Consider the following 57671-nt stretch of genomic DNA (forward strand, 5'->3'; position numbering starts at 1 on the left):
CGTCAGCTCCACCACGCCCAGATTCGGCCCCAGGTGACCACCCGTCCGCGACACCGCCTCGACCAGGAACACCCGGATCTCCCCGGCGAGCCGGCCGAGCTGATCGGGCGGCATCGCCTTCAGGTCGTTGGGACTGTGAATGTTCTCCAGCAGTGTCACGATCCACCCCCTGTCCGGCCGCGTTCGGCGGTCACTTGCCGCGCTTGCTCGCAACGGTCTCCCGAGCCGCACGCAGCGACTCCTTCAGCGACGCGGTGGTCGCCAGTACCGCGGTGGGTTCGTACCCGCAGTGCGCCATGCAGTTGTCGCAGCGCGGGTCCCTGCCGCGGCCGTACTTGTCCCAGTCGGTGTCCTCCACCAGCTCGCGGTAGGTCGGCACATAGCCGTCCGCCATGAGGTAGCAGGGGCGCTGCCAGCCGAAGAGGGAGTAGTTGGGAATCCCCCACGCGGTGCAGGGGAAGTCCACCTTGCCCTCGAGGAAGTCGAGGAAGAGGGGGCTGTGGTTGAGCCGCCACTTCTTCCGGTTGCCTCCCGCGAAGGCCTTGCGGAACAGCTCCCGCGTCTGCTCGACACCGAGGAAGTGCTCCTGATCGGGCGCCTTCTCGTAGGCATAGGCGGGCGAGATCATCATCTCGTCGACCTCGAGGTCGTCATTGAGGTAGTCGAGCACGTCAATGATCGTCTGCGGGGTGTCGGTGTTGAAGAAGGTGGAGTTGGTGGTCACCCGGAAGCCGCGCCGCTTGGCCTCCTTGATGGCCTCGACGGCCTCGTCGAAGACGCCCTCCTTGGCCACCGACTCGTCGTGCCGCTCGCGCAGGCCGTCGATGTGGACGGTGAAGGCGAAGTAGGGCGAGGGTGTGAACAGATCCAGCTTCTTGCGCATCAGAAGGGCGTTGGTGCACAGGAAGACATACTTCTTGCGCCCCACCAACTGCCGTGCGATCTCGTCGATCTGGGGATGCATCAGGGGCTCCCCGCCGGCGATGGAGACCATGGGGGCGCCCGACTCCAGGACCGCGCCGACCGCCTGGGCCACCGGCATCCGCTGCTTGAGCACTCCCGCGGGGTGCTGGATCTTCCCGCAGCCCTCGCACTTGAGGTTGCAGGCGTACAGCGGCTCGAGCTCCACGATGAGGGGGAACTTGTCGCGGCGCCGGAGCGTTTTCTGCTCGAAGAGATAGCTCGCGACGCGGATGGTCTGACGCAGCGGCATGGCCATCTGGCTCATCTCCAGAAAAGTAGGGCCCCTGCTGCCCGTGGCCGGGCGACGAGGGAAGGTGATGCTTGGGTCGGGGCCGGTGCGGTACCGGCGAGCGAGCGGTGCCAGTCGATAAATGCCGGAACGACGGAACGCAGCGTGCGGAACGCGGTGACGCCCGTACGGAGCGTGCCGGGGCGGAGAAGTTCATACTCAGGGGTGTCCACCACGACGCGAACGGCGGCAGCCGTCCGGTCCCCTGCCGCGAGCGCGGCTCGCAGGGTGGCCGAGGACTCCATGTCCACGGCGATCGCCCCGCGGGAGTACAGCTCGGCCCGCTCCCGGCCCCGCACCACATGGTCGGCGGAGGCCATCGGGCCGGTGTGGACCGAGAAACCATGATCCCGCAGTGCGCTGGAGAGCCGCTCGGATTCCGGGCAGGCCACAGCGGCGTCACCGTCCGCCCCACCGGCCTCGCGCACCTCGCTCGCAACAACGACATCACCGGGACGCATTCCCGGAACCAGCCCCGCGCAAAAGCCGGTGGCCAGGACCGCGGCGCCGCCATGGCCGCCGAAGGCGCCCATGGCCGCCCGCACCGCCGCTTCGGCCGCCCGGGGGCCCATGCCCGTGCGCAGGACCGCCACAGGCGCCGCGGCACCCCGCAGATCCGCGCCGCGCAGTGCCCGGCGCTCGATGCCCAGCGCGCAGACCAGCAACAGCGGCGGGCGGCTCGGCGAGGATGCGGTCATCGTGCTCCCCTCACGGCGCCTTCCGGGCGGCTGCCCGATCGTGTTCCTGCCCGCGGGGCGTCGGCCGCCTGGTGCGGCGGGGTCAGCCGGAGGGGCGTGCGCTGCGCCTGGAGGTAGCGGCCCAGCGCGGTGATCGGGAAGACGATCCGGTACAGGTGGTAGTTGATCGAGAAGTCCCAGGGGAAGCCGGTGCCGGTGAACTGGGGCTCGTCCCAGCTGCCGTCCTCACGCTGGGTCTCGGCGAGCCGGCGCACTCCCCGCTCGACCGCCGGTCCGCTCTCGCCCGCCGACAGCAGCGCCATGAGCGCCCAGGCGGTCTGGGAGGCGGTGGAGGTGCCGCGGCCGGCCCAGGACGGGTCGCGGTAGGAGCGCAGGTCCTCGCCCCAGCCGCCGTCGTCGTTCTGATGGCGCTCCAGCCAGCGCACGGCCCGCCGGACCGCCGGATGCGACAGCGGCACCCCCGCGGCGACCAGAGCGGGCACCACGGAGCCGGTGCCGTAGATGTAGTTGACGCCCCAGCGGCCGAACCACGAGCCGTCCGGCTCCTGCTCGGCGAGCAGCCAGTCGACACCGCGCCGGGCGCTGGGCTCGCCGGTCCTGCCGACGGCGGCCAGCATCTCCACGACGTGCGCGGTGACATCGGCGGACGGCGGGTCGATGACCTCGCCGAAGTCGCAGAACGGCAGCCGGTCGGGGAACCTGCTGGTGTTGTCGACGTCGAACGCGCCCCAGGCCCCGTTCTTCGACTGCATTCCCAGATTCCACTCGACGGCCCGGTCGATGGCGGCCGCCACCCGCTCCGGCTGGGGGTGCTCCACCCGGTCCAGCGCGAGGACGACCTCGGCGGTGTCGTCGATGTCGGGGTAGTTGACGTTGTGGAACTCGAACGCCCACCCTCCCGACGGCAGCCGGGGCCGCCGCACCGCCCAGTCGCCGCGGTGGTCGATCTGCTCGGCGAGCATCCAGTCGGCGGCCTTGACCAGCGCCGGGTGGTCCGGGGGCAGCCCCGCGTCGGCCAGCGCGATCGTGGCGAGGCAGGTGTCCCACACCGGGGACTGGCAGGCCTCCAGCCACCGCATCCCGTCGGGGGTGTTGACGGTGAAGTCGTCGAACGACCGCAGGCCCTTGACGATGACCGGATGGTCGAGCGGATAGCCCAGCAGGTGGAGCGCGATCAGCGAGTACACCGCCGGGGGCTGGATGCCGCCCCAGCAGCCGTCGGCCTCCTGCCGCTCCAGGATCCACTTCTCGGCCGTCCGCATGGCCGCCTCGCGCAGCCGACGCGGAGCCACCTTGTGGTAGGCGTGCAGGGCGCGGTCCAGGCGCTGGAAGACGCCCTCCCAGGTGGCCAAGGAGGCCCTACGCCGTCGCGGGTTGGGGTTGTCCGGGTCGGTGTGCAGCTCGTCCAGCCGGAACGGCGCCGGGCGCACGGGCCGGTGGGCGGAGACGATGGTCAGCGGCACTATGGTCTGCCGGGCCCAGCAGCCGAACGAGTAGATGTTCAGCGGCACCCATGGGGGCAGGTGGATCAGCTCGGGGGGCAGCTCGGGGAGGTCGTCCCACTTCCACCAGCCGAACAGCGCCAGCCAGATCCGCGTGAACACTCGGGCGGAAGCGATTCCGCCCTGCTCGCGCACCCATTTGGCAGCCGAGGCCATGTGCGGGTCGTCGGGCGAGTCACCGGCCAGGCGCAGCGCCACATACGCCTCGACGGTGGTGGACAGCTCGGAGGGCCCGCCGTGGAACGTGGCCCAGGTCCCGTCCTCCAGTTGCCGCGAGCGGATCCACCGCGCGGTGGCCCGGGTCTGCTCCTGCGTCCTGATCCCGAGGAACTGGCGCAGCAGGAGGTCTTCGGCGTCCATGGTGACGTTTGTCTCCAGGTTGCCTTTCCACCACCCGTCCGGATGCTGCCTCGAAAGCAGGTAGGCTGTTGCTCGATCGGTCGTACGGGTCGCCAACTCGACTGTGTCCAGGGGCGTTTGGCGGTTCAGTAGGAGCTGGTCGTTCAGTGGTGACGGGTCGCTCGGCGGCGGCTCGTCGTTCGACAGCGGCCGGTGGTTGAGTGGTCGGCCCCCGTCGGAGCCCGCGCCGCCGGTGTCCGTGCCGTCCGCGCCGTCGCCGGGCCGTCCGTCTGTCGTGGCTGTCATCGCTCCCCCTGGCAGGTCTCTGGTCGCGTCTGGCCTCGACTGCCGTTGCCGGGAGTCTCGACTCGCCGCTCATGATCGTTTCTGCAATGGGTGAGGCGGCCAAGGGCCGTCGTCATTAACCTCCGGCCGGTGGCTGATGCCTGTGGGTCGTGCACGTGATCACCTCTCACGTACCACGACGAAGTCGGCCAGCGCGACCAGGTTTTCGCGAACGCGCTCCGGCATCGAGACCTTGTCGAGAGCGGCGAGAGCCAACGTGTGCTGCCGCCTTGCCTCCTCGGAGGTCCAGGAACGGCCGCCCGCCTCCTCGATGAGGGCGGCCCTGGCCGCGAACTCCCGCTCGTCGAAGTCGTCCGCCCCGCGGGTGAGTGAGGCGACCGCCTTGGCGTCCTCCGCCAGGAGTTCGGCGAGCCGGTCCGAGGCGGGACCGCCGGCGGCGAGCGCGGCCACCACCGGCAGGGACTTCTTGCGTTGGCGCAGGTCGCTCCAGGTCTGCTTGCCCGTGGCCGCGGGGTCGCCCCAGATGCCGAGCAGGTCGTCGACGGCCTGGAAGGCCAGACCGAGGCGGTAGCCGTACTCCTCGAGCGCGTCGGCCGTCTCGTCGTCCGCCCCGCCGAGGACGGCGCCGATGGAGACCGCGCAGGCGAGCAGGGCGCCGGTCTTGTTGCCCTCCATCTCCAGGCACTCCTCGACCGTGACCCGGTCCCGGTGCTCGTAGGAGATGTCCTGGGCCTGGCCGTCGATGAGCTTGCGGCTGGCCACGGTGAGCCTGCGGGCGGCGCGGGCTCCTTCGGCGGTGCCGGACTCGAGGAGGATTTCGAAGGCCAGTGCGAACAGTGCGTCACCCACGAGGATGGCCTGCGCGGGTCCGTGGACCTTCCACACCGTGTCCCGGTGCCGCCGCTGCTCGTCACCGTCCATCAGGTCGTCGTGGAGCAGGGAGAAGTTGTGCACGAGCTCCACCGCGACCGCGCCGGGGACGCCGACCTCGGGCGAGGCGCCCGTGACCTCGGCGGACAGCAGGGCCAGCGCCGGACGCACCGCCTTGCCGCCGTCGCCGTGCGCCGGCTTGCCGTCGGCGTCGATCCAGCCGAAGTGGTAGGCGGCGACGGTGTCCATGGGCGCGGCCAGCCGGTCGACCGCGGCCCGCAGCACCGGCGTGGCCATGGTCCGGCCCCGCTCCAGCACCGCCGCGACGTCCAACTCCTGTTTGGCCGGACTCACCTTGGTTTCTCCCTCTACTCGCTGCGCAGTACTCACGCTGCCCCACCTTCACTGATATGTCCTGTTGGGCGGCCGAGTCCGGTGAGCGCCTCGCGGGCGGCGTGCAGGCCGCTGCGCACGGCGCCCTCCATGGTCGCGGGCCAGCCGGTGTCGGTCCACGCACCGGCCAGGTAGAAGCCCGGCGTGCGGGTGCGCGCTCCCGGCCGCAGCCTTCCCACGCCCGGTTCGGGGGCGAACGTGGCCGTCCGCTCCCTGGTGACGAAGAAGTCCTCGACCTTCGCGTCGCGCGCGGCGGGCAGGACCCTCTCCAGTTCTGGGAGATATCGGGCACGCAGGTCCGCCGTCGGCGTGTCGATCTCGTCCTGGGCGGCCGACTGCGACAGCGCCAGGTACTGCCCGCCGCCGGTCAGCCCCGAGGAGTGCGTGCGGTCGAAGACCCACTGGACCGGGGTGCCGAGCGCAGCGAAGAACGGCCGGCGCAGCACCCTGCGGTCGTAGACCACGTGGACGTTGAGGATCGGCGCGCTGCGGATCTCCAGCAGCTTGCCGGGCTCCTCGAGGGCGCCCTTGGGCACCAGCGGGTGGGCCTGTTCCTGGGGCACGGCCAGCACGACGGCGTCGGCGGGCAGCCGCCGCACGTCGGAGGGCCCGGCCTCGACGGTGACCGTGAAGCCGTCCGTCTCGTCGGCGATCCCACTGGCGCGGGAGCGCAGCATGACCGATACTCCCGCGCGGTCCAGGGCCGCCCGTGCGGTGGTGTCGTGCAGCTCGCCCAGCGGGGCGTTGGCCCAGCCGATGTCGGCCGCTCCCGGCTCGGAGAGCAGACCGGTCCTGAAGACCATGGCGGCCAGGCCCAACGAGGCATGCTCGGCGCGCGCGTTGAGCGTGGCCACGCCGACGAGGTCCCACAGTGCCTCGATGGTGCGCGGGGACTGCCCGTGCTCGCGCAGCCAGCTCGCGAAGTCCCGCCCGTCGAGAGCCGGATCGGCGGGGTCGAGCCCGCGCAGGGCCAGTGCCGCCCGGCCGACCGACACCCGCTCGGCCGCCGACAGGTGCGGGTAGCGGATGAGGCTGGCGGCCAGGTGCAGCGGGACGGGCAGCGCGGACCTGCGCAGCCGCCCGAAGCGCATCCCCTCGGTGCCGGCGCCGGTCGGGGCGCCGACGACGGTCGGGGTGCCGGCGCCGGTCGGGGCGCCGACGACGGTCGGGGTGCCGGCGACGTCCAGCACGGGCACGTCAAGACGTTCCTGCAGGGTGACCAGGCCGCTCCCGCCGATGCGGTCGACGAACTGCCGGTACGCGGTGCAGCAGCGCAGGAAGACATGCTGGCCGTTGTCGACCCACAGGTCACCGCGCCGGAACGAGAAGGCCAGTCCGCCGAGGCGTGGCCGGGCCTCCACGAGGGTCACCTCGACGCCCGCGTCGGCGAGCTCGAGGGCCGCCGCGATCCCGGCCAGCCCCCCGCCCACGACCACTGCGGCCGCCCTCTCAGGGCGGCCGTGGGCACGTGGATCGCGCTCGGTCGTCGAGCCGGGAGTCTCCCGTCGTCCGGAGGTCATGGGCGCTCCCGGGCCGCGGCGGCCCGCGCCACCTGGCGGGTGTGCAGGCCGGAAAGGCCGCGCAGGGCGACGAAGGCCTTCTCCCGCCCAGCGAGGGAGACACGCCCGCGCAGCACGGCGGAGGGGTCCTGGGCGATCCGGCCGAGCAGGCGGTAGTAGATCCCGGCCATGGCGGAGACGCAGGCGCCGCTGCGGCGGTCGAGCATCGGCAGCAGGCGCAGTCCCTCCTGGAACAGCTCCTCGGCCCGTCTCGCCTCGAATCGGACCAGGCCGTCGAAATCGGACCCCTGGGGCGGGGCGGCCGAGCCGAACCCGTCCTGGCAGCCGAACTTGGCCAGGTCGTCCGAGGGCAGGTATGTGCGGCCGTTGCCCGCGTCCTCGCGCAAGTCCCGGAGGATGTTGGTCAGTTGGAGGGCGAGGCCCAGGGTGTCGGCGATCTCGGGGGCGCGCTCGGCGCCGCGGGCGCCGGGGACCGTGCCGAAGACACCGAGGGACAGCCGTCCGATGGACCCGGCGACGCACCGGCAGTAGACCTTGAGGTCGTCCCAGGTCTCGTACTCCTCGCCGCGCACGTCCATCCGCACACCGTCGATCAGCTCGTCCAGTCCCCCGAGGGGGATCGGGAAGCGGGTCGAGGCGTCGGAGAGGGCCACGGCGACCGGATCGGTGTCGTCCTCGCCGATCCCGCCCTCGCGGACGCGCCGGAGCACATCGCGGGTCTCCTCCAGGCGGCGCGCTTTGGTGGCGTCGTCCAGCGGTCCGTCACCGATGTCGTCGACCCGCCGGGCGAACGCATAGATCGCCGACATGGCCTGGCGCTTGGCCGTGGGAAGGAGCTTGATCCCGTAGGCGAAGTTGCGGGCCTGCTGCCCCGTGACCACCTCGCAGTACTGGTATGCCGCGAGGACCGGCAAGGACGCCTGCGGCCCGTTCGAAGGTTGGGAGGCCTCCACTGGCCGGTTCACCTCTCTCTTCGCAATGTCGCCGCCATCTCGCGCAGGACGCCGTACTTCGAGGCCTTCGGCGGCCCGGAGAGCACGTCGTGGCCCACCGCCGCAATCGCGCCGAGAGCGGCACGGCCGCCCGCCACGAAGCCCGCCAGCAGCAGCCTCAGCCTCCCGTGCACGCTACCCACGAGAGAGCTGCCCTCATTCAACAGATCACCGGCGCGTTCCGCCTCGAACGCCACTAGCGCCCGGACCGCGGCGTTCGCGGTGGGACCGGCGAGGTCGGCCTCGGTCACGCCGAAGCGCTCCATGTCCTCGGCGGGCAGGTAGATCCGGTCCTGCCGCAGGTCTTCCGCCACGTCCTGGAGGTGTTCGACGATCTGGAGGGCGGTGCAGACGGCGTCGGAGCGGCGGACGCGCTCGGGACTCGTGACGCCCGAAATGCCCAGAACGAGATGGCCGACAGGATTGGCGGACAGCTCGCAGTAGTCGAGGAGTTCTCCATAGGTGCGGTAGCGGCGCACGATCTGGTCCTGCCGGTTGGCCTCGATCAGCTCGAGGAACGGCTCCGGGCCGAGCCGGTGCCGCTCCACCGTGGGCCGCAGGGCCTTCAGCAGCGGATGGCCGGGGTCTCCGTCGAAGACACGCAGCAGGTCCTTCTCGAACGCGTCGAGCACGGCGGTGCGGTCGTCGGTCGGGCCGTCGAGACCGAGCCAGATCGCGTCGTCCCGGCCGGGGGGAAGGTCGCCGTCCCCGATGTCGTCGACGAGCCTCGCGTAGCCGTACACGGCCATCAGATCACCGCGGACGGCGCGCGGCAGGAAGAAGGGGGCCACCGGGAAGTTCTCCCTGGCGGCCTTGTCGAGCACCGTCCGCGACTGCTCCGCCGCCGCGCCGGTCGACGGGGCGTCCGGCTCCGCGCGGTCGTCCTCCACGGTCACCGCGGGCGGCCAGGCAGGCAGGCGAGGACCCCGCCCCCGCACCGGACCGGTCCACCGGCTCCAGTGGGAATGCTGGAGATGGGCCGTGTTGCCATTGCCGTCACACCCCCCGTTCTACACCGTTGATCATGGCCAGTAGGGTGCGGACACGCCGCACCGCGGCGTCACGGCCGGGGGTCGAACCGCCTCGTTCTGCGGGGCTCCGGGCCGAAACGTCCGGCATGCGCCGGATAGGTACTCGTACAGCTTACGGCGGACGGGCTCCCCGCGTGCGCCGGGGCGCGCTTCGACTGCAAGTCCGTTACACAGGACGTGATTCGAGGTCAGGCGCCGCGCAGCCCGGCGACGCCGCGAGCTCTCCCGCCTGCCCGGCGTACTGCGCGTGGACGCCTCCTCCGGAACCTGGGCCAAGGACCGCACCCAGCCTCCCGGGCCGCGAAACGCCGCGCCGGCCGCCCCGACACCCAGCGCCCGACCGTCGTCACCACCCTCGAACAGAAGTCGGACGCGACCCAGGACCCCGTGCGGGCGGTACGGGCGGTACGGCCCCCGGCCGGGACCAGCACCCTCGTCGGCGGCACGGACGCCCGGCTGGACAGCAGCACCGCCATGGAGGTGTCCATCGGCTGCCGGGTGACGCCGAGCAGGGACGACAGATCGCCGTGGCGGTGCGCGCAGTGCTGGTCCCGGCGGCGATGCGCCTGCTGGGGCGGGCCGCCTGGTACGCGCCGCAGCCGCCGCGGCGGCTGCGCGGAAAGGTCGCCCTCAGCGAGGCGCAGACCGAGACGGCGATGCCCCCGCCGACGGATCGGCGGGGGCATCGCACGGCATTTCCGAGGTCTCCTCGGAGCGGGGGTCTGTTCGGAGCGGGGCTACTTCTTCGACTCGGCCTCGTACGCCTTGATCACTTCGTCGGTCGGGCCGTCCATGACCAGGACGCCCTTCTCCAGCCACAGCACCCGGTCGCAGGTGTCCCTGATCGACTTGTTGTTGTGGCTGACGAGGAAGACCGTGCCCGCCTCCTTGCGCAGCTCCCGGATCCGCTCCTCCGAGCGCTTCTGGAACTGCCGGTCACCGGTCGCCAGCGCCTCGTCGATCATCAGCACGTCGTGGCTCTTGGCCGCCGCGATCGAGAACCGGAGCCGCGCGGCCATACCGGAGGAGTAGGTGCGCATCGGCAGGGAGATGAAGTCGCCCTTGTCGTTGATCCCGGAGAAGTCGACGATCTCCTGGTACCGCTCGCGGATCTGCTCGGGGCTCATGCCCATCGCCAGACCGCCCAGGATCACATTGCGCTCACCGGTCAGGTCGTTCATCAGCGCCGCGTTGACGCCGAGCAGGGACGGCTGGCCCTCGGTGTAGACCTTGCCCTTCTCCGGCGGCAGCAGGCCCGCGATGGCGCGCAGCATCGTCGACTTGCCGGAGCCGTTCGACCCGATCAGGCCGATCGCCTCGCCCCGGTAGGCGATGAAGCTGACCCCGCGCACCGCGTGGACCTCGCGCACGTTGGGCGAGCCCTGCCGCTTGACCAGGCGGCTCAGCGCGGCGGTGGCATTGCCCTTGCCGCTGCCCGCACCGTGCACCCGGTAGACGATGTGCAGGTCGTCCACGATGACCGTGGGGACCCTCTCACCCTCCTGCTGCGCCGACTTGGCGCTCTTGTCGTCAGCCACGGCCGTACTGCTCCTCAGCCTTCCAGAAGTACACGAAGCCACCGACACCGGCGAGCAGCGCCCAGCCGACGGCCAGCGCCCAGACGTGCGGGGGCAGTTGCGAGGCGGTGAAGGTGTCGATGAGGGCGAACCGCATCAGGTCGATGTAGACCGCTGCCGGGTTCAGCTGGAGCAGCACCCTGACGAAGTCCGGTGCGCCGGAGAGCTTGTCGCTCATGCTGTACATGACCCCGGACATGTACATCCAGGTGCGCAGTATGAACGGCATCAGCTGCGCCAGGTCCGTCATATTGCTGCCGAGCCGGGCGAAGACCATCGCCAGCCCGGCGTTGAAGATCGACTGCAGGAGCAGAGCCGGCACCGCCAGCAGCCAGGACCACGTCGGCACCTGGCCGAAGCCCAGCACGATGGCCAGCAGCACCCCCATGGAGATCAGCAGCTGCTGGAGCTGCATGAGGGTGACCGCGATGGGCAGGCTCGCCCTCGGGAAGTGCAGGGCCCGCACCAGTCCGAGGTTGCCGGAGATCGCCCGGACCCCGCTGAGTACCGAGGACTGGGTGAAGGTGAAGATGAAGACACCCGTCACCAGGAACGGGATGAAGTTCGGCACATTCTTGCTGGTGTTCAGCAGCAGGCCGAAGATCAGGTAGTACACGGCCGCGTTCAGCAGCGGCGTCATCACCTGCCACAGCTGCCCGAGCCGCGCCTTGGTGAACTGGGCGCTGACCTTGGCGGTCGAGTAGGCGGTGATGAAGTGCCTGCGCTGCCACAACTGCCCGACATACGCGATCAGGCCCGGCCGGGCACCGCTGACCGCCAGACCGTACTTCTCCGCCAGCTCGGCCGGGGAAAGCCCCCGGTCCGGCGACTTCACGGGCGGGGCGCTCAGGGCGACCGCACCGTCGTGCGCTGTCTCGCTCACAGTTGACACTTTCATCCTCAAGGGGCGAGCCCGGGGATCGGTCCCGGGACTCGCTCGATGCTCTCAGGTCCGAGCTTCTCAGATGACAGGAGGTCGGCCCAGCCGGGTCAGTCGCCACACGGTACGCCACCTCATCGGGCGGCGCTCTCCGCACGGCGTCGTCCAGCCTTCCCGGAATCCGCCGAACCACGCCCGAAGCGCCGCCCTCGACGGCTTGCGCAGCAGAGTCAGCAGGATCCAGGTGCCCAGATACGCGGGGACGAGCAGCCAGGGCAGGTTGCGGCGGGCCAGCCAGACCCGGTTGCGCGCGACCATCCGGTGGTACACCGCATGCCGGCTCGGCGCGGTCGCCGGGTGGAAGAGGACCAGGTCGGAGCGGTAGTCGATCGCCCAGCCCCCGTCCAGGGCCCGCCACGCCAGATCGGTCTCCTCATGGGCGTAGAAGAAGTCCCCCGGCAGGCCGCCGACCTGCTCGAACACGGTGCTGCGCACCGCGTTCGCCCCACCGAGGAAGGTGGTCACCCGCGAGGAGCGCATCGGGTCGGAGGCACGCAGCCGGGGGACGTGGCGGCGCTGGGTGGTGCCGGTCTGCGGGTCGGCGATCCGGAAGCTGATGATGCCCAGGTCCGGATCGGCGGTGAAAGCCTCACGGACCTTGCGGGCGGTGTCGGTGCCGGGCAGCAGGCCGTCGTCGTCGAGGAAGAGGATCGCGTCGACGTCGCCGCCGCCCGGGCCGAAGGCCTCTATGCCGACATTGCGCCCGGCCGGGATGCCGAGGTTCTCGTCCAGCTCGATGCCGCGTACGCCCGAAGGGAGCTCGGGCAGCGGGGCGCCGTTGCCGACCACGACGATCTCGATGGGGGCGCCCTCCTGGGCGGCCACCGAGTCCAGCAGGGCGCGCAGCTCCTTGGGGCGGTTGCCCATGGTGAGCACGACGGCACCCAGCGTCATGGTGTCGGCCGGGGCGGCGGCGCGGACGGGCTCCACGGCCTTGCGGGCCGCTGCCTCGTTCATCGCAGCCTGCTCGAGGCGAGGATGCTGACCAGGTGGAGCACGGTCTGCAGGACGGCGATGGCGGCCAGGGCGGCCACGGCGATCCGGGTGAACAGCAGATCCCCGTGCACGGCGTCGGCGAGCCCGGCGACGAGGATGAACAGGGACGCCTCGACACCGCCGACGAGGCGGTGGAACTTCAGCGCGGACGCCAGCTTGCGGGCCAGCGCCATGCCGGAGGAGCGCGGGGTCGCGGCCGCGTCCTGGGCGGCGGGCAGCCCGCTGCGGGCGCGGGCGACGTCCACCAGGTCCGTCTCGGCCTTGATCAGGATCGCGCCGAGGGCGGAGACGGTGCCGATGAAGGCCCACTGCCACTGGGTGCTCGACCCGTCCTCGTGGAACAGGTCCGAGGCGCGCAGTCCCGCCCCGACCAGCAGCGCGGCCTCCGACAGGTAGTGGCCCACCCGGTCGAGGTAGACCCCGGTGATGGAGGTCTGCTTGCGCCAGCGGGCGACCTCGCCGTCCACGCAGTCCAGGAGCAGGTACACCTGGATCAGCAGGGCGCCGAGCACGGCCCCGGGCCAGCCGGGGATGAGCAGCGCCACCCCGGCGGCGACGCCGGCGGCGACCATGAGGTGCGTGAGCTGGTTGGGCGTGACGCGCGCGCCCACCAGGTAGCGGGTTATGCGCAGCGAGACCTCGCGCATGTACATGCGCCCGGCCCAGTGCTCACCACTGCGGCGGTCCTTCAGCCCGGTCGGGTGGACGACCGGGCGCAGTTCAGCTACTGACGGTTTTGGCATAGTCGGTGTAGGCGTCCCGAATCGCGAGGTGGTCGAGGTCGAGGTGCTCCAGGATGGTGAAGCGCCCGGGGCGGGTCTGCGGAGCGAACTCCACGGCCTTGACGAACTCCTCTTCGTCGAAGCCGATCTCGCCCGGCAGCACGGGGAGCCCGTGGCGGCGCAGGCACTGCGCCATGAGCACCGACTGCTCGCGGGCCCCGCGCAGGAACATGGCGAACGCCGCCCCGATGCCCACCTGCTCGCCGTGGAGGGCGGAGCGCTTGGGGTAGAGCAGGTCGAGGGCGTGCGAGATCTCGTGGCAGGCGCCGGACGCGGGGCGGCTGTCGCCCGCGATCGACATGGAGATGCCGGAGAGCACCAGGCTCTCGGACAGGACGGTCAGGAAGTCGTCGTCCCCGACCCCTCCCGGGTGGCGCAGCACGGACTCCCCCGCGGTGCGGGCCATCGCGGCGGCCAGACCGTCGATGGGCTCACCGGTCTCGCGGTGGGACAGCTCCCAGTCGGCGATGGCGGACAGGTTCGAGACCGCGTCGCCGACGCCGGAGCGCACGAACCGCACGGGGGCGTCCCGGATCACGTCGAGGTCGATGACCAGGCCGATGGGCGTCGGCACCCCGTACGAGCCGCGGCCGGCGTCGTTGTCGAGGATCGAGACCGGAGAGCAGATCCCGTCGTGCGAGAGGTTGGTGGCGACGGCCACTATCGGCAGGCCCACCCGGGCGGCGGCGTACTTGGCCGCGTCGATGATCTTGCCGCCGCCGAGTCCGACGATCGCGTCGTAGCGCTTGCCGCGCATGGCGTCGGCGAGCTGGACCGCGGAGTCGATGGTGCCGTCGAGGACCGGGTACCAGTCCGCGCCGGGCAGCTGCGGGTCGAGCCGTTCGCGCAGGGCAGCGCCGGAGCCTCCGCTGATCGCGACCGCGATCCTGCCGGAGGAGGAGATGCGCTGGTCGGCGAGGATGCCGACGAGTTCGTCGAGGGCACCGGCCCGGATGTCGACGACGACGGGCGAGGGGATGAGGCGGGTCAGTACCGGCATGCGATCTCCCTGCCGCGGCCGAGGTCGTCGTGGTTGTCGATCTCGACCCACGGCACGTCACCGATCGGGGCGACGTCGATCCGGAAGCCGCGGTTGACGAGCTCCTGGTAGCCGTCCTCGTAGTACAGGTCCGGGTCGCGCTCGAAAGTGGTCTTGAGCGCGTCGGCGAGGTCGGCGGCGGCGTCGGCCTCGATGAGGGTGACGCCGATGTACTCGCCGGTGGCCTCGGCCGGATCCATCAGCTTGGTGATGCGGCGCACGCCCTTGCCGGGGTCGGCGACGACCTTCATCTCCTCGTCCGCCAGGTTCTTGACCGTGTCGAGGGCGAGCAGCACCTTTCGGCCGCGGCCGCGCTCGGCCAGAAGGGTCTTCTCCACCGAGACGGGGTGGACGGTGTCGCCGTTGGCGAGGATCACACCCTCGGTGAGGACGTCACGCGCGCACCACAGGGAGTACGCGTTGTTCCACACCTCGGCCTTGTCGTTGTCGATCAGGTGGAGCTTGACGCCGTACTTCTTCTCCAGCGCCGCCCGGCGCTCGACCACGGCCTCGCCGCGGTAGCCGATGACGACGGCCACGTCGCGCAGCTCCACCTCGGCGAAGTTGCCGAGCGTCAGGTCCAGGACCGTCTTGTCGCCGTCCACCGGCACAAGGGCCTTGGGGAGCGTGTCGGTGTAGGGGCGCAGACGCCTTCCGGCGCCGGCCGCCAACACGAGGCCGATCATGCGGGTTCTCCTGTTTCGTCGTGTACCGCCGGTGCTTCGGAGGACATCCAGAAACGGATGCTCTCCGTCAGCACCATCAGAGCCAGGACCCCCGCGAGGGTCGCCAGCACGAGCTTGAGACTGCCGTTGTGCCCGTAGGCCAGAGCTGCCGCCGCGGCGACCACCAGCACCCGCCCCTCGTGACCGCCCGTCGCCCGGACGAGACCGCGCGGTGGCGCCCCGGTGCCGCCGCGTATGCGGTACACCGTGTCGTAGTGATGGTAGGCGACCGCCGCCACCAGACCGAAAGCAGCAGGCAAGGCACTGTTCACCCCCGTGTCCCCCGAACGAGCGGCCAGCACGAGTACCGTCGTGTACTCGGCGGCCCTGAATATGGGGGGGACGAGCCAGTCGAGGAAGCCACGCAGGGGTATGGAGACGGCGGCACCGGAGGTCAGCGCGTAGACGGCGGCGGCGAGCAGCGGCCACCAGCTTCCGGCGGGGGCGAGGCAGGCGGTGGCGACGAGGGCGGCGGCACCGGTGAACGCGAGCGCGGGGGCGGCGGCGGGCACACGGCGCGTGGCCCTGGCACCTGCCCTAGCGACGCCTTCGGCGACAGGGCCGGTGTCGGCCAGTTCGGCCAGCGCGGCGGCGGCCCGGTCGGTACGGGCGGCGCGCCGGGTCACCGAGCGCAGCAGGCGCCCGGCCGTGGTGTAGCAGCCGGCGAGCGCGCAGCCGATGAGCAGGACGACGAAGACGGTGCGCGGCGTGGTCGCGGCGGTCAGCACCGCGATGAGCGCCCACCGCTCGCCGATGGGCAGGACCACGACACGGCGGGCCCACACGGTCCAGCCGACGCTGTCGAGGCGGTCGGACAGGGCCGCCGTGGGACTGGTGTTGGCCACGGCGTCGTGGTTGGCCTCGTTGAACGAGAAGTCCACGACATGCCGCACGGACTGAAGGATCATCGCGCCGAGAGCGAGCGCCCAGACGTCGTCGCCGCCGCGCGCCGCGCCGAGGGCCAGACCGGCGTAGTAGGCGTACTCCTTGGCCCGGTCGAAGGTGGCGTCGAGCCAGGCGCCGAGCTTGGAGTACCGCAGCGAGTAGCGGGCGAGTTGGCCGTCGGTGCAGTCGAGGACGAACGAGGCGATCAGCAGGACACCGGCCGCGATGTAGCCGGGGCGGGTGCCGGTGGCGGCACAAGCGGCGGCGGCCAGGGCCACGAGGAGCGACGCGGTGGTCACCTGATTGGGGGTCAGTCCCCGCCGTGCGCACCAGCGGGCGATGTAGCGCGAGTAGGGGCTGATGAAGAACGTGGTGAAGAACCCGTCGCGTGACTTGACCGCGCTGCGCAGCCGCACGGCCTCGTCGTCCACGGCGGCCACGGCGCGTTCCGCCTCGGCGCGGGCCGCCTCGTCGTCGGGGACGGCGGCGACCAGGACGCCGAGTTCGGGACGGTGCACCTGCACGGCGCGGCCCAGGGCCTCGGCGAGCCGGTCGGGGTCGGTCGTCGACTTGTCGGTGACCGCCTCAAGGAGCGCCTGGCGGGCGGTTGCGTCCACGCCGACCGCGCCGGATACGGCTCCGGCGGGGAAGCGGGGGTCGGTGAGCGCCAGCCGCAGGGCGTGCGGGTGCCCGACGAAGCGGCGGTCCACGACCGCGACGCGCTCGTGCGCGGGGAGTGCGGCCAGCCGGGCGGCGAGGTCGTCGCAGCTGTCCGCGTCGACCACGTCGAAGCCGAGCGTGCGCAGGCCGTCACCGAGTGCGGGCACCGCGGCACCCGTCGGCGGACCGGTGAGGATGGCGGTCGACAGACGAACTCACTCCCTGCGAATCTGCGTGGCTGCTCGTCCCGGAGGCGTTCCGGCGTGGCACGGCCGTGCCCGGCCCCCCGCGGGCATGACGGAAGAGGCTATCGGATCAGTGCAGCCACCCGGCCCCGGCCCGGTCGAGCGCCATCGGCGGCGGTGCGATCATCATGGCCGAACGCGGCCTCCCGGACAAACGCCGCCCGGCGGATAAGGTGCGGGGCATGACGTGGTTGATTACCGGGGGAGCCGGTTTCATCGGGGCTCACGTGGCCGAGGCGATGGCACGGGCCGGTGAGCGCGTCGTCGTGTTCGACGACATGTCGACCGGCGACCCGAGGCGTATTCCGCGTGGCGTTCCCGTGGTCAGCGGGTCCGTCCTCGACCGGGAGGCGCTGGACTCGGCGCTGCGCGACCACGCGGTGACCGGGATAGTGCACACGGCCGCGAAGAAGCAGGTCGGTGAGTCGGTCGAGAAGCCCTTCCTCTACTACCGGGAGAATGTGCGCGGCCTGCAGACCCTGCTCGAGGCCACCGTCGACGCCGGGATCGAGCGCTTCGTCCTCTCCTCCTCGGCCGCGGTCTACGGCCTGCCGGATGTGGACCTCGTCACCGAGGAGACCCCGTGCGCGCCGCTGAGCCCCTACGGCGAGACCAAGCTCGCGGGCGAGTGGCTGGTGCGCTCGGTCGGGCGGGCGCACGGCATCGGCACGGCGTCGCTGCGCTACTTCAATGTGGCCGGCGCCGCCGCGCCGGAGTTGGCGGACACGGGTGTGTTCAACATCGTCCCGATGGTCTTCGAGCGGCTGACGGCGGGCGAGGCGCCGCGGATCTTCGGTGACGACTACGCCACGCCGGACGGCACCTGCGTACGGGACTACATCCATGTCTCCGACCTGGCCGCCGCCCATCTCGCCGCCGCCCGCAGGCTGGCCGAGGGCGGGCCGGAGACCGAGCTGACCTTGAACATCGGGCGCGGCGAGGGGGTGTCCGTGCGCGAGATGGTCGACCTGATCCGCGAGGTGACCGGGCACACCGGTGCCGCTCCCGAGGTCGGACCACGACGGCCCGGCGACCCGGCCCGCGTGGTGGCATCCTCGGAAGCGGCCCGCAAGGAGCTGGGCTGGAGCGCGGAGCTCGGGGTGAGGGAGATGGTCGAGTCGGCGTGGGAGGGCTGGTGCCTGCGCCACCCGGAGGCACGCCGCTGAGCGGCGGCGGTCTCGTCGTACAGCACCGCAGTGCATCACCGCTGGACATCAGCGCCGTGCATCACCGCTGGACATCAGCCGTGCATCGCCGCTGGACATCAGCCGTGCATCGCCGCCGTACATGACCACAGGACATCGCCGTACTTGGCCGGAGACATCACCGCAGGTCACCGCATATGACAATGGTGTTCAGTGTTGAGTTGCCGTCAAGTCACGAGCGTTATTCACTGATGCGGGTAAGGCTTGCCCGAGCACTCCGGCGGCCTTGGACGACTCAGAGAAGGGACCCCATCGCGATGGGCGCAGGCCATGGCCACGCGCACGGGCATCCGCACGGGCGCCGACACGCGCACGCGTACGGGCATTCGCACGGGCATGGGCACGGGCTGGGACACGTGCACGGCGCGTCGGCGGTGAGCGGGGCGCCGGTGCTCCCCGGGGCTCGCAGCACGGCGGGGGCGGCCCACCGCGGACGCCTGCGCATAGCGCTCGGTCTGACCCTCTCGGTGCTGGTCGTCGAGGTGATCGGCGCCTTCGTCACGGGTTCGCTGGCGCTGTTCGCCGACGCCGGGCACATGGCCACCGACGCCGCCGGGATCGCCATGGCGCTGGTGGCCATCCACTTCGCCAATCGTCCCGCGACCGAGCGGCGCACCTTCGGGCTCGCCCGGGCCGAGATCCTCGCCGCCGCCGTCAATGCCCTGCTGCTGTTCGGCGTGGGCGCGTACATCGGCTACGAGGCGGTGCGGCGCCTGATCGACCCGACCGGGGTCGAGGCCGGTCCGACCATCGCGTTCGGGCTGGTCGCCCTGGCGGCCAACGCGGTGTCCGTGGGGCTGCTGGTACGCGGGCAGCGCGAGAGCCTGAATGTGCGGGGCGCTTTCCTGGAGGTCATGGCGGACGCCCTCGGCTCACTCGCGGTGGTGGTCGCGGCGGTCGTGATCCTGCTGACCGGCTTCGACCGGGCCGACCCCATCGCCTCCCTGCTGATCGCCCTGATGATCGTCCCCCGCACCTGGAACCTCATGCGCGAGGCGCTGGACGTGCTCCTCGAGGCGGTGCCCAAGAGCGTCGACCTGGCCGACGTCCGAGCGCACATCCTGGCGCTGCCGGAGGTCGAGAGCCTGCACGACCTGCATGTGTGGACCATCACCTCGGGGCTGCCGGTCCTGTCGGTGCACGTGGTGGTCGCCGACTGCGCGCTGGAGGAGTCCGGCCACGAGAAGATACTCCATGACCTGCAGGGATGCCTGGGAACCCACTTCGACGTGGCGCACTGCACGTTCCAGCTCGAACCGGCAGGTCACGCCGCTCACGAGCCCGGACTGTGCCACTAGGAGCCCCGCGGCAGGAGCCGGGGCCACAAGCCCCGGACCGGGAGCCCCCGACCGGGAGCCCCCGACCGGGAGCCTGGGCGCCGCCCGGCGATCCGGACGATCGTGATCCGGCACCGTCGTGCCTCGATCGCACTCGGACCGCGTGGGTGATCGCGCGAAAGCGGGCGATCAGGCTTCGCCGCCCGAGCGCGGCTCCAGGCGGTGATGCAGACCGGTGCCGTTCGTGTGATGCAGACTAGGGCTGATCGTGATCCATCCGCGTTGCCGCCGGCCACCGCCCCAGCAGGACGACCCCGCGAAGGAAGCCCATGCCGACCAGCCCGTCCACCCGCCCCATCGGTGACCCGCGGCCCACGGCCGACGTCATGCTCGAGCTGGTCGACGAGCACGGCAGAACCATCGGAACGGCCGAGAAGCTCGCCGCCCACCAGGCGCCCGGACAGCTCCACCGGGCCTTCTCGGTCTTCCTCTTCGACACCGAGGGCCGGATGCTGCTCCAGCGGCGGGCCCTGGGCAAGTACCACTCCCCCGGTGTGTGGTCCAACACCTGCTGCGGCCACCCCTACCCCGGCGAGCCGCCCTTCGTCGCCGCCGCCAGACGCACCGCGGAGGAGCTGGGCGTCGCCCCCTCCCTGATGCAGGAGGCCGGGACCGTCCGCTACAACCACCCCGACCCCGCCTCCGGTCTGGTCGAGCAGGAGTACAACCACCTGTTCGTCGGGCAGGTCTCGGCTGCATGCCGACCGGACCCCGAGGAGGTGGGCGAGATCGCCTTCGTGACGGCGGAGGAGCTGGCGGCGCTGCGCGCGTCGGCAACGTTCTCGGCGTGGTTCCCCACCGTGCTGGAGGCGGCCCTGCCCGCGATCCGCAAGCTCAACGGGGGCTCCAGCCGCTGGTAGCGGACGCGGCGGCGGGGCCCGTTCTCCGGGCCGTTTCCCGAAGCCGGGTCCGTGGGGCCTCCTCCCGGCCCCGTCCCCGGAGCCTTCTGCGAACGCCGCCCGCCGAGCGCCGTCCTCGGAGCGCCGCCCGCCGAGCGCCGTTCTCCGCGAGCGCCGTTCTCCACGAGCGCAGTCCTCGGAGCGCCGTTCTCCACGAGCGCAGTCCTCGGAGCACCGTTCTCGAAGCCTCCTCAGAGCCCCTGGCGGCCGTTTCGCGGCCGGGGCAGCGAGGCCCAGATGACTTTCCCGCCAGCCGAGGTGTGCTCCACGTCGCAGACGCCGCCCGCCTCGCGCGTGATGGTCTTCACGAGCAACAGCCCCCGGCCGCTGGTGTCCTCGTGGTCGGCCTCGAGGGCCTTGGGGCGGTAGGGGTGGTCGTCCTCGACGGCGACCCGTACCCACTCCGAGCCGATGGCGACCTCGACGTTGACCTCGGGAGAGAGGACAGCGGCGTGCCGCACGGCGTTGGTCACCAGCTCGGAGACGATGAGGAGCAGGCCCTGAGCCATGTCGCTGTCCACGGGCACGCCCTGAGTGGCCAGCAGGTCACGCACCGCGTGACGGGCCCTGGGCACCGTGGAGTCCAGTGCCGGGGCGGAGAACCGCCAGACCCCTTCCTGCGACAAGGCGTCCTGAGGGGCATAGGAATCCATGGCCGGGCCCACCGCCCTTGCGCACAGGGTCCCGCGCACAACGCCGCCGGCCCGACAGCGATGTCCGCCTCACATATCCGAGGTTAGAGTCAGGCACCCCATGCCGGGCACGGAACCAAAAGCCTGCACCAATTGACAACTTCCGAGTGAATAAGACAGATGCATGTGCACAGCTGGTCGACCTTTCATCGCCTCGGGCACTCATCGACCATCTGTTTGTATGGGAATCCGGCCGCCCCACCGCATAAGAGACACAGTGGGGCAGCGGCGGCCGGATCCCCGCCCGGGACCGGCGACGCCGGGTGGGCGGATGGAGCCGATGAGGGACGATGGGAGGGATGGGTGGCGACCTGCCGCCCGCCGCCTTTGCCGAGAGGATTCCACGTGAGCCTGTACGACATCCCGCTGCGCACCCTCGCCGGGGAGCCCACCTCGCTCGCCGAGTACAAGGGGAAGGCGCTGCTCGTCGTCAATGTCGCGTCCAAGTGCGGGCTGACGCCGCAGTACGAGGGGCTGGAGCGGCTCCAGCAGCGTTACGCGGACCGGGGCTTCACCGTGCTGGGCTTCCCCTGCAACCAGTTCATGGGCCAGGAGCCGGGCACGGCCGAGGAGATCCGGACGTTCTGCTCGACCACGTACGGGGTGTCCTTCCCGCTCTTCGACAAGATCGACGTCAACGGGGACGACCGTCACCCGGTGTACGGGGTACTGACCGGCGCGCAGGACGCGTCCGGAGAGGCGGGCGACATCCAGTGGAACTTCGAGAAGTTCCTGATCTCGCCCACCGGTGACGTGGTCGGCCGCTTCCGCCCCCGCACGGAGCCCGAGGCCGAGGAGATCACCTCCGCCATCGAGGCGAACCTCGCACGATGACGCGGGCGGCCCGCTCTCCGAGGAGAGCGGGCCTTGTCCCCGTCACGCGGTTCAGGTGTCCAGAGATCGAAGTCGGCTGCGGCGACGTAGTACGGCGACGTAGTGCTCTGCCTCTGAGCCACCGGCGCGCGGGGCGCCGGACGGGATTCGAACCCGCGACCTCTCACTTGGAAGGTGCAGTAGCCACGGCCTTCGCACCTGGACAAGGAGGAGGCCGGCCGGGCACCCGTCGGCAGGTCGAATGAATCAAGGAGCCGGAGCGCGGTTGCGCGGGTCAGCGTGCCGCGTGCAGCGCTTCGGGAGTCGTGCCGAGTTCGCGGGCCAGGGCCTCCTCGATCCAGGCCTCCATGGACCGGCGGGTCAGCGCGCCGCGGTAGGAGGTCATCTGGACACCGAGTCCGTCGAGCAGCGCGGTCAGCCGCCAGGCCGCGGCCTCGGGGTCGGGGCAGGTGAACTCCCGCGCCGCCGTACCCTCCGCGACGAGTTCGGTGATCGCGGCCTTCCAGCGGGCGTCCAGGTCCTGGGCCACCTCGCGCAGCGTGGGCTCGCGCAAGGAGGCGGCCCAGCCCTCGATCCACAGGACCCAGCCCTTGGCCGGGCCGGTCGGGGCGTACCACTTGATCGCCGCCCACAGCCGGGCCGTGGCGCTGCCCTTGCGGGTGCGCAGCTTCTCCAGATGCGCCAGGTCGGCCTGTGCCGCGTAGTCGAAGGCCGCGGCGACGAGCCGCTCCTTCGTCTCGAAGTGGTACAGCACCAGGGCGTTGCTCACCCCGAGTGCCGAAGCGACATCGGCGATGCGCAGGGCGCCGAGCCCTCTCAGCCGGATCTGCTCCACCGCGGCGCGCAGCAGTTCCTCGCGCCGCTCCTCCACGCTCAACCGGACTCTCGTCACGGCGTCACAGTACACAGTCGAACCTCTTGACAGGCCGGTGTGGTGCGCGCCACAGTCACGCCCACCTCTACTGACTGCTTGTTCAGCCAGTAGCGCTGAGTAGGCACCTCCGGAGGAGGCCGCTCTTGACCACCGCCCGCCCCGTCCCCGCCTCCGACACACCCCTCGTGGACTCCGGTACCGCCTCGCCCGGCGCCCCCTGCGCCGGCCAGTAGCCCCACTTCGCCGGATCGGCGCAGGCGCCCACGACCGCCACGGACCGGGGATCGAAGAGCACCTCCAGCCTCGTATCCACGTCCACTTCCATCCCCGTACCGGCCCTCGGCCCTGCCGTCTCGTCGCTCATCCGTACCGCGCCCATCCGTACTGCGCTCATCTGCGCTGGCTCATCCGTACTGCGCCCATCCGTACCGCGCTCACCCGTACTGGGGGAAGCGCTCGGCGATCACCGGGAGGCGGTCGGCGACGATCGCTCTCGCCGCCTCCCGTGGGGAGTTCCCGTCCGCCTCCGCCCGGCCGAGCATCTGCGCGATCAGGGTGCGCATCGAGGTGCGGACCTTGATGAAGGCCTCCTCGGCGTTGGGGCCGATGTCGCCGAAGAGGGTCCACCACCACCAGGCGTTCGTACCGGAGTTGACCACCACATCCGGCAGCACGGTCACTCCCCTGGCCGCCAAGAGCCCCTCCGCCGCCGGCAGCACCGGCATATTGGCCGCCTCCACGATCCAACGGGCCTGGATCCTGGCCTGGTTGGCGGCGTCGACGCAGTACGAGACCGCCGCCGGGACCAGCACCTCCGCCTCGGCGTCCAGCCACGCGTCACCGGGCAGCTCGACGTCCCCCGGCCGCAGCACCCCCCGGTCGACCGTGCCATGGGCGTCCCGCGCGGCCAGCAGCGCGTCCACGTCCAGGCCGCGGGGGTTGGCGATGGTGCCCTTGATGTCCGCCACAGCCACGACGTTCAGTCCGGCCTGCTGGAGGAAGCGGGCCGTCGCCCCGCCCATCGTCCCCAGCCCCTGCACGGCCACGCGCGTCCCCCGGTGGGGCACGCCCGCCCGGTCCAGGGCGACCAGCACCGACTCGGCCACCCCGCATCCGCCCACCAGTTCGTCGAGCCCGATCCCGTCCACCTCCACGGCGAAGGCGTCGGCGAGCCGCCGCCGGGCGGCGTCCTCGTCGTCGAGCAGCGGGTACACGGCCTGAATGGTGCTGGTCAGCCCCGCCTCAGCGGCGGCCGCGTCCACGATGTCCTGGGTCAGTCCCAGGTCCTCCCCAAAGGTCCAGTGCGCCTCGATGTAGGGGCGCATCGCCCTGAGGTAGCGCACCAGCACCCCGAAAGCCTCCGGGGAGCGCGGGTCGCAGTCGATCCCGCCCTTGGCGCCGCCCAGCGGGACATAGCGGGCCCGAGGGTCGTAGTGCAGGGCCTCCTTCATCGTCATTCCGGCGGCGAGGCCGCGAACCTCCTCGAGCGTGCAGCCGGGGCGCATCCGCAAGCCCCCGCTGCACACCCCGCGGACGAGCCGGTCGATGACGAGGTGCCCGGCGCAGCCGGTCTCGTCGTCGGTCCAGGTGACACTGATCATGGGCGGTGGCCTTCCTCCGGCACGACGACGACGGTGGGTCCGGGGTGGTCCAGGGCCTCACGCAGGGCGCCGGCCAGTTCCTCCGGTGTGGTTGCGCGGCAGCCGCGGCAGCCGTACGCGCGGGCGAGGGCGGGCAGGTCGGGGTTCGGCAGGCCGACGGCCGCGGGAGTGTCGCCGCGGGCGGCCATCTCGTCCCGGATCTCGCCGTAGCCGCCGTTGTCGAAGACCACGACGGGCAGCGGCTGCCCGAGGTGGACCGCGGTCGCCAACTCCTGCACGGTGAACCGGAATCCACCGTCACCGCTGAGCGCCACGACCTGCCGTCCGGGCAGCGCGGCCCGGGCGCCGATGGCCGCGGGCAGGGCGTACCCCAACGTGCCGAAGCCGGTGGGGTGCAGATACCGGCCCGGCGGATCCACCGGCAGATGGGGCAGCGCCCCGTAGTAGCAGCACATCGCGCTGTCCCCGGTGACGACGGCGTCCTGGTCGAGGACACGGCGCACGGCGGCCAGATACGGCACCCAGCGCGCGTCCCGCCGGGCCGTGGGCGCGTCACGCCGCTCGCGCAGGCTGCGCGCCGAGAAGCCCGTGCCCGTGCCCTCGCCGGTCGTGACATGCCCCACGAGGGCGGTGAGGAGCCCTTCGAGCGCCTGCTCGGCGTCGCCGACGAGGGCGATGTATGCGGGCCGACCGCAGTACATCTGCGCGGGGTCGATGTCGGCGCGAACGAGGATGGCGCCCACCGCGGTGGGAGGGCACCAGAAATCGGACTCGGCGAGCTCGGTGCCGACGGCCGGCACCACGTCCCGCTCCTCGAGCCACTCCCGCACGGCCGGGCTGTGCAGCGCCGCCCCCACCGACAGCGGATGGCTCTCGGGCACGGTGCCCTTGCCATTGGCGGTCGTCACCACCGGGGCACGCAGGAGTTCGGCCAGGCTCACGCAGGCCTCACCCGCGCCCCGGGCGCCTCCGTCGAGGATCAGCGCCGGCCGCCGGCGCCGAGGTTGGAGTACGCCCGTGACTACGCCGCGGAAAGGGACGGACACGGTGACTCCAGGTGCGACCGCGATTGCCTGACTGAACCAACTGAATAGTCAGTCAGTATCCGGAGTCGGGAAGACCCATGTCAACGATGCGGGCGGGTAGCCGGGTCCCGGCCCCCCACCCGCCCGCGGTGGGCGCTCGCGCCCGATCGCTGCTAGCCGATGGTGATCTTGTCGAGGTCGGGGGCGTTGGCCGTGTCGTTGAAGATCTTCACGGTGTTGGCGCCCGCCTTGAGCGTGATCCGCAGTGAGGTGTGGATCGGAGTCGCCCAGCTGGTCCCGGTCAGGGGCGCCTCGGCCGCCGCGCCGCCGTTGACACTCACGAAGAACGACCGGGTGCCGCTGACCGTGCCGGTCAGGGTGAGCTCGGCGGGGCCGGCCGACTCGGCGTTCACCGTGATGGTGTCGTGGTTGGCCGTGCCGTTGCCGATGAAGCGGACCTTCGCCGCGCCCGAGCAGGCGGCGCAGGTGTCGGTGCGGGCGGCGCCGCCGAGTGCGCCGGACTCGGCCTCGTACACCGACGGCGAAGGGTTGCCGCCCCCGCCGGAGACGACGTGGTCCGAGCCCACCCACAACTCGTCGATCAGCAGCTTCTTGTAGTACTTCGTGGCCGAGGAGGCGGCCCAGGTGCTGTCCACCTGGAGCCGGACGTAGCGGGCGGTGGCGCCGACGTCGATGAACCGCACGCCGCGGCGGCTCTCCAGCGTGCCGGTCTTCACCGGGGAGCCCCAACTGCTGCCGTCATTGCTGGTGTACACCTTGTAGCCCTTGATCCGGGCGGAGTCCTCGGTGGCCGAGCGGGCGTAGGCGACCGACCACTCGCGCTGGTTGACGCCGAGGTAGGCGATCTTCTTGGCCGAGCCGAGGTCGAGGGTGACGGACACCGGCATGGTGGTGTTGTTGTCCCACCAGGTCAGGTAGTCGCCGTCCACGAGGGAGCCCGCTCCATGGCCTCCGGCGCTGGACGAGGCGGTGGCGGTGACCGACCCCTTCGGGTGGATGCCCTGGCGTCCGGAGGTCTCGACCTTGAACACGGTGTCGTACTGGTCCCAGGCGGTGATCCCGTTGATGGTCAGCGAACCGCCGGCCTGGGTGAAGCCGAAGGACCTGCCGGTGCGGACGTCGCTCACGCGGGTGACCTTGTAGCCGTTGTCGCGCACCTTCAGCGAGCTCGCGGTGGCGGGCTTGTCGATCACGTGGATGTAGTGGAGGTCGGGATCGGCCGAACTCACCGTGGTGGCTCCGTAGGCCCCGTCGTTCCAGGCGCCGGGCTGGAACCCGCCGCGCAGATAGCCCCCGCCCTCGGTGCCTGCGACGGACTCCCAGATCTTGTCGAGATAGCCCTTCATGAAGTTGTTGAAGTCCACCTGGTTGGAGGGGAACCTGCCGTTCACCATCGCGGTCTCGGCCATCAGGGACTTGATGGAGGAGCCCGCGTTGGTCACGAAGCGGCCGATGTTGAGCTTGTAGTCGACGGCGGAGTTGGTCCCGCTGTACCACCAGGCGCCGCTGGTCGGCAGTTTGTAGCAGGCCTCGGTCAGCCGGGGCGCCGGGGTGTAGGTCGCCGCGGGGTAGTCGAACGACGGGGACATGCCGGTCTTCTGCTCGTTGCTGATGGTGTCCATGATCGGGGTGTCTTCGTTGTTGTTGCTCAGCAGCATGTCCGGACGGTCGGCGCGGACCTTCTCGTACAGGCCGTGGGTCTCCCAGTAGGCGTTGTCGTTGTCGATCCAGAACCCGGCCAGGTCGGGGTACTTCCGCATGACCTCCACGAAGTTGTCGTAGGAGAACTGCCCGAAGCCGTCACGGGTGGTCAGGTCGACGTTCTTGCCCTTGTAGGAGGAGTAGGCCGCGGAGTCGAGCCATTCGTGGCCGCCCTCGTCGTGCCACTGCGGGTCGTCGGTCATGTAGAGGATGACCTTCAGGCCCCTGGCCTTGGCGGCGGCGATGGTCTCACCGAGGAAGTCGCGCTTGGTGGAGCAGCTTCCCGGGATCTTCGACGGCCAGGCCCGTGCGTAGCCGAGACGGCTGTGGAACGAGGCCAGGACGAGGTACTTGGCGTGCAGCTTCCGCGCCTCGGCGGGCCAGTAGTCCGCGTTCCAGCCGCCGTTGGTGACGGCCGACTCCCACGCGCCGCAACTGGTGTAGCCGGGGCTGGTGCGCATGCCCCAGTGCAGGAAGACCCCGGCGGTGGAGTCCCGCAGCCACTGCTGGCGCGGGTGCTGGAGCTCGGCGTGCGCCGGCGGGGCGGTGGCGAACCCGAGGACGAGGGACAGCGCGGCCAGGAGGACCAGGAGAAGGTGGCGCGCTCGGCCCTCGTGTATGGGTCTGGTCATGGAGCAGGTCTCCTTGGGACGTGGGAGAGACTTCGGACGGGCTTGCCGTTGACGGTGACGTTGAGGTCACGGCGGGAAGCCTGTCTCGCCATCGACGGCACTCCCTTGCCAATTGGTCTGATGACTCATCTGGGAAGGTAGCGGAGCGCCCCTTGTTGTCAATCCACCAAGAACCAAAAATCCGGAGCAGTACGAGAGATTTAGTGGTGAGTGCCACCATTCGGGGTGATATCGCCAGCACCTTAGCTCCCTGAAGTCATCCGACCTCTAGAGCCCGCACCCCCGGCTCGGCGACGCTGTCACCTCTTTGCCATACGATCACCACTGGCAGCAAACGTCCCCCCTGCTTGCACCACTGGAGGTCATCCCGTGTCCAGGACCGCCCGCGGCCACCACGGCCGCCGCATCCGCACGCTCACCACCGCCGCCGTCATGGCGACCGGGCTGGTCCTCGCCGCCGGCTGTTCGTCCTCCGACAGCGGCCCCGCCAAGGCCGCGGGAGGCGTCTCCGTCGTGCACAAGGGGAAGCTGACCACCTGCACGCACCTGCCCTACCCGCCGTTCCAGTTCGAGCAGAACGGCAAGGTGGTCGGCTTCGACGTCGCCCTCATCGACCTCGTGGCCAAGGACCTCAAGGTCGAGCAGGACATCCTCGACACCCCCTTCGAGAACTTCAAGACCGGGGCGTTCCTCAACTCCGGCAAGTGCGACCTCGCCGCCGCGGGCATCACCATCACGCCCGAGCGCAAGAAGAACGTGGACTTCTCCATCCCGTACTTCAGCGCCACGCAGGCCCTGCTGGCCACCAAGAAGAGCGGCGTCACCTCGCTCGACGACCTCAAGGCCAAGCACAAGAAGCTCGGCGCCCAGGCGCAGACCACCGGCGAGGACTACGCGAAGAAGCGCGGCTTCGACCCGGTCTCGTTCGAAAGCTCCGACGCCGTGCTCAACGGGCTGCGCACCGGCCAGGTGGACGCCGTCGTCATCGACTACCCCGTCGTCCAGTCCTGGCTGAAGGACAAGGCCAACGCCGCGCAGTTCACCCTCGCCGAGAACATCGACACCGGCGAGAAGTACGGCTTCATGGTCAAGAAGGGCAACACCAAGCTGCGCCAGACCCTCGACAAGGCGATCCAGCGCGCCAAGGCGGACGGCACCTACAACAAGCTGTACGAGAAGTGGATCGGCCCGCTCCCGCAGGGCCAGTCGTGACGTCGCGTCTCACCAAGCGGCAGCGGCGCCGCCTCTCGCAGGGCATCCAGTACACGGTCTTCCTGGCCGCGCTGGGCGTCATCGGCGGCCTCGCCGACTGGGACACCCTCCAGAACCAGTTCTTCCAGACCGACCTGGTCAAGAAGCTCTTCCCCGACATCATCACCATCGCCCTGCGCAACACGGTGGTGTACACCCTGTCGGGGTTCGTCTTCGGCCTGGTGCTGGGCCTGGTCATCGCCCTGATGCGGCTGTCGTCGGTGGCCCCCTACCGATGGGTCGCGGGCATCTACATCGAGATCTTCCGCGGCCTGCCGGCCCTGCTGATCTTCATCTTCGTCGGCGTCGCGGTGCCGCTGGCGTTCCCGGGCACGGAGATCCCCGGCGGCATCTACGGCAAGGTGGCGCTCGGCCTCGGTCTGGTCGCCGCCGCCTACATGGCCGAGACCATCCGCGCGGGCATCCAGGCGGTGCCCAAGGGGCAGATGGAGGCCGCCCGCTCGCTCGGGTTCTCGCACGGCCGCGCCATGGTGTCGGTGATCATCCCGCAGGCGTTCCGCATCGTGATCCCGCCGCTGACCAATGAGCTGGTCCTGCTGTTCAAGGACTCCTCGCTGGTGCTCTTCCTCGGTGTCACCCTGGAGGAGCGGGAGCTGACCAAGTACGGCCGTGACCTGGCCAGCCAGAGCGCCAACTCCACGCCGATCCTCATCGCCGGACTGTGCTACCTGCTGGTCACGGTGCCGCTCAGCTTCGTGGTGCGCCACCTCGAAGCGCGGGCGAGAAGGGCCCGGTGATCCTGATGCCACGGAAAGCGGAGGCGATGAGAGCCGGGACGCCGAAGGACGCGGGCGCGGGCTCGCCGGAGATCGAGATCCGTGACCTGCACAAGTCGTTCGGGGACAACCAGGTACTGCGCGGCATCGACCTGGAGGTCGACGCCGGCGAGGTGGTCTGCGTCATCGGCCCCTCCGGGTCGGGCAAGTCCACACTGCTGCGCTGTGTGAACCTTCTGGAGGAACCGACCTCGGGGAAGGTCTTCGTCGGCGGCACCGAGGTCACCGACCTCGATGTCGACATCGACGCGGTCCGCCGCCGTATCGGCATGGTCTTCCAGCAGTTCAACCTCTTCCCGCACCTGACCGCGACCGAGAACCTCACCCTGCCGCAGCGCCGCGTACTCGGCCGAGGCAAGGCGGAGGCGGCCGAGACCGCGGCGCGGAATCTGGAAAGGGTCGGGCTGGCGGCCAAGGCGGACGCCTATCCCGCGCAGTTGTCCGGAGGGCAGCAGCAGCGGGTGGCGATCGCCAGGGCGCTGGCCATGGGCCCCGAGGTGATGCTCTTCGACGAGCCCACCTCGGCGCTCGACCCCGAGCTCGTCGGCGACGTCCTCGCGGTGATGCGCAGGCTGGCGCAGGAGGGCATGACGATGATGGTCGTCACGCACGAGATGAGCTTCGCCCGCGAGGTCGCCGACCGGGTGGTCTTCATGGACGGCGGAGTGATCGTCGAACAGGGGCCGCCCGCCCAGGTGGTGGGCGATCCCCAGCACGAGCGCACCAGGCACTTCCTCAACCGCATCCTCGACCCGGCCGCGGCCGAGCCCGAGGAGCCCACCGGCGAGTGAACGCGCGGGCAGGCCCGGGACCGCACCGGTCGGGGGACTGCCCGCGCGCGCTCACACATTGGGCACGTGCAGCTTCTTCCAGCTCTCCTTCCCCGGAATGCCGTCGGCGGCCGGACCCGAGTAGCCCAGCTTGCGCTGCCACGCCGCGTACGACTTGCGGTCGGCCTCGGACCACTGCGGCCCCGGCCCCTGCTCGTAGCGGCTGCACCCCTCCTGGACCAGCCGCTTGCCCATCGCGGTGATGATCGGGCTGCGCTGGCCCACGTGGAAGAAGTCCGAGCCGGGGAACGGCTCGTACTGCCCGGTCGGCGGATCCGTGGGAGCCGGGCCGTCCGGCTTGCCCTTGAGGCGGCTTCCTATCCGGGTGCGCATGCCGCGCATGGAGAAGCCCTTGGGGTCGATCTTGGTGTTGGTCCACTCCTTGTGACCGATGACCGAGCGCTGCGTCCAGCCGTGCGCCCGGCAGATCGCCGCCGACGCCTTCTCGATGGCCTCGAGCTGGGCGGCGGGCCAGGGGTCCTCCCCGTCACCGAGGTTGATGCACTCGAAGCCGTAGAAGCTCCGGTTGCCGTCGGTGTTGTTCTCATTGGTGGCGGGCAGCGCCCGCTCCTCGATGACCGCTTTGAGGACGTCGTCGTCCCCGAGACCGGCGTGGTTCGCCCTGCCGTTGCCCACCAGGTACACCGTGCCGTCCTTGGCGATGACGCCGTGGCACAGCGGCCCGGGAAGGCTGGGGTAGCCGTTGTAGCAGATGTCGACGGACTTGGCCGTACCCGAGGTGACGGTGTGGTGGATGACCACACCGTGCACAGGGCCCCACGGGCCCTTGCTGTTGCGGTTGTGCGTACGCCAGCTTCGGTGCTCCACGACCTTCAGTCCCTCGTCACGGAGGGCTTTGACCAGTCGGCTCGCGGATAAGGGTTGTGCCATGGCCGTTCTTTCTCCTTAGGTACCGCTCGTCGGGTACCGCTCGTTCTCTGCGTACGGTTGCTGCGTGAGCGAGGACGCGACCGCCTCATCGGCGGTTCACGGCCTCGATCGGGACGGCCAGGGGCGGGAAGGCGAAACGCAGGTCGATCGTCGCGTTCTCCCCTCCCACCCAGGCCAGTGGCGCGTAGTGCGTCTCGATCCCCGCCGGGGGCTGGAGCAGGGGTTCCTGATCGGCGTCGAGCGGCCATTCGACGGTGCCGGTGGCGGTACGGGCGGCAGCCGTCCAGTAGTCGCCGGTGCGGTAGAAGCCGCCGGGCTCGAACCACACCTGGACACCGTCCTCGAGGTCGAGCCAGGTGCCCTCCTCGAGCCGGACCGCGCCGTCGCGGTGGTGCCTGGTGCCGCCACCGCGTCCGCCCGTGGCCCGGTGGTCCCAGCGGCGCAGGAACGGGTGGCGGTCGGCGAGCCTGGCCACACCGGGACCGGGCTCCGCGGACAGCCGCACCCTGCGGCCCGGCAGGTCCACCTCCTCCACCCTCAGCAGGTCGGCCGGCACACCCCGGCTGGTGTAGGCGCTGTCCACGACCTCCACCCAGTCACCGGCGGCCAGGTCGAGCTTGTCGTCGCTGCCCAGCGTGGACAGGTCCACCCAGGTGCCGTCGAGAGAGGCGATGGGGAAGACCACGGAGCCGTTCTCCCTGGACCACACGAAGGTGGCCTGCCCCGCCTCCCCGCCGGTGTGGACCTCCACCCGGTACAGCTGGTTCTCCGGCCCCCGGTAACGGGACTGAGGATGTGTCAGGCACGGGTCGTCGTCGGCCCGCGGCGGACGCTCGGTCCGGAACGCGGCGAACGCGCCGGGGGCGGTGCGCCGCTCCACCCAGCGGCGGAAGGCCTCCCGTACGGTGTCGGCCCCGCCCTCGGAGACATCCAGCTCCGAGCCGTCCAGCGGCAGCACCTGCCAGACGGTCCTGATCCTCGCCGCCGTGTCGGGCAGGGCGGCGCCGAGGGCGACCTCACGCAGCTCGGGGTCCTCGGCCGCGGTGACCTCCCGCTCGAACACCTTGAGGTAGACGAGGTAGGGAAAGGCGCTGGGCAGCCGCTCCAGAGGGTCCTCCGGGTCCCGGTAGGCGTCGGGCTGGTCCCAGTAGGTCCAGGTCGCGCCCTTGGAGTCGCAGGGGTTCTCGGAGTCGTCGGAGCCGTTGGACCGGGCGGAGCCGTTGGAGTCGTGGGCGTCTTCGGAGTCGTGGGCGCCGTTCGAGTCGCCGGAGGCGGCGGCCGCGGCGGAGTTGTCGGGTGAGCCCTGCCCGACCGGGATCCCCGCAGGCGGACGGGCGGCGTCGCACAGGATTCCGTCCACGTAGTAGCGGCCCGGACCGATGAGCAGGTCATCCAGCTCCCGGTTGCCCGGGCAGTAGTGGATGTGGAAGCCGACGGCGCCCGAAGGCCCGCCGTGCTGCCCGATCAGGTCGGCCGCCACCGTGCGTACCTGGTGCAGATGGATCGCCGTCTGCTCGTTGGCGTCGGCGTCGAGTTGGACGCGGCCCTGCTGAGCGAGCACACCGGAGTAGTGCTTCGCGGGCCGGAAGGTGACACGGGAGAGGTCTGCGTGCATGGGTCCCCCTAGGAGAGCCGTTCGAGTTCGAGGTTCGGAGCCCGAAGCGCGGAGTTCGAGCCCTGTGGACGGGTGGGAGGCGTCTTCGGCTCATGTGACGTGGATGATTCCGGCGTCGGCGCCGACGGGTGAGAACTCCTCGATCCGGGCGCGCAGGCTGTCCTCGCGCTGGGGCTGGAACAGCTCGTGGAAGGCACCGAGTTCGGAGCCGTCCTCCGCCCCGCGGGTGATCTCCGGGGCACATCCGGCCCCCAACTGGCCGTAGGCCGGGGTGCCGTAGCGGACGCTGGTGAAGACCGGCCGCACCCGCGCGGCCTCGACGGCTTGCAGCTCGGGCACGTCGTCCGGATCGATCTGCCCCCGCTCGGCACGCTCGCGCACCGCCGCCCGCACCTCGTCCGGCTGGCAGTGGTAGCGCGGTGGCGTCCGTGACCCGGGCGGGACGTAGCAGAAGCGCACACATCCGATGCCGCGGCGGGCCACGTGCACCCGCCCGGTGAAGATGCTGTCCTCGGCGATGTCGACGGCGTGGACGTGGACTTCGCCGATGACCGTGGTGCGGTGGGCGTGCAGCACCGCGTGGGCGTGGCGGCACTCCGGCGCCGACAGCGCCTCACGCCCGGAGCCGGTGGCGTCCAGGACGCTGTCGGCGATGTGGATGTCCAGCGGCTCCGTGCCCACCTCGTCGCCGGCCACCTCGATCGTCCCGAGGATGCTGCGCTCGATCTGCACACAGGCCGTGGTGCAGTCGAGCACCAGGCTCGGCTCCTCCGGTGAGTGCGGCCCGCAGTGCGGCTCCAGGGACCAGCCCGGCACCAGGGTGCAGTGCCGGATCACCACCGAGCCGACCGGGCCGGTGACATTGACCCCGCGGCCGGTGACCAGCAGACCGTCCAGCACGACGGTCGGCGGCGTGCCCTCGCCGGGGTTGGCGCGGATGTTGAGCGCGTCGGGGCGGTTGCTGTACCAGTCGAGCAGGCGGATGACCGGACGTGTGCCCTCCGCGGCGCGCAGCTCCAGCCGCTCGCCCGGGTCGAGGTCGAAGTCCAGCTGCTCCTGATAGGCGCCGCTGTGCGTGATCTCGATGACGGCGCTCGGGCCGCCGTCCTCACGCCACCGCTGGTAGGCGTCCATGATGCGCTCATGGTCCTGGCGGGGGCCCACACGGTAGACGGCGGCGCCCGATTCGGTCGACCGGTCCCGCTCGTACTCGCCGCCGCCGGTGGCGTCGCTGAACGCGTAGTGGTACGTCACCCACACCCCCCGCCGGGGAGCGGTACGGGACCCGAACGCCATCCTCCCCAGCACCGGGTCCACGAGCACCTGGCCGCGTTTGGCGCGGTAGCTCCACCCGGACAGGTCGGCGACGACGATGTCGGCCGGCGGCACGGGCTCGTGGTGGCCGTCGCGCCAGATGGCCAGGGAACGCCCGGGGCCGTAGAGGTCGGTGAGGTGGTCGGCGAGCTGCCTGCGGCGCAGATACGCGGGGACGTTGTCCTGCGTCGCGATGTGCGACGGCGAGGGCTCCGGCACCGGCTTGGCCACCAGCGGGCTGTCATTGCCGAGGATGGAGAAGGTGTACAGGTTGCGGGCACGGTCGATGCAGTACGCGGGAGCCCGGGTGACCGAGTACGGCCCGAGCCGCCACACGAACAGCCCGACCCCCGCGGGTGTGTAGCCGCTCTGGCGGCGGTTGGAGGCCGCCCGGCGCACATCGGCGCTGTGCGCCTGGCCGTCGAAGGCCCCGCCCACCAGGTCGAGGCCGGCGCCGTCGCGGACGTCGACCAGGCGGCCCCGGCCGAGCCTTCGGGCGTTGGCCGCGTCCTCGTCCGCCCCGAACAGCCGCACCGGCTGGTCGGCGGCAAGCAGCCGGGAGAACTCCACGGCCCGGGCGGGCCATTCGGCAACGGAGGCGGCCAGTTCCTCCAGCAGCGCCAGGGTGCCCTTGCGGCGGCGGTTGGCGACCGTGTCGGCCACGTCCCTGCGCGGAGCCAGCCGGGCGGCGAGCCGCCGCCGTGACTCCCGCGCCCCGCCCGCGCCCCCGCCCGGGGAGAGCCCGGTGGACAGGACCTCCTCGTAGCCGGCCAGGATGCGGTAGCCGACCAGATCGCCGATGTAGGGCACCGCCCAGTCGGCACAGGTCTCGATGAACCAGTCCTCGTACCCCTGCTCCACCCCGGAGCGCACCAGGTCGACCTGTTCGGCGATCACGGCGAGCAGGGCCCGCAGCGGTTCGCCCGCTTCGGCGTCACGCAACTGATGCCACTGCGGGAGCAGTTCCAGCAGGCCGTCGGGCTCACGGGTCATGCCCGGACCTCCTTCAGGATGAGCGTGTCCGGCACGTCCGGGGACAGCAGCGCGAACTGCGCCGGGCGGATGCCGCGGAAGACCACGACCGTGCGGCCGTCGGACAGCGGGGCGGTGCTGGTAATGGCCGGGTTGAGCCGCAGCAGTTCGGCGACGGAGATGCCGTTCTTCGCCGCCACCTCGGTGAGGCTCTCCCCCTGCGGGGACTCCACCGTGTAGCGGGCCTCGTCGTACCGGGCGAGCCGTGACTCCACCACCGCCTGGGGCGTTCTCAGCTTCTCCGGCAGCCGTTCGAGGCCGACGGGGGTGAGGCTGCCGGGGACTCCGGTGAACGCGTCCACGTCCACGTAGTCCACGCCGGGCACGGCCTGCGCCGCGGCCAGCACCTCGGACAGGTACGCGGGCTGCCCCAACTCCCGTGCCGGGTAGCCCAGCCGGGCCAGGAGCGCGCGGCGCACGGCCGGTTCGACCAGGTCCCACGAGTAGTCCGGGTGGACCCGGACATTGGCGGCCACGACGAGGAGCACCAGCTCACGGACGGCGACCGTGACGGGCAGCCGGGGGTCGCCGTGGACGGCCAGCGCGCTGCGCAGGGTGGTCACCAGGTCGGAGTCGTCGGTGAGCGCGATGTCGTCGACGCCCGCGACCGTCACATGGACGCTGCGCCGGGTGCCGTCGAAGATCTGCTGGGCGTCGGCCCGTCCGATTCCGGCGCGGGAGCGGGCGAAGTCCTCGTAGTCGGGCACCGAGACCAGGCGGTCCAGCGCGGTCACGGCGAGCGGGATGTTGCGGCGGGTCAGTCCGGGGCCGTCCGGGTCGGCGCCACCGGTCGCGGGCAGTGGGTTGACCACCGCGTTGACGCCCAGCGGCCGGGTGGTCGGCTGGGTGATGCGTCCCGCCTTGACGTTGGCGGCCCTGCCGACGCCCACCCGGTAGCGGGCCCGGACGTTCTCGTGCCCGGTGGGCAGGCGTGAGCCGTGCGCGCCGTCGCCGAACGTGACGGTCACCCGGCCGTCCTCGTTGGTGCCGGTGACATACACTCGCTCCTCGGGTCCGCGCCCGGCGAGGCTGTCCACCTCGTGCCACAGCACCCCGTCGATCCGTACCTCCAGGGTGCTTCGCGCACCCAGCGGATTGTCGGAGGCGAGCCAGGTCAGCGGCGCCTGCCAGAGGACGAACGTCTGGTTGGGCCGGGCCGCGTCGCCGCTGCCGATCGGCTCGTCGCGGGTGGCGCCGTGGGTGGCCCGCACGACGTTCCCGAGGATCCGGACGGTGTCGCGGCGGTAGCGGTAGGCCAGGTTCGCGGTGAGGGTGAGCGTGGTGTGCACGGTGTCACCGGGCAGCGCGGGGTCGACGCTCTGCTCGACACCGGCCACCATGGCCAGCTCGGTGCCGCGTACCCCGGTGGTGCCCGGGATGTCGGTGCGCTCCCCGCTGACGATCAGCCAGCGGCCGGGTTCGAGGCCGTCGTGGAGCCCGGCGAGCTCGATGTGGTTGCCGTGGACATCCTCGGTCACCGGCTCGTCGGCCAGCCGCAGGGAGTCTCCGCGCGCGTAGACGGTGGTGTCGCGGATGTGGGCGAGCAGGGTGTCGGCGTCGTCCAGCCAGGCGTCCTCGAGGGTGAGTTCGGTGACCTTGCCGGTGATGCCGAAGTCGGCTCGGGAGACCACGCCCACCTGGGTGACGCGGGTGATGACCTCGCGGAAGGCCGGGCTGCCCGGCACCTGGCCCGGCCGTCCCTTGCGGGGGCGGCTGATCGCCACCCAGCTGCCGGGGGCGATGCCCTCGTACACCGCGTCGAGCGCGATGATCTTGCGGGACACGGTCTCCCGCTTGGAGGTGAGGCTGACCCCGACGACCGGTGTCTCGCCCGCCGGCGTGCGGGCGGCGGTCACCTGGAGGTCGCCGGAGTCCTTGGGGGCGGGCTGGTCGCCGGGCGCCAGCTGGTACTCGACAGTGGTGCCGCCCTTGATTTCCACGGTGACATGGACCTTGTCCACGGCGGCCGCGGCGGCTCCCGGGCCGGTGCCGCCGCCCGTGCCCCCGCCGGTGCCGCCGCCCGTGCCCCCGCCGGTGCCCCCGCCGTCGCCCGCCGGGACCGCGGGGCGGGAGATGAAGACCGTGCGCTCCGGGAGGCCGTCGAAGAGCCTGGCGGTGATCCCGGGCTCATGCGCGGGGGCGGCGGTGGCCTTGGCCTTGGGCGTCCCCGGGTCGGCCGGGGGCGGGACGTGGACGGTCAGCTCGATCCTGCCGGGTCCCACCGAGACGGTCTTGCTCACCGGAGGCTCGACCACGGTGGAGGGCGGGGAGGTTCCCGCCTCGGTGTAGGTGAAGCTCACCCGCTTCGGGACACCGGAGTCGTCGAAGGTGACGTCCATGCTGATGCTCTTGCTGCCGGTGAGCGGCCAGTCGACATGGTCGACGACCTCGCCGTCGCGGTAGACCGATTTGAGGGGCGCGGTGGCGCCGAACGGGGTGGCGGTCACCCGCATCGCCTGGAGCTCGCGCATGGCGAGCGGGGCGGTCAGATCGACGTGCTGCCAGGCGTCGTTGAGGCCCTCCCGCAGCCTGGGGTCGAGGGCGGCCAGCAATTGGGCGCCGAGGTCGGAGCCAGGTGCGTAGACGCGCTGGGGGTCCCTGGCCAGATGGCGGGCATTGGCCGGTGGGCGTACGGGGGCCCGGCGCAGCGCGGGCAGCAGGGCGCCGAGTCCTCGGACGGCGGGGTGGAAGGGCTCGGGCTCCTCGCCGCCGTCCCCCGTCGCGGCAACGTTGGAGTTCGCGTCCCCGTGCTCGGAGCTGTCCGCGCGGTCCAGGCGCAGTGCCGAGTGCAGTGACTCCTCGGCCTCCTCCTGCGGCTGCGGGGGCTGGAGTTCGCGTGCCTCACCGATCAGTGCGGCGAACTTCGCGCCCAGGCCCTCGAACCACTTGGCCGCATCCGGGTGCGCCCGCGCCAGCTCGACCGCCTCATGGGCGCGTTCGACGTCCTCGGTCAGCCGGGTGGCGAACTTGTCGGCCGTGTCCAGGGTGTCCAGCTGGGACCGCAGCGGCGCCAGCACTTCGTCGTCGAAGTCCTCGACGAGACGGCTCCCCGTGGGCCTGGGATTGGGGCTGTCGTCGCCCTGGTCCTTGGCGATCCACTTCTCCAGCTCCCCGACCAGGTCCGCCAGCGAGGGCAGCGCCGACTCGGGCAGCCCGATGGCGGTCACATCGCCCTCGCGGTCGAGGCTCACATGGGGCACGGTCTTGAGGAACCGCTGGGTGCGGTCGGTCTGCTCGGCGCTGAAGACGAAGAGCAACTGGTCACCGGGCTTGACGTTGTTGGCGGTTCCGGAGACGAACAGGGCGCTGCGCTTTTGGAGCTGACGTACGGTCACCTGGTACGGGCGGCGCTTGAGCACCGCCAGCTCGTTCCACGACCAGCGGGCCGTCAGGTCCTCGGACGTCTCGAACGACTGCGGATCCTCGCCCGGCCCGGGGACGCTCTGGCTGCGGGCGCCGCCCGGGATGAGAACGGAGGTCTCGGTGCCCGGGCGTGGGTCGCGGTCGAGGGTGTAGGCCAGGAAGGTGTCGGCTGCCACGCCCGGCCGGGGCCGGTGGCCGACGAGTCTGCCGAGCAGGGCCAGGGAGCTCTGCTCCGTGGCGGTGCGCAGATAGCCTTCGTTGGCGATGCGCTCGGAATAGAACGTGAGCAGGTCGCCGAGGACCGCCCAGGTGTCGAGCAGGGCGATCGCCGGGTCGTCGGCGGTGCGGACGGTGAGGTCGCGCAGCGCGGGGTAGGCGGGGCTGGAAAGGCGGGCGAGCATCGAGGACAGGAACTCCCCGTAGGTGCCCACCCGGTAGGCGATGGCGTCATGGCCGGGGGCGTTGAGCACCTCGGTGGGCGTGCTCGTCCCGATGCCCCGGCAGCCGCAGTCGCAGCGGCCGCTCATCGGCCACCTCCGATCACGATGGAGAGCCGGCCGTTCTCCGGCCGGTCCGGGTCGTTGTCGCAACTGGCGATCTCCAGCGGGCCCAGTTTCAGCAGGCCCGCCTCCAGTTCGCCGTCGTCGTGGTGGAAGAGCCGGCGCAGGCGGGTGACCTGGGCGCTGACCACTCCGGGCACGGCCGCCGCGGCGGCCACCAGGGTGCTGACGCGCACCGGTTCGCCGAAGGTGAGGGCGTCCGGGTGGAAGAAGCCGAGCCGGCCGTCGGCGCGGGTGCCGGTGCCGAGCACCCGGCGCAGGTCGGCGAGGACATGGCCGCGCTGGTGGCCGGGGGCGGCGCACACGGCGAGTTCGATGTCGAGCGGCACCAGGCGCGCCGGGTGCACCACGACGTCGTGTCCGATGAGCCGGTAGGTGTCGAGGACGTAGCCGACCGTCTCCAGCAGTATGGGGTCGGGGGCGCCGCTGCCCAGCGGGTCGACGGCGACGTGGACCTCCATCACGGCGCCGGTCCAGCGGAAGTCCGCCGCGGCCCGCTGGACACCCGGCACACCGGTGGCCAACTGCGCGTAGTCCTCGGCGGTGACGGCTCTGCGCAGGACGCGGCGGGGGGCCAGGGGCGCGAGTTGGCGCACCTGCTCCAGCGGTTCGGGGTCGGTGCCGCCGGAGGCGGGCAGCGGATTGCGCACGCGGGTCACCGCGCAGCCTTCCGAACCCCCGCAGAGCACCAGGTGGTTGACGGCCTCGGCGCCGACGTTGCCCGCCGGGCCGTTGCCGACCCGGTACGCAATGTCCAGGTGTGAGCCGGGCGTCGGTGCGGCGCCGTGGCGGCCGTCGCCGAACCGCAGGGCGAGCCTGCCGTCGTCCTCCAGCTCACCCACGAGGTGCGGGGCCCGGTGTCCGCTGGAGAGCAGGTCCCGGCGCGGCAGGAACACCTTCGATCCGTCGCTCGCCCGCACGGCGGGCAGGGCGGAGCGGGGGTCCTGGCCGATGGCGGAGGAGGCGGGTCCGGCGAGCCCGGGATCCTCGGGATCGAGCCCTTCCGCGTATGCCTCGCCCCAACTGTGTCCGATCTCCCAGGACGTGTGCCGGTCCAGCACCGCGCCGGCGCGGGCCCGGCCGACCAGTGCCTCGAGGCGGCGCAGCTTGGAGGCGAGCAGGCGGGGGCCCCGGGCGAGCAGTTCACGCAGCGCGTGCGCGGGGCGGTGGTTCAGCCGCAGCTCGTCCAGGGTCCGGGAGCCGAACACCACGGTCAGCTCGGCGACCTGGGCCCTTGAGAGGTCGTCGCCGGAGCGCACCTGGCGCCACAGCTGTTCCAGCCGTGCCCGCAGGCGCCGGGGAATCGCGGCGATCAAGTCCGCCTGGGCCGCCGCCACATGGGAGGGGTGGGGGTACGGCGCGCTCTGGGTGACCGGCGCGTACTTCAGCACCGGCCGGAAGCCACCGGGCACCACGGGGTAGGTGACCTGCGCGAGCAGGGTCTCCAGCGCGGCGGCCTGCTCGTCCGCGGTGGGCGGCCGCACCTTCTCGTCGGAGGAGCCGGGCGCCAGATGGATGTCCAGGCCCGCGCGGGAGAGCGCCTCCTCCCCGACCAGCCGGAACAGCTCACGGATGTCGTCGGGTTCGAGCTGCCGCCCGGACCTGGCACGGTCGAGCAGCCCGTGGACGGCCCGCGCCGGACCGCTCGCCTCGGCGCGGTCGCCGCACCCGAAGTCGGGTGGCGCGCACGGGGAGACGGTGACCGGTTCGGGCGGCACGGGGACGTCCTCGGGAGCGCCGTCGCAGAAGGTCAGCGAGCGGCCGTGGTCGACCAGCACGGTGTTGCCCCGGGCGAGGCTGATGTCCTCCACGAGCTCGCAGTCCGTGCCCGCGCGCGCCGACACGCACACCGGGAAGGTGAGCGCGTCCTCGGCCGCCCAGGTCACCTCGACGACCGGCTGCTCGTACAGCTCGTCCACGAGCGGGGTGACCGAGGTGAGCCGCACCGCCTGCCGGTGCGCGGGATCGGCGTCGGCGGCGGCGCCGGTCACCGGCCCCAGCACCTCCTCGATCAGGAGTACGTCGCCCGGCCGCAGCGACAGGACCCGTTCCCCCTCCTCGCAGCGCTCGCCGTCCTCCCAGTCGTCCCTCAGCGTGGCCGAGGTCGCGCCCTCGGCCAGATGGCACTCCTCGTCGCCCCAGGTCCAGAACCGGATGGCGTTGTGCTCGGGACGAAGGGGCAGGTCGCATCCGCCGAGCGGCTCGAAGACCTCCAACAGCGCGTTCTCGGTCACCGTGTCCAGGTCCTCGTCGCGGATCGCGGTGCCGAGGTCCGGGCGCTCCTGCGGCCCGAGCATGCTGACGTCCACGGCGGCGAACCGGTAGGTCCCGGCCTCCAGCACGGTCCTGGTGCCGGTCTCCAGCGTCACGAACGTCCGCGCGTTGCACCCGTCGTGCATGGGGTAGTCGATCAGGCGCACATGGCGCCGCACCGACACCCGGCGCCTGGCGGTGTCGAGGTAGGCCTCGGTCGCCACCGCGTCCTGCTGGTACCCGATCTGGTCGGCGGTGTGGGCCAGCAGCTCCACGAGGGTCACACCCAGGTCGGCGGCATGGCGCTCGACCCAGTCGGGCGCGGTGAGGGTGAGCCGGTCGAGCGCGAGCCGACGCAGGCTGTCGTAGTCGCGCGCGGTGTAGTCGATCACCGGCTGCGGCCGGGTCTCGGGCGGGCAGGGCTCCTCGCTGCGGCAGTCGAACGGGGTGGGGCAGGACCGCTCGAAGGTGAACTGCGCGCAGTGGTACCGGGGATCGAAGCCCGGGTACGGCCCCTCGCCCGGACGCCCGTAGGGGTCGGCCTCCACCACGCACAGCCGGTAGCGGGAGGTGTCGCCCGCCCTGTCGAGGCGCACGATCATGCGGTCGTCGAGCTCGGGGTCCTCCTCCACCTCCACCGACACCTCGAGGGCGCGGATACCGGTGATGCGCCTGCCGCCGTCGACGCGGATGTTCTCCGGGCCGATGCGGCACGGCGACGGGGCCTTGCCGAGAAAGGTGACGGTCAGCGTGAGGCCGTCGTCCGAGACCTCGACCGCGTCGACCCCGTTGCCCCCGGCGGCCCTGACGTCGCCGCGTCTGCGCTCGGTCCCACAGCCGCCGGCCGGACCGGTGGTTCCCGCGCTCATGAGGCTCCCTGCCCTTCGAACACCTCGACCCGACGGGAACCGGTCCGCTGCACCACGTAGACCAGATGGACCCGCACCACGTTCTCCTCGCTCACGACCTCGAGAGACTGGATGTCGATCACGTCGCCGAGCCAGCGCTGAAGGGCCGCCTGCACGGACAGCTGCAGCGCGGAGGCCAGTTCGGGACTGTTGGGCGCGAAGACGAGGTCGAGCAGCCCGCAGCCGAAGTCGGGGCGCATGACCCGCTCGCCGGGGCTGGTGAACAGCAACTGCTCGATCATGTCGCGCACATGGTCGTCGTACCCGGCGTCCGCCGTGCGGCCCCGGCGGTCGATCCGGAACGGAAACGCCATGTCGGTGCGGCGCGGCCCCTGCGAAGGGGCCTTCAGCCGGACCTGCCGTGCCGCTCCCGCCCGCGCAGCCCAAGGGGCCCGCGCTGCCTGGTTCGCCTGGCCCGCCTGCCCTGCCCGGCGTGCGTCCGCGCTCACTGTCCCACCACCCGCTGCTGGACGACCGTGATGTTCGGCGGACCCTGGGGCACCTGCTCGGGGCTCTGGCACAGGCCGACCGAGGACTGAAGGACCGCGGGCGAGCCATTGATCCGGATCCGGGTGGAGGGCACGACCCACCGGATGGTCACGCAGGGCTGCGGCTTGCCCGAGATGTTGAACGGGCAGCCGGTCACCGTGTGGAGATCGGCGATGGCCGAGGCAGGCTGGCCGTTCAGGAGGACGCGTGACTGCGCGGGGAGCACGGTGGCCGGTGCCCCGTGCGGGCAGGTCACGGTCGCGTTGACGTGTAAGAGATTTCCGGACATGGAGAAGCCTTCCCCCCGTCAGGTCACGCTCAGGGCGCCCTGGTTGATGGTCACGGTGGGGCCGATGAGCGTGATCTTCGCTCCTTGGCCGTTGTCGATGTGGATCCCGGCGTCGTTGATCACGATGGACGCCCCGGTGACGGCCTTCAGTGTGATCCCCGTGACGGGGTCGTCGGAGAGCACGATGGTGCGGTGGCCCAGGGTCTGCATCACATGGTTGGGAAAGCCCGGGATGCCGGTCAGGGCGTCGGCCGGTACCTCCTGCTGGGAGCCGTACCAGCAGCCGGACCAGATCGGGAAGCCGGAGTTGCCCTGCTCGAACTCCATCCACACCCCCGCACCCACCGGCGGCACCGCGTAGTTGCCCATCCCCGGCCCGGCGACGGGAAAGCAGGGCAGCGCGAACGAGGACGGGACGTCGCCGAGCACATCCGGTACCTGGGCCTGGATACGGCCCTGGCCGAGCGGGTCGACGTTGTTCACCACGGTCCCCCGGTACTTGCCGAGGAAGCGGCCTGGTTCAACGGCCATGCGATTCGCTCCTGAGCTGCTGCTGCGGTCACGGGACGACGGACGGGGTGAGCGAGATCAGGCCCTCGCGGGCCAGGGTGAAGTTCTGGGAGTAGGAGCCGCGTTGGAGGTTGTGGGTGACGCTTTTGACGAAGTACAGGCCGTCGTAGGTGATCCCGGCCCCCCGCACCCCCACCAGCTCGCGCGGGCGCAGCACATAGCCGTAGCGGACCACGTCGAGCTGGCCCGAGCCGGTGACCGCGTCCGAGGACTCGATCGCCTTGGCGATGGCCTCGGCGAGGGCTTCCCCCGGTTCCTTCTTCGCCGTGTCGGAGATGACCTTCTTCTTCAGTGCCGGGGCGGGCTTGAGGGCCAGCGGCGGGCGCAGCACGCTGACTTCGGGCACGGGCAGCACGGTGGAGACCCGGGTGGCCGGGATCTGGACACGGGCCTCCAGGTCCTCGCGGGCGGTTCCGTCGAAGGCGAAGGTGAGCTGGTCGACGTTGGACAGGGCGTCCATGTTGACGTTGAGGGCGTGCTGGGGGATGCCCAGGCGCAGCTCCGGGCCCCAGTAGGCGCGGCTCATACCGGGCAGCGGACCGGGGTCGAGGTAGAAGACATAGCCATTGGCCTTGGCCAGCTTGGTGATGTATTCGAGGTCGGTGCCCTCCTGGGTGTCGAAGCGCTGGGTGGGCGCGGTGGTCTGCGGGATGAGCTCGGGGATCACCAGCGGCACGACGCCGTACTGCGCGTACCGCGTGACGATCGCCGCGACGCGGGCCGAGGGGCCCATCGCCGGGTAGGGCACATGCCGCTCCTCCAGGTCCATCAGCACCGTCAGGTCCTCACCCGTGACGGTCAGGGTGGACTGGCCCGGCTGGTTGCTGACGCCGACCTCCTGGCGGATGAGCACACCGTCCATCAGCACCGACAGGGTGCCCTGCACGGTGACGGCGAGGATGACCCTGATCTGGGGGTCGAAGAAGCCCCCCGGCAGGAGCGCGGTGTTGATGAGCCCGTTCTTGGACAGGTCGAACGAGAGCTGGAACCCGCTGCGCTGCCCCGACGCCACGGTGACCTGCGCGGACAGCAGGGCGTCGGTGACCTGCCGCGGCACCGGGACGGGGATCCGGGGGCCCATGAGGAGCGTCAGATGGACCGGCCCGGTGGTGATGGGAGCCTCAAGCACCGGTCACCCCTGGCACACCCGGCACTCCGGCCGGGAACGCGATCCTGATCCGCCGACCGGGTGTCGCCGTCAGCTCACGCGGATCGACGGCGGGGTTGGCGTCGGCGATCTGCCACCAGGCGTCGGCGCTGCCGAGGTAGCGGTGCGCGAGCATGTCGAGGCGGTCTCCGACGCTGACGGTGTGCTCGGCGATGGAGCCCAGCTTCGCCGGATCGGGGAGGAGACGGCGGCGCAGGTAGGGCACTTGGCGGCCGTCCGGCTCGGTGTGAACGGCCACGGGGACACCGTGGTAGCGGCTCGAGCGGGGATAGGGCGACGGTGCGGGGACGGCGTTGAGCGGGTTGACGACGGTCATCCGACGACTCCTCCTGTGCTTCCCAGCCCGAGCGTCGACCGCCACCCGGCGGCCAGCGGAGCGACCATGTCTTCCTTCTGCTTGAGATGCGCGAGGTAGAGGTCACCGCCGCGGTGGCCGGTCGGCAGATCGTTGACGGTGAGGACCCGCAGCCCGATGCCCACGGCCGCCCGGATCGGATTGAGCTGGACGTCGAACGCCTCCTCGGTGATGGACAGCTCGGTGAGCCGCACCGGGAGGACGCGGTTGCCGCCCCAGGTGAACAGGGTGAGCGGGCTCTCGATGGGGGTGATCTCCAATGTGCCGAACCTGGCCAGCTCCTGGTTCTCCCGCAGGAGGCGGGCGGGGGGTTGCAGGAGCATCTCCAGTGCGGCGAGCTGCGGCTGGATGCCGTTGGGGGAGGGAAGCTCCAACTGATCGGTGGCGTCCACCTCGGCGGTGAACTTCCACGTCTCGACGGCGGGTCCCTTGAGCCGCAACGCCTCGGTACGGTCCCCGGCACCGTCGGCTCCGGCCGCCTGGGGGGCGAGGGAGCGCTCGAGGGAGTCGGGATTGAACTGAAGGATGATGCTCCCCACGGGAGTCCCCCGCTGAGGGTCGATGACGACCAACCCGGACCGAATGGGCTTGGGCGCGTCGGCGTAGCGGCTCACGACTGCTCCCCCGCTCTGCGGAACGCTTCCAGGATGCTGGCCGCACGCGATCTCACATACTCTTCGGGGTCATTGAGGGCGATGTTCTCCATCACGGGGACGAACTCCGTCCAGCCGGTGTAGGTGGACGCCCACAGACCCGCGTACCGGACCTTGGGTTCCTGGTCGGACAGGGCCGCGCCGATTCGGCGGAAGACGCCCTCGTCGAAGTCCTTCGGCGCGGCGAGGCCGATCCGCAGCGCGAACTGCGCGCGGTCGCGCGCAGTGTCCGCCTTGTCGAAGGCGGCGAAAAGCTCTTCAAGGGTCCACGGTGCCAAACGCGCGACCACCTGGCGGGCGGCAGGCTCGACGGCCTCCTCGTCCTTCCCTGCCAAGAGGACGTACCCGATGCCGGACGTGGCGTCGACAATGTAGTGCAGGGAGACCTCGGGACCCTGCCAGATCAGCTGGCCGTCCACTCCCGCTTCCCGGTCCCTGTCCTGCTGGTGAACCAGAGGCCAATCCAGGGAGCGGGCGACTTCATCGACATGGTCCGCCGTCACATCGGGCCGCAACACGTGGCGGCGGGTCACATACCTGTCTGCGGTCATCGTCAACATCCCTGGGTAAAGTGCGCTTCTCGTCTACCGGTGAGCGGCCGTATACATGTCCACGACGGCTTCTCTGACCATCCGGAAGACCAATTCCTTCACCTTCGCCTCGTACTGGTCGGTGGTTTCCAGATTCAGCCCGTCGATCATCGCCTCCACCTTCTTCTCGACGCCGAAGTCCTTCATCCATGCGGCGACGGACTGAACATGGCGGTCTCCCAGCTTGTCGGCGTTCTTGATCGGCCGCATCTCCCTGGCACGCTTGTTCTTCGACTCCCTCGCGAAGTCGTCCACCTGCTGCTTGCTGACGCCCGGATCCGCCCGCATCTTCTTCAACTGTTCGAGCTCGGCCGCTCGCTGGGCATTCACCCGCGCCCTTTCGGCCTCGATCGACCGAGTGCCGTTCAGATCCTCGGTGAGCCATTCTCCTCCGGACTCCGATCCGGAGAAAGCGGCGGGCAGGGACTTGAACACCTTCTCCATCGCCGCACTGCCCCGCTTCTCCTCGTTGGCCTTGACGAGCCGCTGAACGGTGAGCGCGTTGGTGACAATGGCCTGAGGGTCGCGCTCCACCTCCTGGCCACCGAGGAGCCAGGCCGTCTTGAGCATGTCGGTCCGCTCCTTCTTGGGGATGTCCTTGAGCTGCGGCTTGCCCCGGAAGAAGTTGTCGGCAAAGGCGCTGAAGCCGTCCCACTGCTTGTTCTGCGTGAACTCCTCGGCGATACCGGCCTTCTTCACCCCCTTGACCTTCTTGGACAGATAGATGTGGCTCAGCTGCTCGTCCGCCGTGAAGCCTTCACCGACCACCACCTTGTTCGGCGTCCTCTCACCGGCCTGTGTTCGGCGAAGTGACGCGAGGCTGCCCTGGTCCATGAAGTCGAGAGCGTCCTGCTCCTGCTTCTTGAGCGGGGGGACGTCACGGGTGAGCCGGGTGATCGCCGGAGGCGGCACGGGCTGGCTCACCGTGTGACGCGGAACGACTCCCTCGGCCTTCTGCGCGACCTGCACATGTCCGCTCGCCCGAACGATCGCGGGATCGTTCTCGATGTCCCGCGCGACCTTGTTCAGGAATTCCAGGACCTCACGGCGGGGAATCTTCACCTTCAGCCCGCTGAGAACCAGGTCCTCGGGGTTGAGGACCGCCTCGATACCGAACCGGTCGGTCCCGCGGACGGACAGCGCGGACAATCCGTACCACACCCGCATCCCGGCGAGTGCCCCGCGCAGCAACTGCCGGGGAATGCCCCGCGAGAGCAGCTTCTGGATCCTCGGGCGGATACGGGAGATGATGAGTGCCAGGCGCTCCTTCTTGCCCTCGGGCGAGTTCTCGCGCTTGCGGCGTTCCGCGCGCTTCTGCTTCCACTTGTTGTAGCGGTCGCGGAGTTTGTCGCGTTGGCGTTTGAAGGCGTCGCGGACCTTGCGGGCGCCGTTGGTCAGAGCGCGGCCCAGTTTGCTGTTCTTGAGTTTGCGGCCGAGTGTGCGTGCCGCGTTGCCGACCTGCTTGAGGGCGCCCTTCACCTGGTTCTTGGCCGCTTGGGCCGCCCTGACCGGGGCGGAGGCCGGGCGCTTGGGACGGGTGCCCTTGGGAGACCGGGCGGCGGGACGGCCCCTTGGGGGGCGGGTGGGCCGGGAGCGGGGAGGGCGCTTGGGGCGCAGGGCCTGAGTGGCCTTCTTCAGGCCCGCGCGGGCGCGGTTGATGGCGCCGCCCGCGGCCTTGCGGGCGCCCTTCGCCGCCTTCTTCAGGCCTTTCATGATCTTCTGGGCCATGGCCTTGAGCTTCGTGCCCACGCCCTTGGACGCCATCTTCAGGCGGCTCAGCAGGAAGTTGGTGATGAACTCCAGCAACGCGACGACACCCGCCGCCACCGCCTGAGCGAACAAGCACGCCGCCGCACCCGACTTGACCGCCTTGAGGAAGGCGAAGAACTTCCCGAACGCCGCGATGATCTTGCTGATCGTCCCCCAGGCCGCCATCAGCCCCTGAATGATCGTCATAATGGCGCCGGCGGCCGGGATGATCATCGAGACGACCTTCTCGATGACGATCGAGATGATGATCCCCGGCAGCGACTGCACCAGCGCCTCCCAGGCCATCCGCCCGATCTGCGCCATCGAGATGCAGCCCTTGATCAGGACGTTGATCAGCATCCGCCCGAGTCCGAGCACGGACTCGACCTTCTCGTTGAACCACACCTTCACGGCCTGCTTGACCGCGCCCCACAGATGGTGCTGGATGCCCTCCTTCGCCGCCGTACCCAGCTTCTTCAGCCAGCCACCCGGGTCCGCCGCGATGTCCACGACCAGGGCCGCGAACTGCCCCAGCATCGCGATCGCCTTCTCCGCGAAGTCGATCGCGGCCATGACCGCGGACCGCGCCATCTCGATCGCGGCCTTGAGGCCCTTCTCCAGCAGGTCGAGAAGCTTGTTCAGGCCCGCCGCCAGCAGGTCGAGGAGCTTGTTCACCGCCTCCTTGAGCCGGTCCGCCCACTCGTTGACCTTGGCGATGGCCTGGTCACGCCACTGTTTGATCTTGTTGCGGAACTTGTCCCGCAGCTCGGGGAACGCCGCCAGCAGCACATCCCCGATCGCGATCAGCGCGTCCGCCAGCTTCTTGATCAGCTCGACGGCGAACTTCCTCGCCTGCTCGATCGCCCAGTTGGCGAACTCCCGGAACTTCTCGATGATCCCGTTGACGATCTTGCGGAAGAAGTCGAAGATCCCGGTCACCACGCTGATCAGCGCGTCGAAGGCCGCCTTGACCTTGGACTTGACCCACCCGAACCAGCCGGAGGACTCCTCCTTCTTGGCCTCCTTCTCCTTGCGGGCCTTCTCCTCCGCCTCCTTGCGGTTGTCCTGGATCTTCTTGTTGTCCTCGTCCTGGCGCTTTCCGACGTCCTGGTCCGTGTCGGTGCGCTTCTTGTCGATCTCCTGGTTCTTGTCGTCGTGCTCCTTGGCCGCGTCGGTGTCGGCCTGCGTGATCTTCCCGTCCTGCTCGGTCTGCCACTGGGCGCGCTCGGCCTTGACCTGCTCGGCGGCCTGACCGCGCTCACCCGCCTGGGCCTCGGCGTTCTCGGCGACCGCCTTGTCCTGCTCCTCCTGGCTCCTGGCCCGCTCCTCGGCCTCACTCTGCTCGCGCTTGGCCTGCTCGGAGGTCATCCGGCCCTGCGCCTGGCCGACCGACGCCTGGATTTCAGGGCCGCGCTCCTGCTGGGCGACCACCGCCACACCGGGCTTGGCCCCCGCCTTGGCCTTCGCGCGGCCCTGCCCGCCGCCACTACCGCCCGGGACGTCGCCCTTGAGCGTCTCGCCGGGCACATCCGGGTAGATCTGGTCCTCGCCCATCGGCTTGGCCGAGTCCTCTCGGCCCACGGCGAGGATCTTGTCGGAGGACTTCTTGAGGTTCTCGGCCTGCTTGTCGGTGCGCTTGGGGTCGCTCTCGCCGGAGTATTCGACCTTCGGAGCGCGCACCTTCTTGTTGAGGGACGGGTCGCGGTCGGGCACGTCACCGACCGCGTTCTGCATGTTCTGGACTTCTTCGGCGCTGACCTTGTTCGTGGAGTCGTCGGACACATTCGGGCGCTCGACCTGGGCGGCGGGGTTCTGGTCCTGGGTCTTGTCCCCCTCCACCTTCTTCTGGTCCTTGCCGCTCTCGGCGCCCTCCCGCTCGACGTGCTCGGTCACCTGCTGGGCGGGATCCGCCTCCCGCGGAGGGCCGGAGAGCGTGCGCGGGGCGCCCGAGGGCCGTTGCGCGGTGGGGGCGTTGGCCTCGAGAGCCGCGTGCTCCTCACCGACGGAGCGGTCCACGGCGCCGTCCACGCCGTCCAGCGTCGTCACCATCTGGTCGGGCGGAAGCGTCGCCGCCGTGGCCAACGCGCTCTGCGGGTCCTGACCGGAGACATCGGGCGGTGCGGGCTTTTCCGCCTCCTTCGCCTGGCCGCCCTCTCCCCCGCCGCCACAGCCACCGGCGCCGGCGCCCTCCTCCGTGGCGGGCTGCGGGGCACCGGCACATCCGCCGCCGCCCGCCTCCATCGAGGCCTCCTGGCCGGGCTGAGCGCCGGGAGCTCCCAACGCACCCGGGGCTTCGGCCTGTTCGGCGGCGGGGCCCAGAGGGCGATCAGCGGCCTCGGGCTCGGCACCCCCCAATGGCCCGGCGGCGCCGGGGCCACCGTCCGCGCCGGGTGAGCCGCCGGGACGCACACCGGTTTGCGGTGAGGCGGTGCCTTCAGGGCCCGCGGCGGTCGAGGAAGCGTTGCCCCGATCGGCGGCGACATCGGTGTCCGTGCCGGGTTCGGCGGCTTCGGCGGCACGGGAATCGGTGACGGACGCTGCGGGCTCGGGCCTGTTGTCCGGCTCACGTGGACCGGTCCCGGCGGACTGAGCCGTCTCCGGGTCCGGCCCTACCTCCTGTTCGACGGGCTTGTCCGCCCGGAGGTCACGGGCGGGTCCGCTCTCGGCCTCGGTGTCCGCCTCTTCCTGCTGAGCCTCGGGGGCCGCCCCGGGCTCCGCCGGGCCGGGCGCGGGCTCCTGTGCCTCCTCGTCGGGCGCGCTCTCCCGTTGCCTCTGCACCTCCTCCGCCTTGGTACGAGGTGGCTCGGGGAGGCTGGGCGCCTCGGGGACGGGGGGCGGCCCGCCGCTCGCCGGAACGGTGAGCCGGTCCGCCGTGGGGACCGAGGAGACATCAAGGTCGGAACCGGGAAGGAAGTCATCGGGCTTGAGCGGGGTCTCGGCAGGCGGTTCCGGCGCGGGCTCCTCGTCCTTGGGAGTGTCGACCTCCTTGTCCGCGTCGGATTCCAGCCCGAGCGGCCGTTCCTCCTCGCGGACATCGCCCTTCTCGCCGTCGTTGAGGCCGTGCTGGGTGAGGGGGCTGTCCTTGGCCTCGGCGAGTTTGTCCACCTGGTCGGGGCGGGGCGCTTGCGGCTGTGCGGCCTGGCGCTGGTCGACGTCCTGCGGCTTCGACCCCTGGGCGGGCCCTTGTTGGGCCTGTTCACGTTGCTGACCGGGAGCACCGGGCTCCTGCATCGCCTGGGCGGGGGCGGCGGCTTCGGGGGCGGCGGCCGGCGCTTCGGCCGCGGCGGATCCGGCGGGGGGAGGCTGCTTGCCCTGCTCGGCGGCGGGCTTGTCCTTGGAGTCCTTGGAGTCCTCGGAGTCCTCGGGCTCCTCGGCATCCTTGTCCTGCGGCTTGCCGTCCTTCTCCTCCTCGGCCTTCTTCTCGGCCTCGTCCTTTGGCTTGTCCTTCTGCTTGTCCTTTGGCTTGTCCCCCTGCTTGTCCTTCTGCCTGTCCTGCGGCGCTTCTTCCTTCGGCTTCTCTTCCTTGGGCGGCTGATCCTTGGGTTCCTTCGCCTGCTCGCCCTTGTCCCCCGCCTCCTGCCCGGGGCCGTTCTCCTTCTCCGCCGGCTTCGCCGGGTCGACGACCGGCTCCGGGGCCTTGCCGGTGTCCTTGCCCGCCGGGCCCTGTGCGCTCTCATGGAGGAGTTCCAGCATGCGCGCGTAGTCGCCCGACGGCAGCCGATGGGAGAGCCGGTCGAGGACCGATGACCGCAACTCGTCGGAGAAGCACGCCAGTTGGCTACGCACCCGCCCGGCCGCGTCGGTCGGGTCGCCTCGCAGCGAGCGGAGGATGCCTGCCGTCAGCCGGTCCACCAGCGTGGCGGGGTCGAGCTGTTCGGTGCGGAACTGGTCCGCCCTGACCCTCGCGTACCGCAGCCACCCCGGCGTGGCATCCCGAGTCACCTCGGGACGTTGCCCCGGCGAGCGTGCCCCCCTCTCCGCCTCGCGCTCGATGGCGTCCTGCGGCAGGCTCACCGCGCCCAGATCCCTTCCCGCCCGCAGTGTGCCCAGTGCGTGCGGAGACTGGACGGTGTGCAGCAACTCATGGGCGACGAGCCTGCGTCCGTCGTCCGTGCCGGGTCGGAACCGGCCCTCGGCGAAGAAGATGTCCTCGCCGACCGTGACCGCGTCCGCGCCCAGCAGATCGGTCAGCGCCGCCGAGTCGCGGTCGGTATGGACGCGCACCCGGCTGAAGTCATGGCCGAGACGGGCCTCCAGCTCCCGGCGCAGCCCGGCGTCGAGCGGTTGGCCGGCACCCGAGATGATCTCCTTCGGCTCGGGGGTGCGGGCCTTGGGCGCCGTGGCCTTGCGCTGCTTTCCTTCTTCGGCCCTGTCGGGTGCCGTGGTACGGGTGCGGCTCATGGGCTCCCCCGTTCCAGACCGCTGTGCACGGCCCGGGCGAGCGCGGTGCCCAGACGGCGCGGGGAGGCGGTCGGGGGCAGCGGTGGCAGGGCTCTGCGGACGACGTCGACGGCCAGGTCGGCCGGGGCGGACACCCCTCGCTCCGTCACGAGCCTCGTCAGTTCTCGCCGGAAGGCGTCGGCGACCAGATCGTGGTCGACATTGCCGAAGCCGTCGAGGACCAGCTCGCCGATCTCCACATTGATCCGCCTGGCCGGTGTCATGCCCATCCGCGCACCTCCGACGGGGTCAGGGAGCGCTCGAGCTTGAGGTACTCGGTACGCGCGGCGGCCAGCATGTGGCGCATCCTCAGCGGGCTGCCCTCGTCGGCGGCCAGGAACGCGGCAGCCAGCGCGATATTGCGGATCGACCCGCCGGCCACGGTCAGTTGCGCGAGCAGATCCACGTCCAGCCCCTCGGTGGGCGCCTGCTTGGGGATGACGCGCCGCCAGATCTCCGCCCGCTCGGGCACGCCGGGGAAGGGGAACTCGACCACGAAGCGGATGCGCCGCATAAAGGCCGCGTCCAGGGCCTTCTTCATATTGGTCGTGAGGACGGCGAGGCCCCGGTAGGCCTCCATGCGCATGAGCAGGTAGCTGACTTCGAGGTTGGCGTACCGGTCGTGGCTGTCCTTGACCTCGCTGCGCTTGCCGAACAGCGCGTCGGCCTCGTCGAACAGCAGGAGCGCTCCACCGCGTTCGGCCGCGTCGAAGACCCGGCGCAGATTCTTCTCGGTCTCGCCGATGTACTTGCTGACCACCTGGGAGAGGTCGATGACGAACAGGTCGACGCCCAGTTCCCCGGCGATGACCTCGGCGGCCAGGGTCTTCCCGGTGCCCGAGCCCCCCGCGAACAGCGCGGTCACCCCGAGCCCCCGGCGCAGCACCGCCTCGAACCCCCAGTCCTGGTGGACGGTGGCGCGCTGCCGCACATGGGCGACGGCCTCCCTGAGCACCTCGCGCAGGCGGTCGGCCAGGACGAGGTCGTCCCATCCCGCCCGGGGTTCGATCCTGCGGCCGAGTTCGTCCAGGGACATCCGCGCTTCGGCGAGTCCGGCGCGCCAGGCGAGCCGCTTCGCGTCGCCCTCGGGTGCCCGGCGCACCGCCGCTCCCGCCGAACGGATGACGTGGGCGGGCAGCGAGAACTGGGCCACCAGGTCGCGAAGGTCGTCCCGCTGGAGGCCGCAGACGCCGTCGAGCGCGGAGGTCCAGATGGCCAACTGCTCCTGCTGGGTGAGGGGTTCGACGGTGATCCGGGAGCGGGGAGCCGCGCCCGGCTGCGCCTCGTCGGCGGACAGGACGAGCGGCACGGCGAGTTCGGCGACGAATGCCTCGGTGGCGGCGCGGCGTTCGCGGGGCAGTTCGTCGGTCTCGATCAGCAGGGCGGCCGGGAGGAGGATGGCCTCGCGCTGCCAGAGCCGGGCGAGCCGGTCCCTTTCGGCGGGTTCGAGGGGAAGGTCGTCGGCGGCGGCCGCGTAGAGGTGCAGTCCGGCCCGCTGCGCGGCGGTGGCGGCGATGTCGCGCCGGGTGGCCCGGTCGGAGGCGATGAGTTCGACGTGGGGAGGGCCTTCGAGGCCGGCGCCGGACCAGCCCAGGACGACGTCCTCGACGGCATCGCGGTGCCCGGGGGCAAGGTCCTGGGCGGGTGGGATTCGGCGGCTGAGCAGGCCGTGCAGCCTCACATCCAGATAGGGGACGCCCACGAGGAAGTGCAGGATCCGCTCGTCGAGGCGGAGCCGTGAGGTGGTGGGCGAGGTCTCGTCGCAGAGTTCGACGAGGCGCCAGCGGCGCAGCGGTGCGACCGGGGCCAGGGCGCTCCAGTGCGGGTCCTCGAGAGCGGCGAGGGCGAGGGCGAAGGTCGGGTGGGGCCGGGCGGGATCACCGCAGGCGGCGGCGCAGCGGGGTCCGGTGGTGGGGTCGATCTCGGCCGCCGCGAGGAGGACCAGGACGTCCCGCTCGAATGCTGTGAGGCCGAAACAGGAGACCAAGGTCGACAGTGCGTCGGGGAGTCGGGGCGGCGCGGTCCCGGACTCCGAGGCGCTCGACGCCGGGTCGCGGCCCGACGAAGATGCGGGATCCGACGCCGACGGGGGTTCCGGTGCCGACGCTCGACCCTCCAGGGAATCCGACGCCGACACGAACTCCGGATCCGCGGCGAATGCCCGGTCCTTTGCCGAATCGGGCGCAGGGATCGGGTCCGCACCCGAGGCGTGGGCGTCCAGGCGGTCGAGTACCGCGGCCACGGCGGCGGACAGTGCACGCTGCTGCGCCCCCGGCCGCTCGTTCATGTACTCCTCCCCCGCCACCCGTTCAGCCCCCCGCCCCCGTCAGTGCGTTTCCGTGAGGTCGACCGCAGGACCGTCGAACGTCCCCTCGGCGGAGACCGTGAGCCTGCTCTGCACCCCGTCGACCTGGACCCGGACCAGATAGACCGCGGGCCGCACTCCGTGCACGGCGATGCGCAGGCGCTTGGGATCGGGCCGGTCCCCGAGGGGGAACGGCGCCCGGAACTGGTATCCGCCGCCGGGCCGTTCGGGTGGCGGCTGCCGCTCGTCGAGGAGCAGGAGTACCCGCTGGTCGTCGCGCAGCGGCATGTCGAGGGTCAGGACCAGGTCCGCGCCGACGGCCTCGCCGCCGCCGGTGGGGTTCTCGACGCCCACGGGCTCGGCGATGCGCGCCTGCCGGGCGAACGTCTGCACATTGGACTCCAGGCCCCAGTGCGGCTTCGCCGGATCGCCCAGTTCGAGGCCGTGGAGGAGTTGCAGGCCGTGGACGCCGGGCGGAAGATCCTGCGGCACCTCGACCACGGTCCGGTCGTCGCGGACCCGGTCCGGGTCGAGCGGCACATCGACGCCTCCGACCCGCGCGGTGACCCGGTCGGCGCGCAACCCCGTGCCGCTGAGGACCAGTTCATGGTCCCTGGGCACGGGTCCCTCCACGGGAACCGTGCCGGGGGCGGAGCCTGCGGGCCGGGAGAGCAGGCGGTCCACGAGGGGCTGGCGGCTCGGGATGGCGCGAACGGTGCGGCGCAGGACCGGCTTTCCGGCGACGGGCTCCTGGTCGCTCTCGATGAGGACCGCGGTGCCCTGGTAGACGAGTGAGAGGGCATAGGGGGTCTGGAAGAGCATCGACCAGAGCTTGGAGGCGTCGTCCACGTCCATCGGGGTGGGCGTGAAGCGCACGCGCTGCGGTGAGGCGGCCAGGTCGGAGCCCAGAAGGAAGGGCTCGGCGGCCGCCGCGTCGATCAACTCCTTCGGCAGATGGGGCAGTTCGTGCAGCGCCCGGACGACGGAGCCGAGCAGCCGCTGGGTGACCAGCTGTGTCTCGTCCCCGTAGAAGCTGATGAGGTAGTGCAGATCGAGGGCGGCGGCCGGTTTGGCGACCAGGGTGCCGTCCCCGGTGCGGGTGGGGGTGTCGCGGTTGCGCAGCGCCGCGTTGGGCGTGACCTGGTAGAGGAAGACGGTGATCGTGGGGTCTGTTGGTGGCTCCGCCGGGGGTTTGCGGGCGGCGACGTCCACGGCGAAGGGCACATCGGGGGTGACCGAGTGCGCGATCAGCAGGCGCAGTGCCTCGGTGACGGTGGCGACGGCCAGGGAGTTGCTCATGGCCTGGCCTCCCCGCGGGAGAGGTACTGGTCGAGCTTCATGGAGGGCGCCGGGCGTCCGGCGGCGGTGTCCTTGACGGGCTTGGCGGCGCCCTTGCGTTCGGCCGCCTTCACCTCGAGCCGCCCGATGCTCACGTGAACGACCTGCTCGGCCGGCTGCCGACGGCGCCGGCGCTCCGCGTCGGAGGCCTTGGCGGCGGCCCTTCGCGGTGCCTGTGGGCGGGCCGGTGCGGGTGCCGGGGCGGGCCGTACGGCGGGCTGCGGCCCGGCAGGGGCGGAACGGGGCTGCTGGGGGCGCTGTGCCCGACGTTCCTCGCGTCCGCCTCCACCGTCCTCCGGGCGGCGCCGCTGGACCCGTTGGGCGATGGGTCCCGGTACGGCGGTTGGGACGGGCGGGGCGACGAGCAGGGGTGCCGGAGCGGCCGCGCGCGGGGCCTCGGGCCGGGGCCGCCGATCGTGGGCCGAGGACGCGGGGCGCGGTCCTGCCGGGGTGGGGGCGGGGCCCGCCGCGGACTCTGCCCGCCCGGGGCCCGGAGCCGGATGCGCGGCAGCCGCCCGTGAGCCCGGCGCCCCCGCGGAGGGGAGGGACGGCTCCAGCGGCTCCACGCCCGTGGTCTCGACGCGTTCGAACGGCCCTGGCAGGCGTGGGCGCACGCGTGCGGCGCCCCCCGGCGCGCCCCGGCGGTCCGGGGCGTGCCGCGCCAGCAGGCGGTCGAAGAAGTCAGGCATCTGCGCACAGCTCCAGGTAGTAGCGGCGCCGCAGCGGGCTGAGCGCCAGGATCTCCGGTTCGCTCCAGCCGTACGCGGTGGCGAGCAGGTGGATGTCGAGGAGGATGTCGCGGGCCCAGGAGTCCAGCTCGGCCCAGAGGTAGGAGGCGATGTCGAGTTCGGCCCTCGTCTTCTGTCCGCACGCGGGGCAGGCGACATTGAGGACCACGTCGGCGTACGGGTCGGACTCGGAGGAGACGGCGGCGATCCGCCGCTGCACATGGTCCGGGAGCAGCCCGGCCGCCACCGCCTCCCCCGCCCGCTCGGCCCGGAGTGTGCACCGGGCCAGCAGGGCCTCTCTGGCCCGGTCCGCCGGTGCCGACCTCGCCGCGGCGAGGTCGGCCGCGGTGGGCGGTCTGAACTCCACCGTCCATTCGTCGACCTCCACACGAAGCGGCTCCCCACCGGCCGCCCGTGGCTCGCCCGTGCCGACCGGCTCGCGCTCCCTCATCGGCTCGCTCCGCCCGATCAGTTCGGCCGTGTCGAGGTCGAACTCCATCTCCTCCCCGCACTCCCCGCAGTCGGCGCGGACGTCGAGCCGGGGCCCGAACAACGCCGCCCGCAGCGCGAAGAGTTCGGCGTCGCGCCGACCGACCGGCACCGACAGCAG

The 57671-nt window shown here is 71.2% G+C and carries 46 protein-coding genes (1 of these 46 running past the window's edge); 7 read left to right on the forward strand and 39 right to left on the reverse strand.

What is annotated here, in order from left to right; all coding sequences use genetic code 11:
* The 15 genes from IEY86_RS24920 to IEY86_RS24990 all read right to left on the reverse strand — a co-directional run.
* Positions 1–159, reverse strand: a 159-nt coding sequence (locus IEY86_RS24920) for a 1-deoxy-D-xylulose-5-phosphate synthase N-terminal domain-containing protein (protein ID WP_189134081.1), incomplete at its 3' end; no start/stop codon positions are given.
* A 31-nt stretch (positions 160–190) separates the two neighbouring features.
* A complete protein-coding gene (hpnH, locus tag IEY86_RS24925; protein WP_189134183.1) occupies positions 191–1219 on the reverse strand; it encodes an adenosyl-hopene transferase HpnH in 1029 nt (342 codons plus the stop codon).
* Positions 1220–1224: 5 nt separating this feature from the next.
* Positions 1225–1950 carry a 5'-methylthioadenosine/S-adenosylhomocysteine nucleosidase family protein gene (locus IEY86_RS24930; RefSeq protein ID WP_189134082.1) on the reverse strand — a complete coding sequence of 242 codons (726 nt, stop codon included), beginning with the start codon at positions 1948–1950 and terminating at the stop codon, positions 1225–1227.
* A complete protein-coding gene (gene shc, locus IEY86_RS24935; RefSeq protein WP_229698730.1) occupies positions 1947–4097 on the reverse strand; it encodes a squalene--hopene cyclase in 2151 nt (716 codons plus the stop codon). Before shc ends, IEY86_RS24930 begins: the two co-directional genes overlap by 4 nt.
* A gap of 159 nt (positions 4098–4256) precedes the next feature.
* Positions 4257–5264: a polyprenyl synthetase family protein gene (locus IEY86_RS24940; protein WP_189134185.1), complete on the reverse strand. Its 1008-nt coding sequence runs from the start codon at positions 5262–5264 to the stop codon at positions 4257–4259.
* A gap of 89 nt (positions 5265–5353) precedes the next feature.
* Positions 5354–6880, reverse strand: a complete 1527-nt coding sequence (gene hpnE / locus IEY86_RS24945) for a hydroxysqualene dehydroxylase HpnE (protein WP_189134083.1) — start codon at positions 6878–6880, stop codon at positions 5354–5356.
* On the reverse strand, positions 6877–7845 hold the full coding sequence (gene hpnD / locus IEY86_RS24950; protein ID WP_189134084.1) for a presqualene diphosphate synthase HpnD: 969 nt from the start codon (positions 7843–7845) through the stop codon (positions 6877–6879). The genes hpnE and hpnD overlap by 4 nt, the downstream gene beginning before the upstream one ends.
* Positions 7842–8696, reverse strand: coding sequence for a squalene synthase HpnC (hpnC, locus tag IEY86_RS24955; protein ID WP_189134186.1), 855 nt, complete (start codon positions 8694–8696; stop codon positions 7842–7844). The genes hpnD and hpnC overlap by 4 nt, the downstream gene beginning before the upstream one ends.
* 944 nt (positions 8697–9640) lie before the next feature.
* Positions 9641–10441, reverse strand: coding sequence for an ABC transporter ATP-binding protein (locus IEY86_RS24960; protein WP_189134085.1), 801 nt, complete (start codon positions 10439–10441; stop codon positions 9641–9643).
* Positions 10434–11363 (reverse strand): ABC transporter permease, encoded by a 930-nt coding sequence (locus IEY86_RS24965; protein WP_189134086.1) that lies wholly within the window; start codon positions 11361–11363, stop codon positions 10434–10436. The genes IEY86_RS24960 and IEY86_RS24965 overlap by 8 nt, the downstream gene beginning before the upstream one ends.
* Positions 11364–11441: 78 nt before the next feature.
* Positions 11442–12314, reverse strand: coding sequence for a glycosyltransferase family 2 protein (locus IEY86_RS24970; RefSeq protein WP_189134187.1), 873 nt, complete (start codon positions 12312–12314; stop codon positions 11442–11444).
* Between the two features lie 59 nt (positions 12315–12373).
* A complete protein-coding gene (locus IEY86_RS24975; protein WP_189134087.1) occupies positions 12374–13159 on the reverse strand; it encodes a CDP-alcohol phosphatidyltransferase family protein in 786 nt (261 codons plus the stop codon).
* Positions 13137–14198 carry an iron-containing alcohol dehydrogenase family protein gene (locus tag IEY86_RS24980; RefSeq protein WP_189134088.1) on the reverse strand — a complete coding sequence of 354 codons (1062 nt, stop codon included), beginning with the start codon at positions 14196–14198 and terminating at the stop codon, positions 13137–13139. The genes IEY86_RS24975 and IEY86_RS24980 overlap by 23 nt, the downstream gene beginning before the upstream one ends.
* A complete protein-coding gene (locus IEY86_RS24985; RefSeq protein WP_189134089.1) occupies positions 14186–14923 on the reverse strand; it encodes a phosphocholine cytidylyltransferase family protein in 738 nt (245 codons plus the stop codon). Before IEY86_RS24985 ends, IEY86_RS24980 begins: the two co-directional genes overlap by 13 nt.
* Positions 14920–16716 carry a DUF5941 domain-containing protein gene (locus IEY86_RS24990; protein WP_189134188.1) on the reverse strand — a complete coding sequence of 599 codons (1797 nt, stop codon included), beginning with the start codon at positions 16714–16716 and terminating at the stop codon, positions 14920–14922. Before IEY86_RS24990 ends, IEY86_RS24985 begins: the two co-directional genes overlap by 4 nt.
* A gap of 218 nt (positions 16717–16934) precedes the next feature.
* Here IEY86_RS24990 and galE point away from each other — a divergent pair, with 218 nt between their 5' ends.
* From galE to idi, 3 genes are all read left to right on the forward strand, one after another.
* Positions 16935–17918, forward strand: a complete 984-nt coding sequence (gene galE / locus IEY86_RS24995; protein ID WP_189134090.1) for a UDP-glucose 4-epimerase GalE — start codon at positions 16935–16937, stop codon at positions 17916–17918.
* Positions 17919–18214: 296 nt separating this feature from the next.
* Positions 18215–19255: a cation diffusion facilitator family transporter gene (locus IEY86_RS25000; protein ID WP_189134091.1), complete on the forward strand. Its 1041-nt coding sequence runs from the start codon at positions 18215–18217 to the stop codon at positions 19253–19255.
* 308 nt (positions 19256–19563) lie between these two features.
* Positions 19564–20154 carry an isopentenyl-diphosphate Delta-isomerase gene (idi, locus tag IEY86_RS25005; RefSeq protein WP_189134092.1) on the forward strand — a complete coding sequence of 197 codons (591 nt, stop codon included), beginning with the start codon at positions 19564–19566 and terminating at the stop codon, positions 20152–20154.
* A gap of 230 nt (positions 20155–20384) precedes the next feature.
* Here idi and IEY86_RS25010 read toward each other — a convergent pair whose 3' ends face one another.
* On the reverse strand, positions 20385–20846 hold the full coding sequence (locus tag IEY86_RS25010) for an ATP-binding protein (protein ID WP_189134093.1): 462 nt from the start codon (positions 20844–20846) through the stop codon (positions 20385–20387).
* A gap of 384 nt (positions 20847–21230) precedes the next feature.
* On the opposite strand from IEY86_RS25010, the gene IEY86_RS25015 reads away from it, so the two are divergent.
* Entirely contained in the window at positions 21231–21719 is a 489-nt protein-coding gene (locus IEY86_RS25015) for a glutathione peroxidase (RefSeq protein ID WP_189134094.1), read from the forward strand.
* 274 nt (positions 21720–21993) lie between these two features.
* Here IEY86_RS25015 and IEY86_RS25020 read toward each other — a convergent pair whose 3' ends face one another.
* The 5 genes from IEY86_RS25020 to IEY86_RS25040 form a co-directional block, all read right to left on the reverse strand.
* Positions 21994–22611 (reverse strand): TetR/AcrR family transcriptional regulator, encoded by a 618-nt coding sequence (locus IEY86_RS25020; RefSeq protein ID WP_189134095.1) that lies wholly within the window; start codon positions 22609–22611, stop codon positions 21994–21996.
* 82 nt (positions 22612–22693) lie between these two features.
* Positions 22694–22987: a hypothetical protein gene (locus IEY86_RS25025; protein ID WP_189134096.1), complete on the reverse strand. Its 294-nt coding sequence runs from the start codon at positions 22985–22987 to the stop codon at positions 22694–22696.
* A gap of 40 nt (positions 22988–23027) precedes the next feature.
* Positions 23028–24194, reverse strand: a complete 1167-nt coding sequence (locus IEY86_RS25030) for a Glu/Leu/Phe/Val dehydrogenase dimerization domain-containing protein (protein ID WP_189134097.1) — start codon at positions 24192–24194, stop codon at positions 23028–23030.
* Positions 24191–25240, reverse strand: coding sequence for a thiamine pyrophosphate-binding protein (locus IEY86_RS25035; RefSeq protein WP_229698732.1), 1050 nt, complete (start codon positions 25238–25240; stop codon positions 24191–24193). The genes IEY86_RS25030 and IEY86_RS25035 overlap by 4 nt, the downstream gene beginning before the upstream one ends.
* Before the next feature lie 152 nt (positions 25241–25392).
* Positions 25393–27573: a discoidin domain-containing protein gene (locus IEY86_RS25040; RefSeq protein WP_189134098.1), complete on the reverse strand. Its 2181-nt coding sequence runs from the start codon at positions 27571–27573 to the stop codon at positions 25393–25395.
* Positions 27574–28005: 432 nt separating this feature from the next.
* On the opposite strand from IEY86_RS25040, the gene IEY86_RS25045 reads away from it, so the two are divergent.
* Genes IEY86_RS25045 through IEY86_RS25055 form a run of 3 tightly spaced genes read left to right on the forward strand, consistent with a single transcriptional unit; the run spans position 28006 to position 30412 of the window.
* Positions 28006–28785 carry an ABC transporter substrate-binding protein gene (locus IEY86_RS25045; protein ID WP_189134190.1) on the forward strand — a complete coding sequence of 260 codons (780 nt, stop codon included), beginning with the start codon at positions 28006–28008 and terminating at the stop codon, positions 28783–28785.
* Positions 28782–29582 (forward strand): amino acid ABC transporter permease, encoded by an 801-nt coding sequence (locus IEY86_RS25050; protein ID WP_229698733.1) that lies wholly within the window; start codon positions 28782–28784, stop codon positions 29580–29582. Before IEY86_RS25045 ends, IEY86_RS25050 begins: the two co-directional genes overlap by 4 nt.
* 26 nt (positions 29583–29608) lie before the next feature.
* The gene (locus tag IEY86_RS25055) at positions 29609–30412 is read left to right on the forward strand and encodes an amino acid ABC transporter ATP-binding protein (protein WP_189134100.1); all 804 of its coding nucleotides are present in this window, start codon (positions 29609–29611) and stop codon (positions 30410–30412) included.
* 51 nt (positions 30413–30463) lie between these two features.
* On the opposite strand, the gene IEY86_RS25060 is transcribed toward IEY86_RS25055, so the two are convergent.
* The 18 genes from IEY86_RS25060 to IEY86_RS25145 form a co-directional block, all read right to left on the reverse strand.
* A complete protein-coding gene (locus tag IEY86_RS25060) occupies positions 30464–31342 on the reverse strand; it encodes a peptidoglycan-binding protein (protein WP_189134101.1) in 879 nt (292 codons plus the stop codon).
* Positions 31343–31427: 85 nt separating this feature from the next.
* On the reverse strand, positions 31428–32957 hold the full coding sequence (locus IEY86_RS25065) for a DUF6519 domain-containing protein (RefSeq protein WP_189134102.1): 1530 nt from the start codon (positions 32955–32957) through the stop codon (positions 31428–31430).
* Positions 32958–33047: 90 nt separating this feature from the next.
* Positions 33048–35264: a hypothetical protein gene (locus tag IEY86_RS25070; RefSeq protein WP_189134103.1), complete on the reverse strand. Its 2217-nt coding sequence runs from the start codon at positions 35262–35264 to the stop codon at positions 33048–33050.
* Positions 35261–39193, reverse strand: coding sequence for a putative baseplate assembly protein (locus tag IEY86_RS36735; protein ID WP_229698734.1), 3933 nt, complete (start codon positions 39191–39193; stop codon positions 35261–35263). The genes IEY86_RS25070 and IEY86_RS36735 overlap by 4 nt, the downstream gene beginning before the upstream one ends.
* Positions 39190–42348 carry a putative baseplate assembly protein gene (locus IEY86_RS25080; RefSeq protein ID WP_189134104.1) on the reverse strand — a complete coding sequence of 1053 codons (3159 nt, stop codon included), beginning with the start codon at positions 42346–42348 and terminating at the stop codon, positions 39190–39192. The genes IEY86_RS36735 and IEY86_RS25080 overlap by 4 nt, the downstream gene beginning before the upstream one ends.
* Positions 42345–42701 (reverse strand): GPW/gp25 family protein, encoded by a 357-nt coding sequence (locus tag IEY86_RS25085; protein WP_189134105.1) that lies wholly within the window; start codon positions 42699–42701, stop codon positions 42345–42347. Before IEY86_RS25085 ends, IEY86_RS25080 begins: the two co-directional genes overlap by 4 nt.
* Before the next feature lie 131 nt (positions 42702–42832).
* Entirely contained in the window at positions 42833–43165 is a 333-nt protein-coding gene (locus IEY86_RS25090) for a PAAR domain-containing protein (RefSeq protein ID WP_189134106.1), read from the reverse strand.
* Positions 43166–43183: 18 nt separating this feature from the next.
* Positions 43184–43696, reverse strand: a complete 513-nt coding sequence (locus IEY86_RS25095) for a phage baseplate assembly protein V (RefSeq protein ID WP_189134107.1) — start codon at positions 43694–43696, stop codon at positions 43184–43186.
* 28 nt (positions 43697–43724) lie between these two features.
* Positions 43725–44864 (reverse strand): hypothetical protein, encoded by a 1140-nt coding sequence (locus tag IEY86_RS25100; RefSeq protein ID WP_189134108.1) that lies wholly within the window; start codon positions 44862–44864, stop codon positions 43725–43727.
* Positions 44857–45219, reverse strand: a complete 363-nt coding sequence (locus IEY86_RS25105; protein ID WP_189134109.1) for a LysM peptidoglycan-binding domain-containing protein — start codon at positions 45217–45219, stop codon at positions 44857–44859. Before IEY86_RS25105 ends, IEY86_RS25100 begins: the two co-directional genes overlap by 8 nt.
* Positions 45216–45872: a hypothetical protein gene (locus tag IEY86_RS25110; protein ID WP_189134110.1), complete on the reverse strand. Its 657-nt coding sequence runs from the start codon at positions 45870–45872 to the stop codon at positions 45216–45218. The genes IEY86_RS25105 and IEY86_RS25110 overlap by 4 nt, the downstream gene beginning before the upstream one ends.
* Entirely contained in the window at positions 45869–46462 is a 594-nt protein-coding gene (locus tag IEY86_RS25115; RefSeq protein ID WP_189134111.1) for a hypothetical protein, read from the reverse strand. Before IEY86_RS25115 ends, IEY86_RS25110 begins: the two co-directional genes overlap by 4 nt.
* Positions 46463–46495: 33 nt before the next feature.
* Positions 46496–52651, reverse strand: a complete 6156-nt coding sequence (locus tag IEY86_RS25120; RefSeq protein ID WP_189134112.1) for an eCIS core domain-containing protein — start codon at positions 52649–52651, stop codon at positions 46496–46498.
* Complete coding sequence (locus IEY86_RS25125) at positions 52648–52920, reverse strand: hypothetical protein (RefSeq protein ID WP_189134113.1); 273 nt, start codon at positions 52918–52920, stop codon at positions 52648–52650. Before IEY86_RS25125 ends, IEY86_RS25120 begins: the two co-directional genes overlap by 4 nt.
* Positions 52911–54977, reverse strand: coding sequence for an ATP-binding protein (locus tag IEY86_RS25130; protein WP_189134114.1), 2067 nt, complete (start codon positions 54975–54977; stop codon positions 52911–52913). The genes IEY86_RS25125 and IEY86_RS25130 overlap by 10 nt, the downstream gene beginning before the upstream one ends.
* 39 nt (positions 54978–55016) lie before the next feature.
* A complete protein-coding gene (locus tag IEY86_RS36740) occupies positions 55017–56294 on the reverse strand; it encodes a Pvc16 family protein (protein ID WP_229698735.1) in 1278 nt (425 codons plus the stop codon).
* Positions 56291–57022, reverse strand: coding sequence for a hypothetical protein (locus tag IEY86_RS25140; RefSeq protein ID WP_189134115.1), 732 nt, complete (start codon positions 57020–57022; stop codon positions 56291–56293). The genes IEY86_RS36740 and IEY86_RS25140 overlap by 4 nt, the downstream gene beginning before the upstream one ends.
* Positions 57015–57671, reverse strand: partial view of a hypothetical protein gene (locus IEY86_RS25145; RefSeq protein WP_189134116.1) — the 3' portion only. The gene runs 120 nt beyond the window's last position; only the last 657 of its 777 coding nucleotides appear in the window; its start codon lies beyond the right edge, outside the window; it ends in the stop codon at positions 57015–57017. The genes IEY86_RS25140 and IEY86_RS25145 overlap by 8 nt, the downstream gene beginning before the upstream one ends.

Origin of the sequence: Wenjunlia tyrosinilytica (assembly GCF_014646055.1) — a bacterium.
GTDB classification, from domain to species: domain Bacteria; phylum Actinomycetota; class Actinomycetes; order Streptomycetales; family Streptomycetaceae; genus Wenjunlia; species Wenjunlia tyrosinilytica.

Coding starts and splice junctions, on each gene's coding strand:
- hpnH (WP_189134183.1), bottom strand. CDS start 1,219: ATGGCCATGCCGCTGCGTCAGACCATCCGCGTCGCGAGCTATCTCTTC.
- IEY86_RS24930 (WP_189134082.1), bottom strand. CDS start 1,950: ATGACCGCATCCTCGCCGAGCCGCCCGCCGCTGTTGCTGGTCTGCGCG.
- shc (WP_229698730.1), bottom strand. CDS start 4,097: ATGACAGCCACGACAGACGGACGGCCCGGCGACGGCGCGGACGGCACG.
- IEY86_RS24940 (WP_189134185.1), bottom strand. CDS start 5,264: ATGGCCACGCCGGTGCTGCGGGCCGCGGTCGACCGGCTGGCCGCGCCC.
- hpnE (WP_189134083.1), bottom strand. CDS start 6,880: ATGACCTCCGGACGACGGGAGACTCCCGGCTCGACGACCGAGCGCGAT.
- IEY86_RS24970 (WP_189134187.1), bottom strand. CDS start 12,314: ATGACGCTGGGTGCCGTCGTGCTCACCATGGGCAACCGCCCCAAGGAG.
- IEY86_RS24975 (WP_189134087.1), bottom strand. CDS start 13,159: ATGCCAAAACCGTCAGTAGCTGAACTGCGCCCGGTCGTCCACCCGACC.
- IEY86_RS24980 (WP_189134088.1), bottom strand. CDS start 14,198: ATGCCGGTACTGACCCGCCTCATCCCCTCGCCCGTCGTCGTCGACATC.
- IEY86_RS24985 (WP_189134089.1), bottom strand. CDS start 14,923: ATGATCGGCCTCGTGTTGGCGGCCGGCGCCGGAAGGCGTCTGCGCCCC.
- galE (WP_189134090.1), top strand. CDS start 16,935: ATGACGTGGTTGATTACCGGGGGAGCCGGTTTCATCGGGGCTCACGTG.
- IEY86_RS25000 (WP_189134091.1), top strand. CDS start 18,215: ATGGGCGCAGGCCATGGCCACGCGCACGGGCATCCGCACGGGCGCCGA.
- idi (WP_189134092.1), top strand. CDS start 19,564: ATGCCGACCAGCCCGTCCACCCGCCCCATCGGTGACCCGCGGCCCACG.
- IEY86_RS25010 (WP_189134093.1), bottom strand. CDS start 20,846: ATGGATTCCTATGCCCCTCAGGACGCCTTGTCGCAGGAAGGGGTCTGG.
- IEY86_RS25025 (WP_189134096.1), bottom strand. CDS start 22,987: ATGAGCGCAGTACGGATGGGCGCGGTACGGATGAGCGACGAGACGGCA.
- IEY86_RS25030 (WP_189134097.1), bottom strand. CDS start 24,194: ATGATCAGTGTCACCTGGACCGACGACGAGACCGGCTGCGCCGGGCAC.
- IEY86_RS25040 (WP_189134098.1), bottom strand. CDS start 27,573: ATGACCAGACCCATACACGAGGGCCGAGCGCGCCACCTTCTCCTGGTC.
- IEY86_RS25045 (WP_189134190.1), top strand. CDS start 28,006: ATGGCGACCGGGCTGGTCCTCGCCGCCGGCTGTTCGTCCTCCGACAGC.
- IEY86_RS25055 (WP_189134100.1), top strand. CDS start 29,609: ATGAGAGCCGGGACGCCGAAGGACGCGGGCGCGGGCTCGCCGGAGATC.
- IEY86_RS25060 (WP_189134101.1), bottom strand. CDS start 31,342: ATGGCACAACCCTTATCCGCGAGCCGACTGGTCAAAGCCCTCCGTGAC.
- IEY86_RS25065 (WP_189134102.1), bottom strand. CDS start 32,957: ATGCACGCAGACCTCTCCCGTGTCACCTTCCGGCCCGCGAAGCACTAC.
- IEY86_RS25070 (WP_189134103.1), bottom strand. CDS start 35,264: ATGACCCGTGAGCCCGACGGCCTGCTGGAACTGCTCCCGCAGTGGCAT.
- IEY86_RS36735 (WP_229698734.1), bottom strand. CDS start 39,193: ATGAGCGGCCGCTGCGACTGCGGCTGCCGGGGCATCGGGACGAGCACG.
- IEY86_RS25080 (WP_189134104.1), bottom strand. CDS start 42,348: ATGAGCGCGGGAACCACCGGTCCGGCCGGCGGCTGTGGGACCGAGCGC.
- IEY86_RS25085 (WP_189134105.1), bottom strand. CDS start 42,701: ATGGCGTTTCCGTTCCGGATCGACCGCCGGGGCCGCACGGCGGACGCC.
- IEY86_RS25090 (WP_189134106.1), bottom strand. CDS start 43,165: ATGTCCGGAAATCTCTTACACGTCAACGCGACCGTGACCTGCCCGCAC.
- IEY86_RS25095 (WP_189134107.1), bottom strand. CDS start 43,696: ATGGCCGTTGAACCAGGCCGCTTCCTCGGCAAGTACCGGGGGACCGTG.
- IEY86_RS25105 (WP_189134109.1), bottom strand. CDS start 45,219: ATGACCGTCGTCAACCCGCTCAACGCCGTCCCCGCACCGTCGCCCTAT.
- IEY86_RS25115 (WP_189134111.1), bottom strand. CDS start 46,462: ATGACCGCAGACAGGTATGTGACCCGCCGCCACGTGTTGCGGCCCGAT.
- IEY86_RS25120 (WP_189134112.1), bottom strand. CDS start 52,651: ATGAGCCGCACCCGTACCACGGCACCCGACAGGGCCGAAGAAGGAAAG.
- IEY86_RS25125 (WP_189134113.1), bottom strand. CDS start 52,920: ATGGGCATGACACCGGCCAGGCGGATCAATGTGGAGATCGGCGAGCTG.
- IEY86_RS25130 (WP_189134114.1), bottom strand. CDS start 54,977: ATGAACGAGCGGCCGGGGGCGCAGCAGCGTGCACTGTCCGCCGCCGTG.
- IEY86_RS36740 (WP_229698735.1), bottom strand. CDS start 56,294: ATGAGCAACTCCCTGGCCGTCGCCACCGTCACCGAGGCACTGCGCCTG.
- IEY86_RS25140 (WP_189134115.1), bottom strand. CDS start 57,022: ATGCCTGACTTCTTCGACCGCCTGCTGGCGCGGCACGCCCCGGACCGC.